We start from the raw sequence: 56,860 nt of genomic DNA on the forward strand, positions 1-56,860 counted from the left end.
CCATACCGAACCCGGAAGCTAAGGCCCATTGCGCCGATGGTACTGCACTCGTGAGGGTGTGGGAGAGTAGGTCACCGCCGGACTTAACTTGATAGGGGGAGGGTCCTAACACACAGTGTGTGTTGGGGCCCTTCTTCTGTTTAACCCGGGGTTTGCTCCTTGTGGGGTGTTGCTCTTTGTGGGGTGTGGTGTTGGTGGGGGTCCTGGTGGGGCCCTCTTTTTTGTGTTTAACGGTGTTTTCTCTGCCTGACGACGGGCCCGCGCGGGTGGTAGCTGCATCGCCACTTCGGGGCGCCAGCCCGACCAACCTATCGCTTGAGCGTTGGTGGATGCTTAGGTCCTTGCGCGCGCAGTGTTTGATGGTGCGGCGTTTTTGGTGGTTCGCGGTTTGAGTCTTTCGGAGCCAATTAATGTTTCTTGTGTGGCGCATATGGATCTTGCGTCTTGGCAAAGTTACATTGAGCATCCTGGCACCGTCCCGGCTCTCTTTCGTTGCTTCAGCTGGGAGCAGGAACGGTTATCGGGTCCTCAATCCGTTTCCCTGACTTCGTGGATGGCTTTCATGGTTTCATTGCCGGGCGTTGGACGAGTTGTTTCAACGTGCATCGAGGGACATTCGGCTCGGCCCCACCGGTGGCCGCTAAAAATGCCCACTGTCGGCCATGAAAGCTGCCCTTGGAAGCACTATGTTCTGTTCGCTGAGCCAGGTTGCTGTGTTGATGTCCACTCACCCCACAGGGCTGGTTAGTCGTCCGTTCTGGATCACCTGGCGGTGGGTGCCGGCAGGAAGGCAGATGCATCCATCGGAGTATGTGCAGATGAAGAAGTTCATTGACTGCGCGTATGGCGAAGCACACGTTCTCCGGGGGCACCTTGATTGGCGTCGAGGCCTTAGGTCCTGATATAGTTATGGAGTTGTCGCAATCGCGAATGACACCGTAGTTTTCCCGCGGCCTGGCCGTGAGGGTTAGAGTTACGGCGATCATAGCGTGGGGGAAACGCCCGGTCCCATACCGAACCCGGAAGCTAAGACCCACAGCGCCGATGGTACTGCACTCGGGAGGGTGTGGGAGAGTAGGTCATCGCCGGGCACAATGTGCCGAAGGCCCCGAGTTATCTCGGGGCTTTCGATGTTTAACACAACTTGTCGGGGGCTGCCCCCATTAGACCGAAAAGACGGGGCCCGAATCCAACTGGATCCGGGCCCCGCGTCATGCGTTGTTAGAAACTACCTCTAGCCAAGGCGCAAGCCGCTAGCGGTGTCGAACAGGTGCACATGCTGCAGCTTCGGTGCGATGTGCAGACGCTGGCCACGTGCAGGCGGGGTGCGCCCATCAACACGGACCACAATGGTCTGCGGGCGACCGGAGAGCTCGGCGGTCGCGTAGATGTAAGCATCGGCGCCGAGTTCCTCGACGACGTCGATGACGATCTCCACACCTTCGCCTTCGCCGACGAACTCGATGTCCTCCGGGCGGATGCCTAAGGTGGTGCCGCCTGCGGCACCGGGAGCGCTCAGTACGGTTTTGCCGAAAGCTACCTGGCCGTTGCTGGCTTCGAGCTGTACCAAGTTCATGGCGGGGGAGCCAATGAAGCCGGCGACGAAGACATTGCGCGGGCGGTCGTACAACTCACGCGGGGTTCCAACCTGCTGGAGCTCGCCGTCCTTGAGCACTGCAACACGGTCGCCCATGGTCAAAGCCTCAACCTGGTCGTGAGTCACGTACACGGTGGTGACGCCGAGCCGGCGGGTGAGCGATGCAATCTGGGTACGGGTCTGGACACGCAGCTTGGCGTCGAGGTTCGACAGCGGCTCATCCATGAGGAATACCTGTGGTGAACGAACGATCGCGCGGCCCATGGCTACACGCTGACGCTGACCACCGGAGAGGGCCTTTGGTTTGCGATCCAGATATTGCTCAAGGTCTAGCAGCTGGGCTGCTTCCTTGACGCGGCGGGCACGCTCAACCTTGTCGACGCCGGCGATCTTCAGGGCAAAACCCATGTTCTCGGCCACGGTCATGTGCGGGTACAGCGCGTAGTTCTGGAAAACCATCGCGATATCGCGGTCCTTGGGCGGAACGTTGGTTACGTCCTTGTCGCCAATGAGGATTCGACCGGAGTTGACTTCTTCCAAGCCGGCGAGCATACGCAGGGTGGTTGATTTGCCGCAACCCGAGGGGCCAACAAGAACCAGGAACTCGCCGTCGGCGATCTCCAGGTCGATTCCGTCGACGGATGGCACAAGTGCGCCCGGGTAAATACGGGTGGCCTTATCAAAGGTCACAGTTGCCATGATGACAATCCTTTCACGGGCAGGTACGTGCCCGACGATCCGAAGTGAAAGTGAATTGGGACACTATTAGTCTCGCATGGAAATGAGACTTTTCAAAAGATCTGGAATTTCGAAGGGCGACTCGATATGATGTGTGGCTGCGGTGGCTCCGCTGCCGACCTTGATTCCGATATCGTCACTAGTCAACACCTTGAATCCATTCTCATCCGTGACGTCATCCCCGATGAAGAGGACAGCTTGGACATCCAATCTTGTGCGTAACCAAGCCAGCGCTTCACCCTTGTTGACGTTTAAAACCGATGCCTCAAGGACTGCCTTGCCCGACATCAGTTTGATGCCTTCTAGCTGCTCGAGGGCGAGAATTGCTTCGCGCATGGCAACGCTAGCGGTCTCGTCGCTGGCTTGGCGCACGTGCAGCACGGTGGCCGAAGGTTTGTACTCTACGTTGACGTTGTGGTGCTTATCGGCAATCTTTTGCAGCCGATCGGTCACGCTATTCAAAAGCTGGGTCTGTTCCGCGGTTAGGGTGCTATCCGTCCACGCATCGGCGTATGCGGCCGGCAGGCGCCGCTCGGCACCGTGCGACCCAACCCTGATCTCCGGGAGCGGTTCCGGGTAGACCTCGGCCAAAGAATCCAAGTTCCTTCCCGAGATCACCGCGGTATAAACACCGGGCAAACGCCCCAACTGTTCAACCAGCTCGGCTGATTCGGGAAGCGGCCGAGCGTCTTGCGGTTTGTCCACCAATGGTGAGAGTGTCCCATCAAAGTCGAGGGCGACCAAAATTCGCGGATGGACTGAGAATTCCTGCAACGCAGCGAGCAGTTGCGGCGAAAGTGATGGCAAAAAGGTCGTTCCGTCCTGTGTATGGTGATGAAACTTGGTTTTCGAGATGTTAGGACTGTGGGGCAGTTTCCTTGGCCGGGGCAGACTTGGAATTAATCTCTGCCAACTCTGCAAGGAACCGTTCGGACCAGCCGGCCACGTCGAATTCTTCAAGGTGGTGATTCATGCGCCGCATACGCCTGGCCTGCTCCGCCTCGTCCATGTTGACCGCTTCCATGATTTTGACCTTCATTCCGTCAATATCGTGCGGGTTTACCAGTACCGACTGGGTCAGCTGGTCGGCGGCACCGGTGAATTCGGAGAGCACTAATACGCCGCGGCCGTCTTGATGCGCTGCCACGTACTCCTTGGCCACAAGGTTCATCCCGTCGCGCAGCGCCGTGACGAGCAGGACATCGGCAGCCAGATAGAGGGCGATCATTTCCTTCAGCGGGTATGAATGGTGCAGGTAGCGCAGCGTGGTGTGGCTGATGGTGTCGAACTGACCGGTGATCTGCCCGACCATCAGTTCAACTTGGTCGCGCAGCTCAATGTAGGTGCCGACGTTTTCACGGCTGGGGCTGGCCACCTGAATCAGGCACACGTCGCCGGCGGTGAGCTGCTTGTCTTCTAGCAGCTCGCCGTAGGCCTTGAGCCGGTGTCGGATACCCTTGGTGTAGTCCAGCCGGTCAACACCTAGCATGACTGTTTTGGGGTTTCCAAGTTCCTGGCGCATCTGCGCGGCCCGGGCAATGATTTGCGGATCCCTGGAAAGCCGTTGGATTTGTGCGTAGTCGATCGAAATAGGGTGTGCGTCAGCCCGGCATTTGTTCTGCAGGTCGTTCCCCGCCGAAGGAGTCGCCTCGCGGCCTTTGGTTTGATAGTCGGTGAAACGGCGCAGGCACCGAAGGAAATTTGTGGCATCGGTTTCCCGCTGGAAACCAACCAGGTCGGCACCCGCCAAACCTTGGAGGATTTGTTTGCGCCAGGGCATCTGTGCGAACAGGCTCGCGGCGGGGAACGGGATATGCAGGAAAAACCCGATCTTGAGATCGGGCCTGGCCAAACGCAGAAGGCGTGGCACCAGCTGGAGCTGGTAATCATGGACCCAAACAGTGGCGTTGGGCGCCGCGATGCGCAGCACTGCATCGGCGAAACGTTGATTGATCTTTTTGTAGCGATCCCACCAGGTGCGATGATACGACGGCGGAACGATCACATCATGGTAGAGCGGCCAGAGGGTGGAGTTGGAAAACCCCTCGTAGTACAGCTCAAGGTCGTCTTCGCTCAGCGGTACCGGCACCAAATTGATGCCGTCGTTCTCGAAGCTGTCGAGTTCTTCATCGATCCCGCCATGCCAACCAACCCAAGCCCCGTCCGAGGCAGCCATGACCGGCTCCAACGCGGTGACCAGTCCGCCGGGTGAACGCCGGAAGCCCTGGGTGCCGTCTGGGTTGGTGATCCTGTCCACCGGCAGCCTGTTGGCCACCACTACAAAATCAGATGTGGCGCTTGTTTGATCATCCTGTGTTGAGTTATCCACGATAAACCTCCTGGTTTAGTCTTCAACCTGCGAACCGGTGGTTTACGGAACCTGGGTCCTGAGTGAATCTCTACCCTGCAAGTTCATTCCTGTATGCCCTGAGCCTAGTGAAATATCGGGAACAACGGAATTATCGCGGCAATTTAGCAGGATAGTGACGTAAACAACGTCGCCGAGCCGGTCATCAGGGGTAACCCTCCGAGACGCCGGATACCAGCCTGACTATGCCAGACAGCCGAATCTTGATTTTGCGCTGCTTTGTCAAGAGTTTGCGGAGCATATGTAGCGCCTGTGAAGGTGCGCGATTATCCATGATCGGGGCAAAACAGCCGATGATATTGGCTAAGCTTGACTCCAGATGACAATTTTCCATTCAACAAGGAATCAAAGAATTTATGTCTACGAATAATTCGCGGCAGTCGAAGGCTGACCGCACGGCAAGCGCTCGTGAGAAGGCATCGCAGATGCGCGCCGCGCAGGAAGCAGCCACCAAGCGCAAGTCGCTGTTCGTGAAGCTTGGCGTCTTGGGTGCGGTAATTGTGGTGATCGCCTTGGTGGTCACCCTCATTGTGCAGAACAACAACACCAAGATCGCTGATGCGGGTGCCGTTCCAGCAGGTGGAAACGCGGCCGGTGGCATCTTGGTCACCTCGCCGACCACCTTGGGCGATCGCACCGTTGAGAACGTCGACGTGACCACGCTTGTTGCTCCGGAAAAGCAGCCTGCTACCGCAGAGCCGCGGGACCTGACCGTGGGCAAGGCCGGCGAGCCGGTGAACATCACCATGTACGTTGATGCCAACTGCGTTCACTGCGCAGACTTCGAAGCTACCTACGGCGACCAGGTCAATGAGTGGCTGGCCGCGGGCGATATCACCATTGACTACCGCAACGTCGGTTACCTGGATGGCGGTTCGCCAACTAACTTCTCCTCGCGTGGCGCCAACGCACTGGCTTGTGTCGCTAACGACAACGCCGCCGCCTACATGCCATTTGTGACCGCTCTGTGGGGGCACTACGAGCAGGGCGAGATGAAGAACGCTGAGCTCGCCGAGATGGCAATCGCTAGCGGGGCAAGCGAAAACGTCACCTCATGCATCGATAAGGGGACCTTCCGCCCATTCGTCCAGTACACCACCAATGCCGCGAAGTACGACGGTGTGGCTGGCACCCCAACTCTGGTTGTCCAGGGCAAGGTCCTGGACCTGGCTTCGGACGATTTCCCAACCGTGGTGAATGAAGCGATTGAGGCAAACAAGAAGTAATTCCGTTCCCCAGTTCTGGACGGATGATGTGTATGGGGTAGACTCCAGATAATCTCGCATCAAATTCAACGAGGAGAAGGCAAATGAGAGGCCTTCTCCTCGTTGTCATTTAACGAGTGTGTCCTCAATTCGCACTGTGGCATGGTTCTCCGATATTCTTATCAGGTACGCCCCCTTAGCTCAGCTGGCCAGAGCGTCTGTCTTGTAAACTGAAGGTCACCGGTTCGAATCCGGTAGGGGGCTCGAACAAATCCTCGGAAGTCTTGCGTCAGTGCAGGCTCCCGGGGATTTTCTGTTGCCGGTTTCCGTTCCACACGGTGGTGTGTATCCATCGAGTAGCACCGGCGTGCCCAAACCCTCGCAGAAAACATGGTGAAATCGTCCGTGCGTTGGCCTCTGCTCGGTAAAATTGGAACAACGGGTTTCCCTCGAATGCAAATCTCCTGCGTTTGAGCACCACGATCTCAAGGAGACAAATCATGGCCGGTGGCCTTGTAGCCCTGCTGGATGACGTAGCCGCTTTGGTAAAGGTCACCGCCGCGTCTTTGGACGACATTGCCCTGGGAGCGGCCAAGGCCAGCACCAAAGCCATGGGAGTGGTCATTGACGACGCAGCAGTGACCCCGCAGTACGTGGCCGGCATTTCTCCCAAACGTGAGTTGCCGATCATTTGGAAAATCGCGGTTGGTTCGATTCGGAACAAGCTGCTGTTCATCCTGCCAGCCATTCTGCTGCTCTCTGCATTCCTGCCGTGGGCGCTCACCCCGATCCTCATGGTCGGCGGCGCGTACCTGGTTTTTGAAGGCGCGGAGAAGATCCTTGAAGCAGTGGGCCTGATCGGCCATCACCAGGACGCTGACGGCGGCAAGGCTCGTGACGAGAAAACCATCATTGGCGCCGCCACACGTACCGACTTTGTACTTTCAGCAGAGATCATGGTGATCTCGTTGAACGAGGTGACCCACGAACCATTCATCACCCGAGCATTGATCTTGGTTGCCGTCGCGGTACTGATGACGGTGTTGGTTTATGGTGCGGTCGGGCTGATCGTGAAGATGGATGACATTGGCCTGGTGCTGGCACAAAAGAAACAGCAGTTCTCACAGAAACTTGGCCGTGGGTTGGTTAAGGGAATGCCGATCGTGATGTCCGTGTTGGGCAAGGTTGGTGTGGTGGCCATGCTCTGGGTTGGCGGACACCTGCTGCTCACCGGTATGGACGAACTTGGCTGGCACGCCCCCTACGGGTTTGTGCACCACGTGGAGCTGCTGGTTCATGACGCCACCGGTGCTGCCGGTCCGGTGCTTGGATGGCTGGTCAACACCGCGTTCTCCTGCCTTGCCGGGTTGATTATCGGCTCGATCCTGACGGTGATCATCCTGGGAATCAAAAAGCTGATGAATAAAAACAAGCCGGCGGCGCACTAACCTCGCGCGACGCACACTGTGCGTAGAATTGATGATCCGCCCGCGAATACCAAGCTCCGAGGCCCGGCTATTCTGTCCGGAGGCCATGGAAAGATCGATGTGTGTTGAGTAAAGAAACAACGAAGCAGGACCCCGCACGCCATGCGCGGGGGGCATATTTCACCCCCGAACCCGTCGCGCGTTTTATGGCCGAATGGGCCTTGGGGGAGCACGGCCGCCGGGTGCTGGAGCCCTCGTGCGGTGAGGCGCAGTTCCTGGCCGCTGCCCACGACGTGGTGGATGACGGTCGTGGAATCCCGGAGCTTTTCGGCATCGAGCTCCATGAGCCTTCGGTGCGCGCGGCTCGATCGGTGCTTAAGCGTCACGGGGCTACAGCGAAGATCACCCACGCCAACTTCTTCGAAGTCTCGGGAAACCATGACATGGATGCGGTGATTGGCAATCCACCGTATGTGCGTTATCAGCTGCACCGCGGTGAAGACCGCAAGCTCTCCCGCACCGCCGCCCGTGAAGCAGGTATTGAACTCAACGAATTGGCCAGCATCTGGGCGGCCTTTGTGGTGCATGCAACCAGCTTCCTCGCACCCGGTGCACGTTTGGCGTTGGTCCTTCCGGCCGAACTGATGTTTGTGAACTATGCGGCCCCGGTCCGCCGAATGCTGCTTGAACGGTTCAGCCGAGTGCACCTGGCCGTGTTCGAAGAACGCCTCTTCGCGGATGCCCAAGAAGAAGTGGTCTTGCTCCTCGCCGAGGGGTACGGCCAAGGTTCCAGCACCGCCCTGCGGCTGCACCAATTCCGCAACTCAGCAGACCTGCAACTGATCGACGAGGGAATCGAGCATACCCCCGCGAGTACCTCGGAACGGTGGACCGGATCCCTGGTCGGGCTTGAAGCCCAGGGTGTGTTGTCCCAAGCGTTGGCATCCGGCCAATTCTCCACCCTGCACGGATGGGGTGAGACCTCTCTGGGGGCGGTGACCGGAAACAACAAATGGTTTACGCTCTCTCCCGCCCAAGCCAGGGATCTTGGCCTGAGCCCGGCCGATCTGGTGCGTATTTCGCCCCCGGGCTCCCGCCACCTGCGCGGCCTTGAACTGGACCAAGAGCACTGGGAGCGGCTCGGAGAGCATGGGGGAGCCACCTACCTGTTCCGGCCCGCCGCGCTGCCATCTGCCGCGGGACACCGGATGGTGGAGGAAGGCGGGCTCCTCGGGGTGGACAACGCCTACAAATGCCGGGTGCGTACCCCCTGGTGGCGGGTGCCGCTCTTGTCCGTGCCGGATTTGTTTATGACCTACATGAACGCCGACACCCCGCGGTTGACCACCAATGAAGCGGCGGTGCACCACATCAATTCCATCCACGGAGTGTATCTCGGTGCCGATGTGCGCGAGCTGGGGCGCGAGCTGCTGCCGTTGGCCTCGCTGAATACCCTGAGCATGCTGGGAGCGGAAATGGTTGGCCGGTCCTATGGCGGCGGAATCCTCAAAGTCGAACCCCGGGAAGCCGACCGGCTGCCGGTGCCTTCGCCGCAGGCTGTTGCGGCACACGCGCAACAGCTCAGAGACATCAAAGACACCGTGCGTGAACACCTCGCGCACGGCCGCAAGGCGGAAGCCACGGCCCTAGTGGACGCCATCGTTCTTGAGCAGATATTGGAACTTGAACCGTCGGCAATCGCCGCGGTCTCTCAAGCCCGTGCGGACATGTTGGAACGCCGCAAGGCCCGAAGTAAGACGGTGAAAAACTAAACGTGGCAAACCCTGCGGTGGAAAAGACCCTCGCTTTCGCGGAATTCGACACCACGCTGATGTCAGCGGCCAAGGATTCACCCTGGATTCGCAACGGCGCGGTGACCGAGGAGTTTAATCCCTCCTATGAGGTGCTCGAACGGCTGCTGAGCATTCCCGTGCGTTCCAAAGCCGCCACCCGCTCCGGGCGCTTCGCCCAAGGCGTGGATACCTGGCTGGCGCACGAGCTGCGCCGCGCCGGTTTCGACGCGGATCTGGTCTGGCCGCGTACCGAAGCACCCCGGGTGCTGTCCAAAGACATCCTGGAGTTGCTGCGCCGGCTGCCGGAGCGGCTGTCGGATGAAGTGTATGACGCGGTCATGGCGGGCAAAGCCGGAAGCACCGATGCCCGGATTCTGGGCCGCGCCTACATGAAGCAGACAGACGTGGTGATGACCCACTGGTCCACCGGACCCGAACTGCTGCTGAGCACCAAGGCCATGACCTCGTCTTTCGGCAAGAATTTGTCTAACCGCTACGAGGAAGCCTACGGGGACGCGGCGAACCTGCGTGCCCGCTACCCGCTGGCGGCGGTAGGGTTCTTTTTTGTTCAGCGCTCCACGATCCTGGACTCCGAACCGGCGGCCTTCCGACGCACGGTGGACATGATCCGCAAGCTGCGCGACTTTGGCGACGGTTTTGGTTACACGGCCACCGGGCTGCTGCTGGTGGACTGGGACGATGACGCAGAAGATCCCCAGGTGAGGTGTGTTCACTCGCCAGTTCCCGCCGATATTGCCGCTCCGCAGTTCCTTAACTCGATGGTTGACGAGGTCTTGAAGGTCACGCCGATTGATTTGCACGAGGCGGCTCGCGCTCGCCGAGCCGGAGAAGTCGCCCCGCTGCCCGGCCACGAAGCAGTGGACGAGCAGCAGGAAGCGCTGTTCTAAAAGGCTGGATCGACGCTGGAACCCAGCCAGTCGTTCTCAGCTGTTTCGGTACCCAGCAACGGGAACTGCGGGTCTGCTTCCGGTGCTTCCGGGCCGATCTGCAGCATCGGCATCGAAGCTGGTCGTTGTCCCAGTTCAACCCCGAGCTCTAGGCTCAGCAGGGCAGGTGCGTGTGGTTGGCCGGCAGGCTCCAAAGACGGCTGCAACGACACCGTTTCATGGTCTTCGCCGAACGGATGAGCCACCAGGGCCCGCTGTGGCGCGGCAACCAGCTCGCCGGTGTTCTCAGCGGCCCAAGCCCGCGCGGCATCGGTGGCGCGGTAGATGAACTTGGTTTGCCCGTCCTGCTCAAAGGTGCGCTCGCGTTCCCAGAGCTCGGAGCGTTCGTAGTAGGCCCAGGACGCGGGGTTGGCGGAGTCGATGATGGTGATCGGTGTGCCACCGGTGTCCAACGCGAATTTCAGGCGCATTGAGGCAACACGCTCACGGATTCCCATGCGGCGGTAATCCGGGCGCACGGCCATGGAACCCAGTTCCAGGGCGTCCATGGCGCTGGTGGGAGCAATGATCGAATCATGGACCAGGCCGGCCGCGATCAGCAGCTGGCCGTCACGCACGGTGACCAAGGCCTTGGCGCGGTCCATTTTCTGCTGCCAGCGCGCATCGATGGCAGGGTACAAGCTAGCTAATTCGGCACGTTCTGCCTCATTTGGAGACAGGCGTGACAAGGCAAAAGTCAGGTATTCAAACACTGGGGTACGGTCCTAAAAAGCTAAGAACGAACGAAAAAGAGGCTTTGCTTCGCGGAAAAAATCCGGTCGGCGGGTTTCGTTGGCCTTGAGGGGACCGTTGCCGGTGGCTTCCGGCAGCTTCCTTGTAGGGCCCAGTTTGAGCTCGATGAGCTAGAAAAATTATGGGGTCTCAAAGTGCGGTTTGACAAGTCGAAACGAAGGTCTTGAAGTGAACTCTAAATAAACGAATTGGCACCGTATTTTTGTGCTTGTCACCGAGCATTTTTGGGACGGTGCGGAATCGATCGGGGTGCTGTCCTAGCGGACGTTCTGAGGGCCGGATGCCAGGCGGTCCAGGTCGATTTGGAGCGATGGTCAATGAACCGCTAGGATTATCTAGGTGCTGAACCGGAAACGGCCGGCGCAGATGGATCTTTAGCTCAGTTGGTTAGAGCGTTCGCCTCACACGCGAAAGGTCGCTGGTTCGAGTCCAGTAAGATCCACCAACAAAAAAGCCACCGCTAAGCGGTGGCTTTTTTCGTAAATGCGCGCCCGAGTATTGACTACTAGGCGTTCGCCTTCGCGAGCAGCTCGTGAACACGCGGCTTCACTTCGGTTCCCAGGAGCTTGATGCTCTTCATGAGGTGCTCATGCGGCAACGAGCCGGCGGAGTATTTGATATCAACACGCGACAAGCCAAGTGTTGTTGTCGCCTTGGCCAGCTTGCGAGCCACGGTTTCCGGGCTGCCGGCCATCATGGCTCCTTGCGGGCCCATGGCCGCCTGCAACTGGATCTTGCTGGCCGGGCTCCAGCCTCGTTCGGCGCCCAGCCGGTTCATGGTGCGCTGGTAGTGCGGCCAGAGCAGTTCCAGGGCCTGTTCGTCGGTGTCTGCCACCAGGCCGTGGAAGTGGGCACCTACCGGTTGCGTGGACTCGCCAAACTCCGCCAGGGCGCGGTGGTACAAGTCCACCAACGGCTCGAATGCGGCCGGTTGGCCGCCAATGATGGCCAAGAACAGCGGCAGGCCATGGCGGGCGGCACGGATTACCGACTGCGGGCTGCCTCCGACGCCAACCCACATCGGCAGAGGGCGGTCTTCCAGCAGCGGATAAACCTGCTGACCGCGCAACGCGGCGCGGTGGCTTCCGGACCACGACACGGGGGTGCCGTGGCGCAATTTGGCCATGAGCGCCAGTTTCTCCTCGAATAGTTCCTCGTAGTCATCCAGGCTCAGGCCGAACAGCGGGAATGACTCGATGAAAGAGCCTCGCCCGGCAATAATTTCCGCGCGCCCGTGAGACAACGCATCCAAGGTGGCGAACCGTTCATAAACGCGGACCGGGTCGTCGCTGGATAGCACCGTGACCGCGGTGCCTAGTTTGATGGTTTGTGTGGTGGAGGCCAAGGCCGCGAGTACCGTTTCCGGGGAGGAAACGGCATAGTCGTCACGGTGGTGTTCGCCGACTCCGAAGAAATCAAGGCCCGCCGCTTCGGCCTGCTGCCCCTCGGCGAGGACATTGCGAATCACCTGGGCGTGGGAAAGTGCGGAACCGTTGGCGTCTTCGGTGATGTCTCCGAACGTTTCGGCGCCGATCTCAGGAAGTGTGACGGTGGTGTTCACGGGTTCAACCTCTCGCGGGATTGTATTCAAAAGCATGTAAATGTTCATTGGGGATAACTTGCCTGGGCCGGGAAGTATTCCCGGGGCGCCGCTGCGCCCAAATGTGTTCGGTGATACGCGCAGAATTGAGGGTTTCCCCAGTAACTTCTAGAACTCGGGTTGTATCGTGATTTACGTACACGATCGAACGTTTCGGGAGGGTGATCCGTGGCGCAGTTGAACAACGATCAGTGGTCCGAAAAACCACGTGGTGCAGGGCAGGATCCCGATCCGGCAGTAGCCGCCTTGCCGCGCATCAACACCAGTGAAATCAAGATGGGGCAGTTGGCCGAACCTGCGCATCACGAGCAACCCACAGCCTCGGAACTGCCGCTGAATACCGCTGTCAGCGCCAGTGTCGCCGCCGCTCCGGCCTCTGATCCGGAATCGCGCACCGGCAAGGTGCACACCACCGATGAAGGCATCACCTTGGTGCCGACCCGAGCCAACCCGGTGGCCCGAAGCCTGCTTGCCAAAATGTGGGTTTCCACCGCGCCGCCGACCCAAGCCCTGGACATTGTCGACCGGCTGCAGGGCACACCCTACGCGAACCCCACGGTGAACAAGGACCAAGATGCCTCCGCCAGGAGGACACTTGAATTCGCGCTGGACCTTGGCGAAACGCTGATCCGCTACGGGGCCGGTGCGCTGGAAGTTGAAACCAGCATCATCGCAGTCACCGCGGCCTTGGGGATGAGCTACCTCGACGTGGACATCACCAACCAGTCGCTGCACCTGAACTACAGCCCACCGGATGCCGAAAGCTACTCGATCCTGCGGGTGGTGCGTTCCTCGACCTCGAACTACGCCGGTTTGGTGCTGGTCCACCAGCTGGTCTCGGACATCATCGCCGGGGGAGTCTCACGCAGTGAATCCGCCAAGCGGCTCAAGGCCATCTTGCGCAAACCCAAGCCGTTTCCGCGCTGGATCGTGGCCAGCGGCAACGCGGTTTTCGCCGCGGCCTTTGTGCTGTTCATCGGCGGCTCCTGGCTCGGCGCGTTGGTGGCGATGGCCTCATCCTCGATTGTCTCGCAGGTGGGACGGTATGGCGCCCGCTGGCGTGTGCCGGCATTCTTCACCATCGCCGCCTCCACCTTTGTGGTGACGGGTATTGCCCTGGTCAGCTACGAATTGCACGCACCCATCGACCCGGCGCTGGTGGTTTCCGGCGGGATCCTGCTGCTGCTTCCCTCGGGGCGATTTGTCTCTGCCCTGCAGGATGCGATTAACGGCTTCCCGGTGACGGCGGTGGGCCGATTGTTCTCCGCAGGATTGACCTATACCGCCATCGTGTCGGGTATCTCGACCGCGCTGGTGATCTCCTCGGTGCTGGGCTGGGAGAACGTCGACGTGCACCAGATTGTTAAAATCGACTACCCGGCATGGCTGCTGCTGATTCTGGTGGCCGTGGCGATTATCTCCGGCGCGGTGACCGAGCAGAGCCCGGTTAATCTGCTGCTTCCCACCGCGGGCATCGCGGTCCTCGGGTTTCTTGTCCAGCTGTTGTGCGTCTACATCGGGTTGGGAGCGCGGGCGACCCCCGCGGTGGTTGCCACGGTGATCGGTTTCGCGGCGCGATACGCCGCGGACAAGATGCATTCCCCGCAGCTGGTGATCGCGGCGCCTGCGGTGATGTTTTTGCTCCCGGGTTTGATGATCTTCCGTGCCATGTACGCCATCGTGTTCGAAGCGAACGACATGTCCAGTGGTTTGGTGGAGATGTTCAACGCCTTTGCGATCATGCTCTCCATCGCCGGCGGTGTGGTCTTCGGCGACACCCTGTGCCGGCCGCTGACCTCCGGCGCACGGCGTGAACGGCGTCGGATCCGGCGCCGCTAGGAAGTCTCACACACCAGGAATCGACCAGTTAATCGGCGCTTGTCCCGCATCGGACAGGCGCCGATTGATTTCCGAAAAGGGCCGCGACCCGAAAAAGCCGCGAGAGGCCGACAGCGGGGACGGGTGGGCGCTGGTAAGTTGCGGCATCCGGTCCATCAGCCCCGCCAACTTTTGAGCGTGTTTTCCCCACAGGAGGGCAATTGGGGGATTCTCCCGGTGGTTCAGGGCCGTGATCACCGCTTCAACGACGGCGGACCAGCCCAGCTGTTGATGTGCCCCGGCGTTGCCGGCGGCGACCGACAAGGATTGGTTGAGCAACAGTACCCCCTGCTTATGCCAGGCGCTCAGGTCAGCATGGGCGGCCGGGGGAATTCCCACATCGTCCTTGAGCTCTCGATAGATATTGGCCAATGAGCGGGGCACCGGGCGCACGGAAGCCTCCGCGGCGAAGGCCAACCCGTTTGCATGACCGGGGGTCGGGTAGGGGTCCTGCCCGATGAGCACCACCCGCACCTGGGCCGCGGGAATACCAAGTGCGCGCAACATCACGTGCGGGTCCGGGAGGATCTGTTCGCCCGAGGCGCTGCGCTGCGCCAATTCGCCGGCGATGGATCGCAGTTGCCGATTGAGCGGCTCCAGTACCGTTTCCCAGTCCTGAGCGATGAATCCGCGCTCCGCCAGGTACCTGGCGCCGTGGAAAAAGGGGAAATCGGCCGCCTCGTAACGGACCGGCGGATCCGGCTCCGGGGCCGGGAAGAGGGCGGGCTGCACGTTGTCCATGGCATCCATTCTGCCGTTATTCTGGCGTGGCTGTGCCCTAAGGCGCGGCGCTGTGCGGGTGAGTTGGTTAGAATATCGGTGGTATGTCCACCACTGGTGGCGCAAAACGCAGAACCGAGACCGGACTGAGCCGGGTGAAGGAATGAGGTGTGGACGCATGGCTGAGGATGAAGTGCTGGTGGATTTTGTAATGAATCCCGACTCTGAACTGGATGAGCGTTCCCAGCAGATCCTGAACATGGAAAAGTTGTGGTGGAAGTATGCTGGCGCCAAGGAACAGGCCATTACCAAACAGTTCTCCATGTCGCCGACGAATTATTATCAATTGCTCAACCAGTTGATTGAAACGGACGCGGCGCTGGCTTACGACCCAATGCTGGTAAAACGCTTGCGTAGGCTTCGGTCGACGCGACGTCGTGTGAGCGGTACCGTCGGGTCCGGACGATAAGTTCCGAAACCGACCGCGACCAGTCAGACCTCGATCAAGGACAAGAATGACCAACTACCCACGTGACGAATTCGATCGCGTTCCGGAGTTCAACACCCGTGTGGGTTCACACCACGCCAACGGGTGGGCGCAGTCTGCCGCCTCCAAGTCCAGCGGTGGGAAACTTCGTTGGGTGGTCATTGCCGCGGTCCTTGTTGTTTTGGTCGGGGCGGTTGCCTACTTCTTCGGCCCCGGGGGAGTGAAGCCGCTACTGGGGTCGGCGCCAGAAGTTACCGAGTCCAGCATCCCGACGCCGAGCCAAGAACCTAGCGCCAGCCCGAGCGAAACCGAAAGCGCGATACCGTCGGCATCCAGCACCATCGACGACGACGATGTGCTGTTCGGACAGCTGGTCGGTGTGTACAACGGCGCCAGCATCGCAGGAATTGCCTCGGCCGGCCAAGAAGCCTTGACCGATGCCGGCTTCACGAATGTTACGGTCAGCAACTGGACCCGCCCGGCAGAAACGTCCACGGTGTACTACACCTCTGAGGCCTACCGGACGACCGCCGAAAAGGCTGCTGAGCTGATGAACATCGACGAGGTTTTGCAAACGACCAACATTCCCAACCGGGTGACCGTCGTGATGGGTGCGGACGACACCCTCGAAGTGCAGTAATCGCACAGTAATCATTTGCTTCGCTGTAAGCCGATCGGCTTGCACTCGCAGGGCGAGAGTGCCAATATTTGTATTAGCACTCATGCGTTGCGACTGCTAACGCCGATCGGCTTTTTGCGTTGATTCGCCGCCGGACCGGTTCTTGCACCGCTGCGCACCGAGCGTGAAGAATACCTCAGATAGCGAGAGCTGAAACGGTTGCTGGCCCGATGCCGGCCCGTTGCACTCGTCCGTCGCGGGCGCTGTCTGTCGGTTGCATTTTCGCAAAATCGTCCCGAAAGGACCGAAAGCCACTATGGCCAAGATGATTGCATTTGACGAGGAAGCACGCCGCGGACTAGAGCGCGGCCTGAACACCCTTGCCGACGCCGTAAAGGTGACCCTGGGCCCACGCGGCCGCAACGTTGTTCTGGAAAAGAAGTGGGGTGCCCCGACGATCACCAACGATGGCGTGTCCATCGCCAAGGAGATCGAGCTGGAGGATCCTTACGAGAAGATCGGCGCAGAGCTGGTCAAGGAAGTTGCCAAGAAGACCGATGACGTCGCAGGCGACGGCACCACCACCGCAACGGTTCTCGCCCAGGCACTGGTCAAGGAAGGCCTGCGCAACGTTGCTGCCGGCGCCGACCCAATCGCCCTGCGCCGCGGTATCGACAAGGCCGTAGAGGCCGTCACCGCAGAGCTGTTCGCAGCCGCCAAGAAGATCGAGTCCAAGGAGCAGATCGCTGCGACCGCTTCGATCTCCGCAGGCGACCCGGAAATCGGCGGCCTGATCGCCGAGGCCCTGGACAAGGTTGGCGAGCAGGGTGTGATCACCGTTGAAGAGTCCAACACCTTCGGCCTCGAGCTGGAGCTGGCCGAGGGCATGCGCTTCGACAAGGGCTACATCTCCGCATACTTCGTCACCGACGCTGAGCGCCAGGAGACCGTGCTGGAGGACCCATACATCCTCATCGTGAACTCCAAGATCTCCTCGGTCAAGGACATGGTCACCTTGCTGGAGAAGGTCATGCAGTCGAACAAGTCGCTGCTGATCATCGCCGAAGACGTTGAGGGCGAGGCCCTGGCTACCCTGATCCTGAACAAGATCCGTGGCCTGTTCAAGTCCGTTGCCGTCAAGGCTCCGGGCTTCGGCGACCGCCGCAAGGCCATGCTGACCGACATCGCCATCCTGACCGGTGGCCAGGTTGTGTCCGAGGAAATCGGCCTGTCCCTGGACAACGTGGGCCTCGAGGTCCTGGGTACCGCCCGCAAGGTGGTTATCACCAAGGACGAGACCACCATCGTTGAAGGCGGCGGCGAAGCCGACGCCATCGAAGGCCGCAAGGCCCAGATCGCAGCCGAGATCAAGAACACCGACTCGGACTACGACCGCGAGAAGCTGCAGGAGCGCCACGCAAAGCTCTCCGGCGGTGTTGCAGTGCTGAAGGCTGGCGCAGCTACCGAGGTTGAGCTCAAGGAGCGCAAGCACCGCATCGAAGATGCCGTGCGTAACGCCAAGGCCGCTGTGGAAGAGGGCATCGTGGCCGGCGGCGGCGTTGCACTGATCCAGGCTGGCGCGGCTGCATTCGCCAAGCTGGAGCTGGACGGCGACGAGGCCACCGGCGCGAACATTGTTCGTGTTGGCATCGAAGCCCCGCTGAAGCAGATCGCACTGAACGCCGGCCTGGAGCCAGGCGTTGTAGCCGACAAGGTCAAGGGCCTGGCTGCCGGCCACGGCCTGAACGCCGCCACCGGCCAGTACGTCGACCTGCTGGAAGCTGGCGTGAACGACCCGGTGAAGGTGACCCGTTCGGCGCTGCAGAACGCCGCGTCGATCGCTGGCCTGTTCCTGACCACCGAAGCCGTTGTTGCAGACAAGCCAGCTCCGGCCGGCGCCGCACCAGCCGGTGACGACATGGGTGGCATGGGCGGAATGGGCGGCTTCTAAGCTTCCTGACCCGGTCGGTCCCGTACCGAACCCAGCTGTTGCCTGTGGCCCGTTTCCTTCACGGAAACGGGCCACAGGCCGTTAACAAAATTCAGAACTCTTCGCCGAGCCAGGTGTGCAGGGTTTTTACTTCGGCCCCGACGTTGCTGCGCGCCGCGGCCTCCCAGCGCGTAATACCCTGGGCGGTGCTGTAGATATTCTTTTTCTCCAGCAAAGATCCCAGGACCTTGATCCGGCCGGTGGCCAAGGCCGGACGGGGGAAATGCGCGTACTCCTGGTAGATCGCCTGCGCATAACGTTGGTAGGCCGGCTGCGGCCTGGCGAGCACTTCAAGGTCCGCGTCGCACAGGATCCGTCCCAACTTATCGTTGGCGCCCGGGGAATGCCCGGCCGTCAGCAGGACCAACTCGCTGACCTTGGCCACGGCCGCAGGATTCAGCACCCCGGTGAGTCGCTCGCGAGCCAAGATGGCTGAACGGGTTTCGTCCTCTGAGGTTCCCTCATACACCGCATCGTGGAACCACGCGGCAAGTTGCAACAGCATTCGTTCCTGCGCGTCACTCTGGTCTTTGGCCAGCCAATCCAGGGCTTCAAGCACCGAGAGCAAATGAACCCGGTCGTGGTAACGCCGATGTCCCTGGGCCCACAGTCCGAGCAGTTCCTGACCCAGCTGCGGTTCGGTGGGTAGTGTTTGCGCCCAGCGTCGGGTGAGCACTCGATCAAGCTTCTCCGGGCGGTACTTGGCAGGAATCCGCAAACCCGAAACGATCAGCGCGCGCACCAACTCACTGGCGGAAACTTCACGGGCACCGCCAGCCACCAGCTCGGGATACCGTTCGAGCGGAACATCGTAGTGGTCGCGGTCGAATGCGCGCTCAGGAATCTGATGCGACCGGGCGAAATCGTGTAATTCATCCAGGGTCGCATCGGACACCAGATGAGAAAAAACCGTTCCATGGGCGGGCCATGACGGCGGGTCGATCAGGATGCTCATAGGCTCTAGCGTACGTGTTAGTTCCCGATTCCCCGCGGTGCTCCGCCCGGCCGTCGCGAGTGGGAGCCTTGGCAGCCGATGAAGTACCCGCAGGCACTTGGTACCTGCGGAGTTTTCGGCTAAGTTGTACCTTAATCATCTTGCATCTTCACAGGCTAAAACCTGTTCTCACCACTTCGGAACACACCGGTGTCCGAAATACAGGACTGTGACTTTTTTGGGGAAACGAGACTCTATGCCAGCTAAGGTCAACACCACGTTGCTGTCCGCCGCAGTTATCTCGGGGCTTCTGGTCTCCGGGGCACCCGCCCAGGCTGCAGAAACAACCGAAGAAAGTGTTCACAGTGTTGTGGTTGAGCAACCAGCCACAGCACAAACTCCGGAAACATCACCCGTGGTTTCCAACGCCGAAACCAGTGCCGCTGTGCTGGAACCAGCGGGAGCCGCCACGGCGGAAGAATCCTCGGTTGCAGTCGAGGCCAACGAGCCATCAGTTGGCAACACCACCGATGAAGTGACCACTGCGGCCGAAACGTCCCCGGCCCAAGAACCAACGCAGGAACCCGCCAACGGTACCGAGCCGTCGGTTCCGAGCGAAGACACCGCCGCCGCACCGGAAGCATCGACTCAGCCGGTGGACGAAGTTGCCGAATCCGAAGAGTCGGTTCCTTCCGCAACTGATGATGTGCTCGACTTTGGATACGTCGAAGGATCGCAGCCGGACGAAGAGGACGACACGTCGCAGAACAACCCGCTGACCTCGTTCCTCGAATCCGAAGAAGGCCAGCAACTGGCCGAAGAATTCGGAGATCTGGAGTTCGAACTCGGTGAAGACGACGAAGCTTTTTGGGAATCAGCCAGCCCGCTGTTGCCCGAGGGCAGCGAAGAATGGGATGAAGCTCAGTGGGAGGCCTTCTATGACACCGAAGAAGGCCAAGAATTTATTCAGGTGATCGAGGACGAATACACCGCTGGTTCTCTTGAGCTCACCGAAGAGGAAGAGCAGCTCCTAGAAGAGATGCTTGAACTATTGCCAGAGGACGCTGAAGACTGGAACGAAGAACAGTGGGTTGATTTCTTCCAAACCGAAGCCGGTGAAGAGTACCTAGCGCTCGTCTTGACCTACATGTTGGACACCGTAAGCAGCGATGCAGAACTTGAAGAACTGATCGAAATGCTTCGTGCGGACTTCCCCCTCGACGCTCAGTGGCTTGAGAATTTCCTCGCGTTCTATTTTGGTGAAGAGCACAACGGTTCCGAAGAGCAGACCCCTGAAGAAGAGGTACAAGCGACGCCTTCACCGCAACCAGGTGAGGTCAAACCGGTCGGTCAAGTCGAGCATACAACACAGCCGACTGACACCAAGAGCTCGGTGGAAGACACCACGGCACAGGCTTCCGGGGACCAGCTGGCCGATACCGGTTTCAGCTCGGTGCTGCTGGCCGGAGCCGGCGCGCTGCTGCTGCTAGCCGGAGCAGTTTTGCTTCGTCGTCGCCATCAGGCCTGAGGCGTCGAGTTAGCACGAAAAATAGTCAATAACAAAAACTGGTCGTTGGAGTTCTCGCTGGAGAATCTCCAACGGCCAGTTTTTGGTTCGTATTGCCGCAGCTCGGGTTAGTAGCGGAAGAGCGAGGTGTTGACCTGTTCTACTTCTTCGTACTGAGCCGATGCATGTTGCAGCGCCGCCGCGATGTTGCCCAGGGCCTCTTCAATCCTCACGTGGGTGCTGCGCCATTCGGCAACGATTGAATGGAAGGACGTGGCCGCCGAACCTTGCCAGGTGCTCTGCAACTGGTCGAGATTCATCTGCATGGTGGCGACTTCCGAGCGCAACCGGTCGATGGTGCTCATGACCGCTTGGGATTTGGCCTGCATTTCTCCGGTATTGGTAGAGAACGTACTCATAATTCCTGCTCGCCTTTCATCGGGTGTCGATGAGCCAACAATAGGGAGCCGGACAGCTGTGCGTCCCGGGTGGAGCACCGGCTGTGGACAAGTGAATTACGGTTCGAGTGATCCCGGCTCAAAATCAAAATCATCGTCGTCACGAGGCTCAGGCATCGGAACGTACGGCAGGGAAATAGCCATGGTGGCACCGCCACCTTCGGTTTCGCTCAGCGACACCGACCCGCCGTGTTGCTGGACGATCGCCGCAACAATCGCCAGGCCGAGCCCGGAGCCACCGGTTTCCCGTTGCCGTGAGGCATCTGAACGGTAGAAACGCTCGAAGATCCGCTTAGCGTCCTCGTCGGGAATCCCATGGCCGTGGTCGCGAACTTCCAGGACTGCATCAAGCGATCCGGCTACCAGCGAACGAACCCCGACCGCGATCTCGATGGGAGTGCCCTCCGGGGTGTAGCGCAGCGCATTGGTCAGCAGGTTGGCAATAACCTGCCGGATGCGTGCGTCATCGCCCACGGTGCTTGCGGGGCTCGGCTGTTGGCTGGAGAGTCCCACCAGGGTGACCTTGCGGTCGGGTGCACGAACCCTGGTGTCTTCCACGATGTCCTGGCCGAGCACCAGCAGGTCGACCGCCTGCATTTCCATGGGGCGTTGTTCATCCAGGCGAGCAAGCATCAGCAAGTCCTCTACGAGCTGCGCCATACGTTTGGATTCGCTTTCGATTCGGCCCATTGCCGAGTCCAATGCTTCAGGGTTCGCCAACCCACCGTGGCGGTAGAACTCCGAGTAACCCTGGATGGTGACCAGCGGGGTGCGCAGTTCATGTGATGCGTCCTGGATGAAGCGGCGCATCTTGCGTTCCGAGGCTTCGCGGTCCTTGAAGGCTTTTTCAATCTGTGCAAGCATCGCGTTCAATGAACGGGAGAGCCGACCGACTTCCGTTTCGGCCGGATAGTCGGTGACACGCTGAGTGAGGTCACCGGCCGCGATCATGGAGGCGGTGCGTTCGACGTTGGCCAGCGGCTTCAGCGACCGGCTGGTGAGTGCGTAGGCGATCATGGACATCACCAGGGCTGCCAGCAGTCCGGTGGACAGCACCAGGATGGCCGATTGCTGTGCCGTGTTATTTACGGTGTTCAGCGGGATGGCGAGGAACAAATTGTGATTGCTGCTCTTGAGCTGTATCACCATGGTGCGCCAGCCCGCCGAGTTCGACTGGATTCCGGGAATGGTGGTTGGTTTGTTGGGGGTTTCCAGCAACTTGTTGATGTTGTTGATATCCAACAGTGGAGAATCCAGTGCGGTACTCGGCGAAACTCTGGAGCGCGGCATGATGTAGACGATTTTTCCCTCGTCATCACGGATGTCCGCGTAGGAGCTGTTTAGTCCCAGTAGCGTTGGGTCGAAGTCGGTGAATCCGTCGGGGTCATCGGGATTGTCTACCGAATACAGGTAGGCCTTGTTCAATCCCAGACCCATCGTTGGTCCGGCGGCGACGAGCTGCTCGTCGATCTGGTTGGTCATCGAAATCCGTAGCGTGTGAGCTGAACTCACCGCTGTGGCGACGATCGCGACGATCATCAGCCCGAACATCACTGTCACCAGTTTGCTGCGCAGCGTGGTGCGCCGCCAGAGCGAACGAATCGACTTCATATGATGACTTTACAAGCCCCTTGGTTTGCGAATGGGTATAAACGTTAACGACGGTCAGGGGTGCGCATCAAATAGCCGACACCGCGCTTCGTCTGGATCAGGGCTGGCCATTCGGGGCGGTCAACCTTGCGGCGCAGATACGAAATGTAGGATTCAACAATCGAGGCGTCCCCGTTGAAGTCGTATTCCCACACGTGGTCCAGGATCTGGGACTTGGAGAGTACGCGGTTTGGATTCATCATCAAGTAGCGCAGGAGTTTGAACTCGGTAGGCGAGAGGTCAATGATTTCTCCGGCCCGGCGAACCTCGTGCGCATCGTCGTCGAGTTCAAGATCGGCTACAACAATGGTCGCGTTCTCTTCTTCACCAGAGGATGTGCGACGGAGTACCGCACGAATACGGGCAACAACTTCATCCAGGCTGAATGGCTTGGTGACATAATCATCGCCGCCGACGGTCAGTCCAGTGACCTTGTCCGTGGTGTCATCGCGTGCGGTGAGAAACAGTACCGGGAAGTGGCGTCCGGCGGCACGCAGCTTGCGGGTAATGGTGAATCCGTCCATATCCGGAAGCATCACATCGAGCACGGCGAGATCTGGTTCTTCGGCTTCAACAGCTGCCAGCGCATCGCGGCCATTGGCGGCGGAGACTACTTCGAATCCCGCAAAACGCAGGGAGGTGGACAGCAACTCGCGGATGTTCGGTTCGTCATCGACAACGAGAAGTTTTGCCTCTGGGGTTTTAGCACTCATAAACCCCAGTGTGCCTAAGAAGTCTGGGAGTCGCCTGTATGAGAGCTGGACTATCGAATTAGTTGTTGCGGCGTCTGATGATGTTGCCGATAACCACCACACCACCGAGGAGGAAGGCGACAGGCAGGCCCCAGACTCCCAAAATCATCAGCATGGGTGGAATGGTGATTTCCTGGAAATAGAGCACCAAGACCGCAACGAGGGCCAGGGCCGAGGCGATCGCCAAAACGATGGCTAGACGCGAAAATACGGACATGGTGACAGATAAGGTGCTCACGGTTCCTAGTTTACCGTTACAACCTTTCCCGTTACTCCCGAAGCAAAGAACCCTCAAGGTGATTTTGTGTGCGAATGAATGACATAATCAAAGGTAAACAACTTGATTCGACTCCGTACGTCGAGCACCCGGGAAAAGAATTCGACACACCCGGCGAACGCTCCGCGGAAGCGAACACATGAAAACAGCATGGTGCTGAGCAGGCCTCGACCATGCGGCTACGCACGAGAAACGAACGAGGTGTAACGGTATGCCTACCGGCAAGGTGAAGTGGTACGAGAAGTCTAAAGGCTTCGGTTTCATAACCACTGAAGATGGTAAAGAAATTTACGTGAACGCTGCGGCACTGCCCGATGGCCTGCATGAGCTGCGCCCTGGCACACGGCTCGAATTTGGTGTTGCTGAAGGTCGACGCGGGCCGCAAGCATTGAGCCTGCGTGTTCTGGAGTCCGCGCCTTCGGTAGCGCGCGCCAAGCGCAAGAAGCCCGAAGATGAAGCCGCCTTAATTGAAGACCTGATCAAATTGCTGGACAGCGTTTCAAACACCTTGCGTAATGGGCGCTATCCTGAACATGCATACGGCAAAAAAGTTGCTACCGTGCTTCGCGCGGTAGCCGACGATCTGGACGCATAAATAATGGCCCGTAAACCCAAGCTGGACACCATCCTCGCCGAAGCGGTTGATACTGCGCGGCTTTCCTTGGCTGAAATCGCCGGGGGAGCTGAAATTGGCGAACACCTCGGCGTTACGGCCGAAGGTGAGCGACTTGTCACCCATAGATTTATCTCCCTAAAAAAGGGTTACCAGGGATGGACATGGTATGCGACCCTCGCACGGGTGCCTCGGGCCAAATCGAAGGATCTGACGGTTTGCGAAGTCGGTCTCATTGCAGGCGAGGATTCGCTGTTGGCCCCGGCATGGGTGCCATGGGCCGACCGGTTGGCCAAGGAAGAAATCGAAGCCGCTGAAGCCGAACAACATGCAGCCGAACATGAGCAGTCTGCCGAAGACGAGACGTCATCGGAAGACACAGTAGCTCAGGATTCCCAGCAGCTTCCGGCGCTTTCAGAAAATGAGGCACCGGACGAGTCGGTAGAGTCCGACCCTACGGTGAACGATGAGGTGGATTCCGAAGACGAAGAAACCTTGCCGACGCTCAAATCACCGGCTCGGCGTCAGGTTCGCCGTAGGCGCACCGCGCAGCGAACTGCCGCACGCCGGCGCGCCGCGCAACGGAACCGGGCGCGTAAAGACGGCTAACGTTCAGATAACAAGTGAGGCTCGGACCATCGGTCCGAGCCTCACTTGTTATGACTTCATATTTCTTGCGACTTAGAGCTGCTCGATCACGTAGTCGATGCAGTTTAGGAGCGCCTCAACGTCTGCCGGGTCGATGGCGACGAACGTGGCGATGCGCAGCTGATTGCGGCCCAGCTTGCGGTACGGCTCCACATCCACCACACCGTTGGCACGAAGCACCTTGGCGATAGCTGAGGCATCGATGCTGTCATCGAAATCAACGGTAGAGATGACATTTGAACGGTGCTCTGGGTTCGCCACGTACATCGAAGCGATCTCGGAAGCTTCAGCCCAGGCACGAACCTTTCCTGCGGACTGTGCCGTACGCTCAGCTGCCCAGGTGAGTCCGCCGTTGGAGTTGATCCACTTGATCTGGGAGTCCAGAAGCACCAGCGTGGTCAGCGCTGGGGTGTTGTAGGTCTGGTTTTTCAGCGAGTTATCCAGAGCAGTCTTCAGATTCAGGAAGTCTGGGATCCAGCGGTCGGTTGCTTCGATTTCCTCGATGCGGGCAATGGCCGCTGGGGATACGAACGCGATCCACAGCCCGCCGTCGGATGCGAAGTTCTTCTGCGGAGCGAAGTAGTAGACATCGGTTTCAGCCAAGTCGACGGCGAGTCCGCCGGCGCCACTGGTGGCATCGATAATCATCAGTGCATCGTCGTTCGCACCCTCAACACGTTTCACCGGTGCGGCCGCACCGGTGGACGTTTCATTGTGAGGCCACGCATAGACATCAACGTCGGCTTCCGCCACAGGAACGGGAACGCTGCCTGGCTCGCTGGTGATGATGGTTGAAGCGGCCAAGAATGGTGCCTTGTCGGTCGCCTTGGCGAACTTGGAACCGAACTCACCGAAAGAGAGGTGCTGCGCCTTATTGCGAACCAGTGAGAACGCTGCAGCGTCCCAGAATGCGGTTGCGCCGCCGATTCCCAGCAGAACCTCGTAACCCTCCGGCGCATTGAACATTTCCTTCAGTCCGCTTTGAACCGATGCGACAAGGTTCTTGACCGGAGCCTGGCGGTGTGAAGTACCCAGGATCGAATCCGCTGCCTCAACGATTGCCTGGACTTGCTCTGCGCGAACCTTGGAGGGACCAGCGCCGAAACGGCCGTCAGCTGGCAAAAGGTTCTGTGGGATGGTGATGTCCGTGCTCATCGTGCTCCTCGATATAGCTATAGATTGAAGGGCCGAGGGTCCTACCGTTCCGCAGCGCGGAATAAATAGGGTAATCTCAGGCGTTTCAGTACTATCCTCGCAAACCATGAGTGTTTCAGAGAAAAACCGGACGGAGGGTTACGACATCCTTGGTGTCCGGCTCTGTAACGAATTTGTCCGACACACACAGTAGAGTGTGTAGTGACGTCTCATTATTTCTACGAACTTATTTGTTGTGACTTCCAGGAGCGGCTGACGTGTCTGACCTTATCGATACAACCGAGATGTACTTGCGTACCATTCTTGAACTGCAAGAAGAGGAAATCGTGGCGTTGCGCGCCCGAATCGCAGAGCGTCTGGGGCACTCAGGCCCAACTGTGTCGCAGACCGTAGCTCGCATGGAGCGTGACGGTCTGGTTGTTGTCTCTTCCGACCGCCACCTTGCGTTGACCCAAAAAGGTCACGAACTGGCAACGAGCGTGATGCGCAAGCACCGCCTGGCCGAACGCCTGTTGTCTGACATGATCGGACTCGACTGGGAATACGTTCACGAAGAGGCCTGCCGTTGGGAGCATGTCATGAGTGAGCGTGTTGAACGCCGACTGTATGACCTTCTGGGTAAACCAACGGTCTCACCCTATGGAAACCCGATTCCCGGCTTGGAAGTCCTTGGCGGACCAAAAGTGAGCGAGATCTCATCCGAGGTTCAGAACCTTGACCAGGCACTTTTGGAAGGCGTCGAAGGACCGCTGGCAATTGAGCGCCTAGCTGAACCGATCCAAACTGATCCAATTCTGCTCGGGCAGCTGAATGAAGGCGGAATCCGCCCGGGGGCGATCGTCACCCTTGAACGTGCCGAAGACTACATTGTGGTTCGAGTGCAGGGTGTAGAGGGTGCTTTGGAGCTTCCGATAGAGGTCAGCAGCCATGTCTTTGTGAAGACCGGCAAAAGATAACGAAATTGTAACTTTTCCGTTTGACGGGTAACGTTAATGCACGGTGCGGGGTATTTGACCCGCACCGGCCCATCCAATGCGCGAACGCCTAGTATTGCCCTGCGCCCGGATGGGAAGTCATTTTTAGGGCAATAGCGGGGGACCCACTTTCCGACGTTTACGTCTAGGGGTGAAGTCCTGCCAAAAGCAGGCCGGTTCATTCTCAGGAACCGAATCCGACAGCTAACTTCGCAGGCGCTACATGAGAGGAATGTTTTGGTAGAAACCAAGACGACCGGCCGTCGCGCCGCCGTTGTTGAGCTGGACGTGATTGGTGAAATCACCGCTGCAGCCACCGAACGTGCAGGTGGACGCCGTGCATCCCGCGCCAGCGAATCGGTTGCATCCATTGCAGCTGCAACGCCGGTACATACAAACTTCGTGGGACGTCGCTTCGAGGACCGCTCCCGCTACGGCATCGCTCCAACCCGCCAGATGCTGGTACTCGAAGAGGCCGGAAGCAATGTCATTGCTCTGCCGGGAGCAGTGCCTTCTCAGCCGGAATCCGCTGAGATCTCAAGCAACGTTGAATTTATCTCGAAGCTTGGCGCAAACTCCAAAAAGTCCTCGCGACTAGGCTTTAGCCACAAGGTCGCTGCTGTTGCTGCAGTCTCGGGTCTTGCTCTGGCCGCTGTTGCGCCACAACTTGCAGGCTCGGAAAGCGATGACGTCACCGTGGCTGTCGCCTCCGAACGCACCGCTACCTCGGCCGTGGTCGACGTGACCGCTCCAGGGTCGGCCTCCTTGGAAGTTGAGCGCGCTGCCTTGACTTCCGAATTGAACCCGAACGTTGCCGGTGAAGAGAAGCTCTCCGAGGTAATGGCGGCTTCAGGCGGAAATGTTACCGCTATCAAGTCGACTGCTGGTCTGCTTGACCGTCCGGTAACCTCCAACCGTATTACCTCACCATTCGGTCACCGCAGTAACCCAACCGGTGCTGGCACCATGATTCATGGTGGTACAGATTACGGTGTGGCCTGTGGCACTGAAGTATATGCATCCGCTTCGGGAACCGTAACGGTTGCTGGATGGGCTGGTCACTCGGGCAACCGCGTGATGATTGATCACGGTGACGGCTTGGAGACGGGCTACAGCCACAACACCAAGGTTTTGGTCAACGTTGGTGACGAGGTTAAACGCGGTGATTTGATCGCTTTGAGCGGCACCACCGGCAACTCCACCGGCTGCCATGTGCACTTCGATGTCATCGTTGACGGGCAGTTTAAAGACCCTGCGGGCTGGTTGTAACGATCTCCGTCACCATTTCGTGACCAAAACGTGACATTTCGAAAATCATCCTATAGGCTTAGATGCGTGCCAGGGGGATCCCTGAGCAACATTGCGTGAGAACCGAGCACTGCCAACACGCAATGTGCAGTTATACACAACTCGTACGGCAGTGGCGGGGGAACCAATATCGGGTCGTTAGTTTGAACTAACAACCCTAGGGGTGAAGTGGAAGAGAAGGAAACTTCAAATCCACCGAGGTAACTCCACTTCGAACCCGACAGCTTACCTCGTAGGTATCAAGGAGAGGCCTTAAAAGTGACCAAGCGTCAAACCCATGGACGTCGCCGCGCCGACGTGCCACGTACTAATTCTCTAGAAGCGATCTCGCAGGCTGTTGCATCGAATGCCGGCTCTGTAGGTCGCCAGGCAGCCGTTGTAGCCGCCGCTTCAGGCCTAATCATCACCTTGGGTGTGCCTGGTCAGGCAACTGCACCTCGCGATGTATCCGCAGCGCCGGTTGACACCATCAACCCAGAACGTGTTGCAGTCAAGGCCGTTAGCGTCGCCGCAGACAAGAAGTCTTCGGTCGATATCGAGCGAGCAAGCTTCACCGCCGATGAGAAGCCAGAGCCCGTTGTTATTGCAGTTGCCAACGAGGTAACTTCAACCTCCTCGAACGCTACGGCTCCAACGACTCGTTCGACCTCGACTTCGAGCTCTTCGTCCAGCTCGTCTGATGACTTCGCTCCGGTGACCCGCCAGAACGCCAGCAGCCAGTCGACCTCGACTCAGTCGACCACCACCAAGAAAACGACCGAGAGCACTTCCTCGGTCAACACCTCCAACCTTTCCGGCATTGCGGCTACCGCCGCCAAGTACGCCGGTGTTCCTTATGTTTGGGGCGGCAACACCCCATCGGGTTGGGACTGCTCGGGCTTCGTCAAGTACGTTTACGCCCAGCACGGAATCAACATCGCTCGTGGCACCTCAGCCATCCTGGGCTCCGGCCAGTTCAAGCGCACCAGCAACCCGAAGCCGGGAGACCTGGTATTCCAGAACGGTGGCGGCCACGTGGGCATCTACCTGGGCGGCGGTCAGATGATCGGTGCACAGAACCCAAGCGTTGGTACCCTGGTTCACTCGGTCAGCCGTAACCCGCTGTACGGTTACTACACCCTGGCTGGCTAAGTTCCAAAAAACTTTTCATAGGCTGTCGAACGAGGAAGACGTTCGGCAGCCTATGTCTGTTTAACAGTATGAACATCTATGTCTTTAGAGATGAACTCCAAAGAATATCTTCCTTGAACCCTCACGTAGCCACCGGATCATCCCTTAGGCTTGCGGTAGAACCTCTCCGTAGAGAACGCGAGCCCCATCCATGCCAGATGGCGGCTATCGGTTCAAGAAGGAAGTACTGCAAGATGCGAACACTGGTTTTAAACGCCGGCTACGAGCCCTTGGCCGTGGTGACTTTCCGACGAGCCCTCTTATTGGTTATGGCCGAGAAAGCTACCATCGTCCTCCAAGATGACTCGTCACCCGTGCGTAGCGTTCATGGCGAGTTACCGCGGCCAACGGTAATCGTCTTAAAGCGCTATGTGCGACGCCCCTATAGGGACATGAATCATGTCACCCGTAGGGGCATTCTTCGTAGAGACGGGTTTACCTGCGCCTACTGCGGGAAGTCAGCAAACACCATCGACCACGTCATTCCCCGCAGCCGAGGGGGACAGAACACTTGGGAGAACCTCGTGGCTGCCTGTCTGACGTGCAATAGCCGCAAGGCCGATAAGATGCTCTCCCAACTTGGTTGGAGGCTGCGTATAACGCCGCACAGGCCCCGCTATGGCGGCCACCTCGTATCCGGGCTCAACCATATCGACGATTCGTGGGACGTTTACCTGCAGGCTGGCTAAGCGAATCCAGCGATCCGCGTTGAGTTAGCGTGCTGAGCCACGGGCTATGGCGGCGGGAAGCACACAATCACGCAGCAGGGGAGCGAGATCGTCGCGCAGCAGGGCTTGTTGCGGATCGATCCAAAGTAGCTCTTCCAGCTCCGCTAGTGGCTTCAATGCGCCGTTAAAGTAGCCGGAGAATAAGTGTGCATGGATCGAGGTCTGTTCTTCGTTGGCCGCCGGTCCCTGCCATTCGCCATTAAACTCCAGGTCTTCGGAGTTGAAAACGACCCCAAGCTCTTCCGCGATTTCTCTAATGACAGTTTCTAAAGGGGACTCACCTTTCTCGGGTTTGCCGCCTGGCTGCATGAATTTGCTGGTTCCGCGTTTGCGCACCAGCAAGATTTCTCCTTGGTTGTTGATTAAACAAGCGGCCGAGATTGTCAATTTTTTCTGCATGAATTCACGATATCGCGTGTGTGAAGCCTTCGCAGGTGGTAACGTGCTTAAGTGGATCTCCAACGTTTTTAGTTGTTGTTCGCCGCGGTCTTCTTACTCGCAATATTTCGACCGGGTTGGCGGCGGCAGGTGAAAGCTGAGGTACGGAAAGATCGATCCATCAAATTTATAGATCTATGGAGCATTAATGCGACGGGGTACCAACCTAGGACGCTTGGGAGACTTCAACCAAGCTGTAATTCTTGAATCTATCCGTAGGGCACCGGATGGAATCAGTCGAGTCGAACTGGCAAGTTCGACCGGTCTGTCACCGCAGACCATTTCAAATGTCGTGCGTCGTTTGCTAGACGACGGCATCGTGCGCGAAGACCGCACCATCGTTTCCGGCCCGGGTAAACCACGTACGGTTCTCGAGCTGGAGGGCAATCGTCTGGTATCAATCGGTATTCACCTTGATCCCAGTGTTCTTACTTTCGTGGCCATGAACTTGCGTGGTGAAGTTCTGCGGGAGCGCAGCATCGAGGTTCCAAACCTTGAAGTTGCTTCCGAGACCGTGCAGCTGATGGCTACCACGGTGAAGGAACTCATCGCGGAAATTCGTGTCCCGAAGAAACACATCGTCGGCGTTGGCATCGCTGTGCCGGGCCCAGTCAACGTTGAAGACGGCGTGGTGTTGAACCCGCCGCTACTTGACGGATGGGCAGATGTTGAACTCGTCAACCCGCTACGCAAGTTGTTGCGACTGCAGGTGATCATCGAAAAGGACACCATCGCTTCGGCCGTTGGTGAGCTTTGGCAGTCGAAGGAAGAAAAGACCGAAGACTTCGTCTTCGTTTACTGTGGTCATGGCTTCGGCGCAGGCATCGTCATCGATGGCGACGTCCACCATGGTTCGAGCAATAACGCCGGCGAAATTGGTCACTACTCCACCGGTCACAAGTCGGTGCATTGTGAAGAGTGCGGTGCCGATGACTGCCTGGCATCCGGCACCTCCTACGAGTTCATTGCGGCGAAGGCCAAGGAACGCGGTTTGGACCTGCCGACGTACGAGATCCTTGGCCCAGAGCAGCGTGCCGAGGGGCTCAACCGTTTGACTGAGCTTGCCCTTGAAGGCAACGACGTAGCCAAGGAACTGGTTACCGAGACCATGGTGCTGACCGGTGAAGTCGCAGGACAGCTAGCCAACGCTTTGGACGTCCGTGAGGTCGTCTTCGGCGGACCACAGTGGGACAAGATCAGCGAACTTGTCAGTGAAGATGTTGATGCCGCTGTGAAGCGCCGCTTTGCATTGCGCGCCGTGCATGAGGTTGAAACTCGTACCTCCACGCTGGGTGCCAATGTTGGTGCCGTTGGCGGCGCCTGCGTCGTGATGGACGCATCGCTGTCGCCGAAGGCCACCGCGTTGCTGCTGCGCTAGCCGCTAGATTATCGCAAAACATCCAAGGGGTGCGTTCCACAGGGAACGCACCCCTTTGATGTTTAAACAGACATTGACTAGGGAGCTACTGTTGTTGGACCAAAACCAACAGCAAAGGCGTTTCCACCGGAAAATATCGAGTGGAAACGCCTTGACGTTGTAGTGCCCCTGGCCGGAATCGAACCGACGGCCTACCCTTTAGGAGAGGGTCGCTCTATCCTACTGAGCTACAGAGGCATGGGCGTGAAGCCATCACCAAGACTATCCTACTAGGAACCGCGCTTGGTGTTTCACGACGCCACGTTATGAGGTTTGCTCTCGGATCTCGGACATCTTGCGCCGCAACGCACGATTGGCGCGGACCAGCCCGAGCCCCACAATCAAAGCTGCCGTGATCAACAGCAATGCCCAGCGAATGGTCGTGAGGATCGAAGCGAACATCACAGCACCAGCAGAGATCTCGTCGGCTGAGAACAATGCATCGATGGCAAAGTTCTCAACGATGTCTACCACCGCGAAACCCAGAGGTGCGCACCAAGCCAATAGACGAGTCCGGCGGTTGGGGATCCAACGAATAAACAGCAGCATGCTCATCGCGGCGGTGAACAGCGGAAAGAGCATCCCAGCGGTTTTATGTACGTAGTTCAGCTGGCCACGCGCGTCCTCATCCATCGCTGCCCGCAAGGCTTCGATATCCTCGACGGTATAACCGAACACACGTTGGTCAGGCATGGAGAGGGAATTGCTCAGGTCGTTCATCTGGTTCAACGTCAGCAGATGGAGATAGACAAAAAGCGAAAGACTGATGACTAGTCCGGCGGAGATCAGCAACATCGGGTTTGATTTGTTCTCATGGGACGTACTTTGAACGTTGTATTTGTTCAGGTTCCGATCCAGTGATTCACCCTGCTGTTCAACAAACTGGGAGGGCTTGCGGTATTCCTTGGATTTCCTGACCTTTTTTGCCATACCTTTCATTATGCCCGCAAGCGCCTGAGCCGGTTGGCTGTGGACAACCCATTCCTGTCCGGTGTGCGACGTAGACTTGCTACATCATGGATTTCCTTTTTGATGACTTCGCCCCTGAAACGACACCTCAGGCCCTGCCGAGTGCCGAAGAACTGCTGGTAGGAATGAACCCGCAGCAGGAAGAGGCCGTGCGTTATGCCGGAGGCCCGCTGCTGATTGTCGCTGGTGCCGGCTCCGGAAAAACTCGAGTGTTGACACATCGAATCGCCTACCTGTTGGCCACAGGACGTTCGCGACCACATGAGATCCTCGCTATTACGTTCACCAACAAAGCCGCGGCAGAAATGCGAGAACGCGCCGCGGAACTCATTGGCGAAGATCAAGCCAAGAAGATGTGGATCTCCACGTTCCACTCCTCCTGCGTTCGCATTCTTCGTCGTGAAGCCGCGACGATCGGGCTGAAGTCAAACTTTTCGATCTATGATTCGGCCGATTCATTGCGCTTGATCACCTTGGTGTCCAAAGGACTGGAGATCGACCCGAAACGATTCACTCCTAAAGCAATCGCGCACAAGATTTCATCACTCAAAAACGAATTGATCGATGACGAAGACTACGCCGCGACGATCAACACGAACGATCCGTTTGCTCGGGCCGTATCCGAGGTCTATCGAGGTTATACCCAGCGGTTGCGCGCGGCGAACGCGCTGGACTTTGACGACCTGATCGGCCAAGTAGTGTTCATGTTCAGGGCGTTCCCGGGCGTCGCCGATAACTATCGTCGGCGCTTCCGCCATGTCCTGATTGACGAATACCAGGATACGAACCACGCCCAATACTCTTTGGTTCGAGAGCTCACCGGACCCGACGGTGCTACCGTGCCAGGTGAATTGACCGTGGTCGGCGACTCAGACCAGTCAATCTACGCTTTTCGCGGCGCAGACATTCGAAATATCGTCGAATTCGAAAAGGATTACCCGAACGCTGCAACCATCAAATTGGAGCAGAACTACCGTTCGACACAAAACATCCTGACGGCAGCCAATGAGGTCATCAAACTCAACCCAGACCGCAACGACAAACGGCTGTGGACCGCCAGCGGCGATGGTGAGCAGATCGTCGGTTACGTGGGGGAGTCGGAGTCAGATGAAGCCCGGTGGATCGCCGAGGAAATTCTCCGGCTGAACGACGACGAGGATGTGCGTCCCGGCGACATTGCGATTTTTTATCGCACCAATGCCCAGTCGCGAGCCCTTGAAGAACAGCTGATGCGTGTCGACCTGAAATACCGTGTTGTCGGCGGCACCCGATTTTACGACCGGAAGGAAATCAAGGATGCGCTAGCGTACCTGCGCGCCCTGGTGAACCCGGAAGATGATGTCAATGTTCGTCGTATCCTCAACGAGCCAAAACGCGGGATCGGCGACCGGGCGGAAGGAGCCGTGGCGGCGCTGGCCGAACGTGAACGCATCTCCTTCATGGATGCGCTGCGTCGTTCGGACCAGGCACCAGGGCTTGGTACCCGCGGCATCAAGATGACGGCAGCGTTTGTGGCGCTCATGGACGATCTGCAGACCGTTGCAGAGGGCTCCGGGCCGGCTGAAGCGTTGGAAGCCGTGCTGGAACAAACCGGATACCTGGAGACCCTGCGTGTTTCAACCGATCCGCAAGATGAGTCCCGCGTAGAGAACCTTGCCGAACTCGTGGCGGTGGTCCGCGACTACGTCAACGACGAACCCGAGGGCGGTTTGGCCGGATTCCTTGAACGAGTCGCCCTCGTGGCGGACGCGGATCAGATCCCCGAGGCGCCCAGCGATGATGAGGGGGCCGCCATGGCCGCACGCGAAGGCATGGTGACACTGATGACCTTGCATACGGCCAAGGGCCTTGAATTCCCGGTGGTGTTCCTCACCGGGATGGAACACGGCGTTTTCCCTCATCAACGGTCAATGACCGATGAGAAGGAACTGGCCGAAGAGCGTCGCCTGGCCTACGTGGGGTTGACCCGCGCCCGGGAGCGTCTGTACCTGACCCGTGCCGAGCAGCGCAGCCTGTGGGGGCAGTCTCAGTACAACCCAGCCAGCCAGTTCCTTGAAGAGGTCCCAGCCCAGCTGATTGACTGGAAACGTGAAGGGTCATCTTTCGGCTCAGGCTCGTCATTTGGCTCCGGTTCGGTGAATTTCGCCACGAGTCGTTACGACCGTGGAAGTCACTGGGGAGCGGGTTCGTCAGTGGCGAACACTGCCGTGCGGGGTCATAACGCGGCGCCGGTCGCCAAGCAGCGTGTGGTGCAGAATAAGGAGATTGTGATCCCCAAGGTGGGGCAGTCCGTGAAACATTCCGCGTTTGGCTTGGGAACTGTCATTGCGTTGGAAGGCGCAGGCGATAAAACTGTGGCAAAAGTTCAATTTCCGGAATCTGAAAAACGCCTTCTGCTTCGCTACGCGCCACTTGAAATTGTCGAATAGTCAATCAAGATGCACTGTTGGGTTGGTCACAATGATGGTCAATCGTTGATTTCCTGCGGATTCTCTACACGTTGTAAAAGTGGGAAGTTCGCGAAAGTAGGGATAGTCTGAGAAATGCGCACGGGCTAAGACGCCATTTTTGGCGTTTGTTTGGTCGCGGTGCGCTCTCTTTGGGTACGGCATGGACGATAGTCCGTGACTGTGCCGCGAGTCAGCATGAACTTCGAACGAAGGACACAAACCCGTGGACCTGTATGAGTACCAGGCGCGCGATCTATTCGAGGCACACGGCGTTCCCGTGCTTGCCGGTATCGTCGCTTACACCCCTGAAGAAGCCAAGGCCGCTGCTGAGAAGATCGGTGGCGTCGTAGTTGTCAAGGCACAGGTTAAGGTCGGTGGCCGCGGTAAGGCTGGTGGCGTTAAGGTTGCCAAGACCGCAGACGAGGCATTCGAGCACGCATCGAACATCCTCGGTATGGACATCAAGGGCCACACTGTGAATAAGGTCATGATCGCACAGGGTGCGGACATTGCCGAGGAATTCTACTTCTCAGTGTTGCTGGACCGCTCGAACCGCAACTACCTGGCCATGTGCTCGGTTGAGGGCGGCATGGAGATCGAGCAGCTGGCAGAGGAGCGCCCAGAGGCGCTGGCTCGTGTCGCTGTTGATCCACTGGTCGGCATCGACGCTGAGAAGGCCGCTGAGATCGTTGCAGCTGCCGGCTTCGCTGAGGAACTGCGCAGCAAGGTCGAAGACACCCTGCAGAAGCTGTGGACCGTTTTCAAGGAAGAAGACGCGACCCTCGTTGAGGTTAACCCGCTGGTCAAGACCGGTGCCGGCGACATCGTCGCACTGGACGGCAAGGTTTCCCTGGACGACAACGCTTCTGAGGTTCGCCACCCAGCTCACGAAGAGCTTGAGGACAAGGGCGCAGCCGATCCGCTGGAAGCCAAGGCAAAGGCCGCTGGCCTGAACTACGTCAAGCTGGACGGCGAAGTAGGCATCATCGGTAACGGTGCTGGCCTGGTTATGTCCACCCTGGACGTTGTCGCCTACGCCGGTGAGAACCACGGCAGCGTGAAGCCAGCAAACTTCCTGGACATCGGTGGTGGAGCCTCGGCTGAGGTTATGGCCAGCGGTCTGGACGTTATCCTGAACGACCCACAGGTCAAGTCCGTCTTCGTCAACGTCTTCGGTGGCATCACCGCCTGTGACGCTGTGGCAAACGGCATCGTCGGCGCGCTGAACACCCTGGGTGACGCAGCGAACAAGCCGCTGGTTGTCCGCCTGGACGGCAACAACGTTGAAGAAGGCCGCGCCATCCTGGCCGAAGCCAACCACCCACTGGTGACCCTGGCAGCAACCATGGACGAGGGCGCCGACAAGGCCGCCGAGCTCGCCAACGCAGCGAAGTAAGAGGGATAAGCGAACAATGAGCATTTACCTGAACAAGGACTCCAAGGTCATCGTCCAGGGCATCACCGGCGGCGAAGGCACCAAGCACACCGCCCTGATGCTCAAGGCAGGCACCAACATTGTCGGTGGCGTGAACGCCCGCAAGGCCGGCACCACCGTGACCCACGGTGAGCAGGACATCAAGGTGTACGGCACCGTGGCTGAGGCCAAGGCCGAGACCGGCGCAGACGTTTCGATCGTCTTCGTTCCACCGAAGTTCACCAAGGACGCCGTCATCGAGGCTATCGAAGCCGAGGTCGGCCTCGTTGTGGTCATCACCGAGGGTGTGCCGGTACAGGACTCCGCTGAGTTCTGGGCCCTGGCTCAGTCCAAGGTCGACGCCGAGGGCAACCAGATCACCCGCATCATCGGCCCTAACTGCCCAGGTATCATTACCCCGGGCGAGGCGCTGGTTGGCATCACCCCGAACAACATCACCGGCAAGGGCCCAATCGGCTTGGTTTCCAAGTCCGGCACCCTGACCTACCAGATGATGTTCGAACTGCGCGATCTGGGCTTCTCGACCGCTATCGGCATCGGCGGCGACCCGGTTATCGGCACCACCCACATTGACGCACTGGCTGCGTTCGAGGCGGACCCGGAGACCAAGGCCATCGTGATGATTGGCGAGATCGGTGGCGACGCCGAAGAGCGCGCAGCCGAGTACATCAAGGCCAACGTCACCAAGCCGGTTGTCGGCTACGTGGCTGGCTTCACCGCCCCTGAAGGCAAGACCATGGGCCACGCAGGCGCCATCGTTTCCGGCTCGGCTGGCACCGCCCAGGCCAAGAAGGAAGCACTGGAAGCAGCTGGCGTGAAGGTCGGCAAGACTCCTTCGGAGACCGCTGTGCTGCTGCGCGAAGTTTTCGCAGCCCTCTAAGCAGCGCCTTCAGCCGGTGCGAACCGGCGAAAGCACAATGGCCGCTTGTGCCACGGGATTACCGTGGTGCAGGCGGCCATTTCCGTCCCTGGATGTTGCCGGGGGACAAAAACACTATTCAGAACCGGGGCCCCAAACCTGCCATGGTCGGCGGGCCTGGGGTCTTGTGACGCTTGGGGAAGTTATCCTCGCAGACCGGTCGCGGTCTCGGTATCAACCCTAAGGAACGAAGATCCAATAACCGCGAAGGCTCCCGGGATCAACAGCATCCGATGCTTCGGGTTGTAAAAGATCTCTTCTAGCGGAGAGGCGAGGACTTTCCGGATTTTTTCCAAAAGCCGATCGTTCTCCAGGAGCAGGCGTTCCTGCTCGGTTTCAATCACCACACGTTCTGCTTCCGTACTCACCGAAGCGTTCATCCAGTCGTCGCTCGGTGTACTCAGAGTCTCCGATTTGATCAGGGACACGGTTATGACCGCCTTCATCTTGCGTTGGCCCCTTGAAGAAGACCTTCAGGGGTGCCCCACCCGAGCGTTTGGTGTGGCGTAACGCACACGTGGAGCCATATTGAATATATCGCGTCTTGCTGGTAAGTGTCTGCTAAACCACGAAGAGTTAATCAACCTGTTACTCGAGCAGGCCTCGAATATCCTGTGCAGTCAGGGCTTTGGAGAAACCATCGGCCTCGTCCATGACGGAATTGATCAGCCGGCGCTTGGTGTCCTGCAGGGCCACCACCTTCTCTTCAATGGTGCCCTTGGAGATCATCCGGTAGACCATCACCTGCCTGGTTTGTCCGATGCGGTGGGTGCGGTCAATTGCCTGGGCCTCGACCGCCGGGTTCCACCACGGATCCAGCAAGAAGCAGTAGTCGGCTTCCGTCAGGTTCAGCCCGAATCCGCCGGCCTTCAAGGAAATCAAGAACAGCGGCGCTTCGCCTTCCTTGAACTGTTCAATAACCTCCGCACGGTTGCGGGTGCTGCCATCCAGATATACGAACTTGATTCCGCGCGCGGTCAGCTTCTCGGCGAGGACCTTCAGGTATGAGGTGAATTGGCTGAAAACCAAAGCCCGGTGACCCTCATTGAGCACATCATCGAGCTGATCGAATAGTGCTTCCAACTTGGAGCCGGGAACCTCAGCCAACTCCGGGTCCACCAGGGAAGGTTCCAGTGCCAGCATACGCAGATGGGTGAGCGACTGGAAGATCGTAAACCGGTTCTTGTCCAAGTCCTCCACCAGGTGCAGGATTTTTTGGCGCTCACGGTTCAGGTGCGTGTCATAGACGTGCTGGTGCTCATCCGAGAGGCGTACCAGCACCTGCTGCTCCTGCTTGGCTGGGAGGTCCAACACCACGGATTCTTTGGTGCGGCGCAGCATAAACGGCTTGACCCGTCGTTGCAGCAACGCCAGGGTGTCTTTGTCGCCAAGAACCTCGACAGGGCGGGCGAACTGACGGTTGAACCGGCTGGTGTTCAAAAACAACGAGGGCGAAGTCAGCGACAGCAGTGCGCCGAGCTCGGCGAGATTGTTCTCCATCGGGGTGCCGGTCACCGCCAACTTGAAGTTGGTTTGGAGGTTTACCGCCGTTCGGTGAGCCTTGGTTGAACGGTTTTTGACGAATTGGGCCTCGTCCAAAATCAATCCGGCAAAACGCTGGGATTCATAGATTTCATCGTTCAACCGCAACAGCGTATAGGTGGTGAGCACTACATCGTACCCCTCGGCTAATTCGCGCAGCTGACGTACATCACCGAGGGTCGAGTCGATGCTGATGACCTTGAGGTTCGGTGCGAACCGGCGGACTTCCATTTCCCAGTTGGAGACCACCGAGCTCGGTGCGACCACCAAAAACGGTGCGCGCACCCGCTGGGCCGGCGGCAACTCGGCGCAGGACTGGGGGTCGTCCCAAAGTTTATGGGCGTGCAACACCAAGGCAATGGTCTGCAAGGTCTTGCCCAAGCCCATGTCATCGGCCAGGATTCCGCCGAAACCGCCCTGATAAAGGCGTGAGAGCCAGCGGAAGCCTTCAACCTGGTAGGGGCGCAAGGTGGCTTGCAGGGTGTCTGGCACCGCGGCCTCTGCGCCTTCGGCGACTTTGAGCAGTGAGCGCATGCGGCCGATAAACATGTCCGCGCCGTCGATGCCTTCGGCCAGTTCGTCCAGTTCTTCAAACAGGGAGATCTGGAAAACCGACAGCTTCAGGTCCGCATCCTTGGGTTTGTCGTTCATCGCCTGGGCTTCATCAACCAGCTCCTTGAGCTTGGCGAAGATCGGCTGGTCCAAGGAGAACCAGGAGTTGTCGGGCAACTTCAGTTTCATCGATCCCTTGGCCATGACCGTCACAATTTCGGCAAACGGCACCTCATGGGTACCGACGGTGATCAACAAACCCAGATCCAGCCAGTCATTTCGTTCGTGGTCGACGGCATTGATCTTCAGCTTGGGCAATTCGCGCAGCTGACGGTACACCGGGCGTTCGCCGATTTCCTCGAGCTTGAGAACCTTCAGCGAATCCAAGGCCGGTACCAGATCTGAAGCGAACGCGATCATCTGATCACCAGAGAAGAATTTGGGGGACAGGTCCGGGTTGCTTATCCCGAGAACCTGCTCGAATACCCCGTTGACCGCATCACGGAGGAACCCTTCGGCCTCAGGGTCGAAGGGTTTGTGATCGCCTTTCACCCCGGGGTAACTGATCGAGAAGTCCAGGGTGGCCGATTCTTTGGAACCCTCCTCGGTCTGCTCGACCTTGTACTCCACCCTTGCCCGCACAAATGGAGGTTTCAGGTCTGGGAATGACAACTCGGGTGAGGTGCTGCGCAAGCCAAAGGTGCGCGCCATCCGCGGGTAGTGGGCGTCGAAGAAGAGTTGTTTGTCCTCCTCCGGCACATGCAGCATCTGATGCGAGTCGTACCAGTTCAGCTGCTTGTCGTTAAGCCGTTCCGCGGTGGGGGCAAGCAGAATTTGCTCTGGGTTCTCCAGCTGGATGTAGTACCCGTGGTCGCCGATGGTTCCGACGGGACTGTAATCTTCCAACGTTGTTTCTTGCCCCGCGGTGTGCAAAACCCCGCGAACTTGCAGATTCTTTTGGTCGTCAAGGGACGCGACCAGCTCGGTCCAAGACTGCGAAACCACATCGACCGAGAGATCATTGCGGGTGCTGACCAGCTGGATACCAAGCTCCTGCGCTTCGGCGAGCAGCGGCCACAGCAGGTTTGACGAGTACTCGTCCAAGAACAGCCAGTCTTCATCAGCCTTGAAGTTCGTTTGAGTGTTGCTGCGGGCCATCGCAGCGAAGCGGGAGAACCAGTGATGCTGTGCACGCAGCAGATTCCAGCCGAAGGTCTTAAAGCCAATGGTGGTCCAGCGCAGCTGTCCACGCACCCAGCGGCCTTCGGTATTGCGCACCATGGGGCGCACCCCCAACCGGAAACGCCGATTACGGTAGGTTCCATGCGACAGCATTCCGGTGGGAAGCCACTGCTGCTGTTGGGTCGTGTTTTTGGCATCGAACAGCAAAAACTGCAACGCCATGGGCACCACTGGGTCGTTGGGGGACCCCACGAGCCCGTCGCTCGGGCGCGGCTCGCGTTCGGCATACCAGGCATCGGTCTGCCGGGACCACGTGGTGGCAACCTGTTCCTCCCGCGGAGCGGCGATTTTGGCCACTGAGGAAAGTTTGTTGGAGGTCAACGCGAGGGCCGCAATGTGTGGGCAGATTGCGGGATTGTCGCAGTCGCAGGCCCCGGAACTGATTTCCCAGCCGCTAGCCGCGCGGCGCACCTGAATCATCGGTGAATATTCTTCACCGTCTGCATGCACGGTGCCTTCAATTTCTCCGGATGACTCGTTAAATTCAACGTCAACCACGGCATTTGCTTCATCGGCAAGTTTTTTGCCAAGGAAAAAAGGAACATTGCCCAAGAACGCCAGCAGGTGTCGAGCGTCAATGGTCGGCGGAACAGCATTAGTCATCCGCTAATCGTTTCACGTTCTGGCCCATCGTGAAAGTTGAAAGCGCCCTACTGTGAATAATCACTAACTCTCACGTAGCGTGGAACCATGTCCCAGGTCTGGCCCTACCTCCCGGCGCGAGCCGTGAACATCACGTCACTTGCCGAATTCGACAGGTTGGCGGCCGAAGCGCTGAGTTTGCGCAGTGCCCAAGGCCGTAGCTGGAGGGTGCACCGAGTCGACCTGCGTGAGCGGGACACGGTGCTTTCGGCGCTGGATCTTGCCGAGGCGCTATTTATCGACTGCCAATTCAGCCCGGCAGGTCGTGCACTGGTTGCGGGCACCGGCGGGCTGTGCATGGACTCGGGACAGCAGTTGCCCTTCAGGACTCGTGAGCGGGGCCTGTACACCCCGGAGGAACTGTATGAGGGGATCCAAACCCGGAGCTATGACAAAGTTCTCGACGCCCGGATATTCGCCTATTCACAGCAGCGCGGGCCACGGCATGTACTGCTAGAAGACGACGCCATGGCTGCAACACTTCACGACCACCATGTGGGGCAGGCGCTCATCACTGAAGTTTATGACGGAGCTTTCCATGAAGTCCCCATCATCGGAGTCATGGGAGGTCACGCATTACGTCGTGGCAGCGAGCAGTACGCGCAGGCACTTGAGCTAGGGGCGCACCTGACCCGTTCCGGGTATGCGGTGGCCACCGGGGGTGGGCCCGGTGCCATGGAAGCGGCGAATGCCGGTGCTTGGTTGGCAGACTACGACCCAGCGGATCTTTCCAAGGCCTTGGGGATGCTGGCCGCGGAGCCTGATGCAATCCACCGGCGTACCGGCTGGGCACGCACGGCGCTCGCCGTGAAGCGTCGATTCCCGTCGACGCGGACTTCGCTGGGGGTTCCCACGTGGTTTTATGGGCATGAACCGCCAAACCTGTTCGCCACGCACATCGCCAAGTTTTTCTCGAATTCAATCCGCGAAGCGCTGTTGCTGGAGCAATCCAACGGCGGCATTGTGGTGTTGCCAGGAGCCGCGGGTACGGTTCAGGAGATTTTTCAGGATGCCTGCGAGAACTACTACGCCACCGGTGCGCGGGTGGTTCCGCTGGTTTTGGTCGGTCGGGAGTACTGGACCCGGACGTTGCCCGTATGGCCGCTGCTTCAAGCGTTGGCCGCCGAGCGGGCCATGGAGCCGAAGATTGCCTTGGTTGATTCGGTGGATGAGGCAGTGCAGTTCCTTGGCACCATGCGCTCCCTGCGGCGGCGCACCCGCTTCTGAAACGAGCACGGCCACCGCCTGAAACTTCAGGTGATGGCCGTGCAGGGTAGGTGCTACCGGGGCGTTCGTTTTAGGCCAGGCTGGTGCCGAACAGCAGGCCCAGGCAGTAGGTCACCGCCGCGGCTCCCCAGCCAATGGCCAGTTGGCGCAGGCCGCGTTTCATGGGGGAAGCGCCGGAAAGCAGACCGACCACACCGCCGGTTGTCATCAGCGCCGCGCCAACCAGCAAAACCGAGGTGGCGACGGCCGCCAGGCCGGTCATCCCGAAAATGTAGGGAAGGATCGGGATGATGGCGCCGGAGGCAAACAAACAGAACGACGTTGCCGCCGCACCGGTAGCCGAGCCCAGCTCCTCATGCTCGTTCTCAAATTCTTCGGCCCGAGCCTCTGGGTTCAGTGAGAATGATGGGTTGCAGTCGCAGGTGAACAGGCCCATGCGCTCGGCGGCACGATGCTCGGCGTCTTCGTCATTCATGCCGCGGGCCTTGTAGATCAGGACCAGTTCGTTGGCATCAAGGTCGAGGTCCGGGGCGGCGGTGAGAGTGACCTGGGTGGGACGCGAGGCGGTGAGCAGCTCACGCTGGGAGCGGACGGAGACATATTCGCCGGCCGCCATGGACAAGGCCCCCGCGAGCAGGCCGGCGATCCCGGAAAAGAGCACCATTCCGGAGGCGACACCGGTCGCACCGATACCCATGACCAGCGCCAGATTGGATACCAGGCCGTCGTTGGCGCCGAATACCGCGGCACGGAAATTTCCGGAGAGCTGGGCCCGGCCGGCGGTTGCCAGGGCCCGGACAACTTCTTCGTGGACTTGTTCGTCGGCGGCCATCTGCGGCGAAGCGTCGGCGTCGCTGCTGTAGGGAGTGTTGCTTTCGGCACGTTGCGCCAGTGCGAGCACAAAAACCGAGCCGAAATGCAGCGCGAGGAATCGCAGGATGCTCCGGCGCAACGAAGGGCGTACCGGGCGGGCATGTTCGCCGAGTTTGTTGCGCCAGTACTCTTCGTGGCGTTCTTCGGCGGCGGCCAAACCCAAAAGGATCTGCTTTTCCTGTCCTGATTTTTTCTGGGCTAGCGCCCGGTAGATGGCACCTTCGGCGACCTCGTCAGCGACGTATTTACGCCAGCGGTGGATTTGTGCGGAGGTGGGCTGAGTCGTGGGGTTATCTGGCATCACGAGGATGACTCTCCTACGGCATAGGATTTCTTGCTGAAATCCGCGGTTTTGTTCAGCCTCTCACTTTAGCCAGCGCTAAGGACGCGGGGAATTTGGCAAGCCTAAAAGCAACCGGCTTGCCGGCTGGCAGCCCGGCGGATGCGACGAGAATGATCAGCTCTCCGGTCTCGAGGTCGAAAACCGGTCGGTGAGCAGACCGCGTGATCAACCGCTCTAGCTGGGCGGGATCTGAAATGTAGCGGGTGTACCAGCGACCCTGTACCTTCAACTGCACCTGACCGGTTTGCAGGTCAATGATTGGAAGGACGGAAAATGCCATAAGACAACAACTCTCACGCAGCTCTTGCCCGTGCATCGGTTGGTGCCCGGACCGCTTCTTCATCCGAACCACCCATGAACCTGGGGTTGGTGCGCGGCCAGTCGGAGCTTGGCGCCGCGTCTCGTGAAGCAACAGTGTTGATGTTACCGCCACAATGTTAAGTCGTGAAGTTTCATTCCGTAGTGTGACCGCATATCCCGCGCGACCCTACGCCGCGTGCCACAAACTACGCTCCGTCGCGCTTTTGCTCGGCGGTCTGTTGCAACCGGGATTGTTGCTCTTCCCACTGGTCCGTGGTGTAGTCGGGCAGATTGAGGGCTTCGGGACGCAGCCCGACCTTTCCATCCAGCAGTTCCCGGACAATATCCAGGTGTCCGGCATGGCGTGAGGTTTCCGCAATCATATGCACCAGCAGGTGTTCGAGGGTGGTGTGCCGGTGTTTCACCCACCACGGAACTTCTGCGGGGCTGCTGAGGTCACGTTCGTCGAAACCGGCCTCGGCGAAGCTGATTGCTGATCGGTAGAGGTCGAGGACCTGGGCGACCGAGAAATCGGCCGGAGGGATAAAATCCGCCTGCGGGTCATCGATCTCCAAGAGCTGCTGAACGTAGGGGGCGTCAACCTGCCGGTTGAGGCATAAACCGAAATAGCCGTACTCGGTGATTGCCAGATGGTGCACCACACCGAGGATGTGAGTTCCGGTGGGGGTCATTGGCTGGCGTGCAAGTTCCTCGCTGAGCTGCTCGCTTTTAAAGATCACTGCCTGCCGGGCGTCATTGAGGTATTCGCGCAGCCGGGCTGCGGTGCTGTTGGGGGTCGAGTCCATGGCTTGAGTCTAGATGCGGTGCGCGGGCAACGGAATCACATAGCGTGAATCAACGGCAGAAATGGACTTCAACCACAGGCTTTGTCACATTCTTCCGGCCAGGTGTGACGGAAGTTGCGTATTGGTAAACTGAGCTCGCAGGGTCATCCTGTCCTCAGAATTTGAGTTGTTTCTACCCGGCAGCAAGAGAATAGGTTCAGGTTTCCCACGGATGAAAGCTTTGCCCGTTGAGCCTTCAGGGTCGTCGATAAATATTGGTGCACGGCTTCGTGGCGTCCGCCAGCAACAACGAATGACCATCGACCAGGTTGCCGAGCTTTCGGGTTTGACCAAGGGTTTTCTCTCTCGGGTGGAGCGTGATCTGACCAGCCCGTCGGTTTCCACGCTGCTCAAGCTCTGCGAGGTGCTGGGTATCGAGGTAGGCACCTTGTTTGAGGTGCCGGATACGACCTTGGTGCGTTTGGCGGAGGCTCCACGGATCTCCTTGGGCGGCTCGGGAATCACCGAACAGCTGGTAACCCCGCGGGGCGAGAAACGTGTTCAGGTGATTCGTGCCGAAGTAGAGCCTCACGGTATCGGCGAGGCAGAACTGTATTCGGTTGATTGCGAGCTGGAGGTGTTGCATGTGGCCTCCGGGGTTTTCACCTTGGTCCTGCCAGAGCAGCGCATCGAGCTTGCGGCGGGGGACACCATGACCTTTCCCGGGCGAGAACCTCACAGCTGGGAGAATCCCGGAAACGAACCTGCCATCGTGTTTTGGACGTTGGTTCTCTGACGTGGTGACCGTCGTTTTCGAGGTAACCGACCGGACATTGAGCTCCAGAGACTGCGCCCGCGTTCACGTCAGGTGAACGCACCGCGTATTCTTGAAAGAGTGCCCGACGAGACAGGTCGGGCCGCTAATACAGGAAGGAGCGTAGTGACGACTGAAGAAACCGCCGGGAACGCGGAAACTAAGCCGCACAAATTGCGCTCCATCAGTTGGTGGGCCTCGGCACTGGTCGGCCTGTTGGTAGGTTCTACCCTGGCCTGGCTGCGGACCCAACGTAATTTCTTTTTTCTCGGTGCGGCCATCCTTGCGGTGGTGATCATCGTGGTCGGCGTGCGGACGATCCGCCGGCGTGCACGGTATCCGCAAATGATGAAAACCAAAACTTCGTGGGCCTACAACATTTGGGCCTTGATCTTGATCATCTTGGCCGGTCCCGTACAGCTGGTTTACGTTCCCGATGACATCAACGAATTGACGATCAAGTCGCTGATCCTTTCGGTTGGTTTTTGTTTGGGTATTCACGAAGTTGACCGCGCGCTGGTCAAGGGCGCGCCCATAGAAGATAAAGACGAGCCGCAAGGCTAATTTTTCTCACGGATCCAAACGTCGTTTGGGTCCTTTTTGGCACGGGGCAACAGTTTACGGATTTCCTTCCGTCTTATTGGCAGTGCACAACGAACCGTTGCGCTTCATTGGCATCCAGCGGTTTTGCCGAAGCCTAGGCAATTTCAATCGACAACTAGATCGCCACCATCCCGGGGCCCTCGGACCGGTATCTGATGGTCGTTCCTCGCCCCAGCCGGCGTATGTCGCGTGTGGGGATCTCTAGCTGACTCGGTCTACTCAACTGCGCCCTCACCATGCAGGTCATGGCGGAGAGGTCTCACGAATTCGCCAGTGCGCGCTGGCATCTTGACGTGGCGCACATCGCAAAATAGCATAATAGGAAACTGAAGTTTCGTATTAGACAACTATTGTGGACTTGTCCGTGTTGTCGGAAGGATGCTCCCATGAAGGAAATCAGGATTGAAGAGAACGGCAACCTGGGGCCAATCAACGCGGCCCAGATTCCGCGCTACGCAGGTTTCGGCACCTACGCCCGACTGCCGCGCCTGGACCAGGTGGCGCAGGCGGACATCAAGATTGTTGGCGTTCCCTTCGACACCGGCGTTTCCTACCGTCCCGGTGCCCGCTTCGGCGCCAACCACGTGCGTGAATCCTCGCGCCTGATCCGCCCCTACAACCCGGCCACCGACACCTCGCCCTTCGCGCAGAGCCAGGTTGTCGATGCCGGTGACATGGCGGTTAATCCGTTCAACATCAATGAAGCAATTGAGACCATCGAGCATGAAGCACTGGAGCTGACTGCCGACGGGTCCACCTTGGTGACCTTGGGCGGGGACCACACCATCGCTTTGCCGCTGTTGCGTGCGGCCACCAAACGCGCCGGTGCCCCGGTTGCCATGCTGCACTTCGACGCGCACTTGGATACCTGGGATACCTACTTCGGTGCCGAATACACCCACGGCACCCCCTTCCGCCGTGCCGTTGAAGAAGGCATCCTGGACACCGAGGCGATCTGCCATGTCGGCACCCGTGGACCGCTCTATGGCAAAAAGGACCTGGAAGACGACAAGCGTTTCGGTTTCGGCATCGTGACCAGCTCCGATGTCTACTACCAGGGGGTGCGCGAAATCGTGGACAAGCTCCGCGAGCGCATCGGCAACCGCCCGCTGTACATCTCGGTGGACATCGATGTGCTGGATCCGGCCCATGCTCCGGGCACCGGGACCCCGGAGGCCGGCGGCATCACCAGCCGCGAGCTGCTGGAAATCCTGCGCGGCCTGCGCGGGTTGAACATTGTTGGCGCGGACATCGTGGAGGTGTCCCCGGCTTATGACCACGCGGAGTTGACCGGTGTCGCGGCCAGCCACGTCACTTATGACCTGATCAGCCTGATCAGTGATTTCCGCAGCGGCAGCGGGGCGAACGCCCGATGAGCGCCGTTCAGCGTAACGGCGGCGATCTGGTCATTGAGACCCTCACCGCGCTGGGAGCCAAGACGGTATTCGGTATTCCGGGCCAGCATGCGCTGGGACTCTTCGACGCGCTCTCCCGCTCGGAACTGCAGTTTGTTTCCTCTCGGGTGGAGAACAACTCCGCTTTCGCGGCCGATGGATACTCCCGTGCCACCGACGAAGTGGGGGTGCTGTTCCTGTCCACCGGGCCGGGGGCGCTGACCTCGCTGGCTGGTCTGCAGGAGGCCTACGCCACGGGTGTTCCAATCGTGGTGATCGCCAGCCAGATCCCGTTGGACGGACTGGGCGCCCGGCGCAAGGGCATGCTCCACCAGCTGGATGACCAAAAAGCTTCCGCGGCGAATGTGACCAAATTCCAGCAGACGGTGCATCATGCCTCCGGCATCCCCTCGGCGATCCAGGACGCCTGGGCTCGAGCCATCACGGTCCCCATGGGACCGGTCTGGGTTGAAGTGCCCCAGGATGTGCTGCTTGCACCGGTCATGGTTCCGGTGGTGCAAGATGCGCTCGCCGAGGCCTATGACCACCCGCCGCGGGTTGAACTCATTCGCGAAGCGGTGCGTTGGCTCGCCGAAGCCAAACGTCCGGCGATCGTGGCTGGCGGCGGCGTGCGGCGCGCCAGGGCCCAGGACCAGCTGCTGGAGGCGGCGAAAACCCTGCAGGCACCGGTGTTGTGCACCCCGGGCGGCAACGGCGCGTATCCGTGGAACGACGATCTCTCCTTGCAGTCCTGGGTCGAGGATCGTTACGTTTCCGAGGTGTTGGAAGACGCGGACGTGCTGGTGGTGGTGGGATCCTCGCTGGGTGAGGTATCCAGCAACTATTTCACCCTTGCCCCGCGCGGCAAGCTGATCCAGATCGACGCCGAGCCGCGGGTGCTTGAGTCCAATACCCCTGCCTTGGGCATCCGTGCGGATGCCGGGGCGGCTCTTGAATTCTTGAACACCCAGCTGTCCCAGGACGGATTTACCGCCCGCGCCGACTGGCACGGGGCAACGCCGCAACAGGTTGTGGCCGACACCCTGGCCAAGGTCCGTGCGCGTTTGGATGGCCAAGACCTGGGGCTGGAGCGACGTTTTATGGCGGATATCCGCGAGGCGGTGCCGGCGGCCATGCAGACCTTCTGGGATATGACAATTTCGGCCTACTGGGGCTGGAGCTGCTGGGATTCCCGCGAGGGACAGTTCCATTCGGCCCAGGGTGCCGGTGGTCTCGGGTACGGGTTCCCCGCCGCGATCGGCGGGGCGATGGGCCTTGGCGAGAGGGTGCTGGCGGTCAGCGGAGATGGTTCCGCCATGTACTCCATTGCTGAACTGGCTACCGCCAAACAGCATGACGTTCCGGTCACCTGGCTGATTGTCGACGACGGCGGCTACGGCATTCTTCGCGAATACATGGAAGGTGCCTTCGGCAAGGCAACCGCCACGGAGCTGGCACGACCGGACTTCGTGGCGCTCGCCCAGTCCTTTGGCGTCCCTGCACGGGAAGTTGCACCGCACGAGGTAGGGCAGGCGCTGAGCGAGTCCTTCGCCGAGGCTGGTCCCAACGTCGTGGTGGTCAAAACCCTGCTGAAAATGTTTGCACCAACCCATCTCTAGGCCCGGCGGGCATATGCAAGGGGCGGCACCCACCGGGTGCCGCCCCTTGCATATGTTTTAACGTTGTTCTCGGATTCTGTTTGCTGTTGCTCAGTGCGTGAAATGGTAGACGATGCCGAAAAGCATCGTGGAGAAGCCCATGCTGACACCAATGAGCAGTGGCACCCAGTCTTGCGTTTGTGATTGGGTTGCCAACATCACTGCGAAAGTACCGAAGAGAATCATCACTCCGATCCCTCCCAGGATCACCCCTCCGCCTCCGTGATGACGCACGGCGGAGTGTGCGTTCCGGTGGAATAGTGGTTCCATACAGGTATCCTACGACCGGGCCTCACGAATTCCGAGGGGTTCGCTGAGGAACTTTTAAAAATCCCGGGGTACGCCGTGGTTTTCAGCTGGTGCGCTGCGTGTGTATACGCTGCGCCGCGCGCGCGAGCGTGGGATAGTCGGCACCGGGTCCCTGAGCGATAAATCCGGGGCAAAGGTAAGCGGCGGCCACCGGCTCACCGTAACTCAGCCCCTCATAGCTGCCCCCGGCCATCCGCACCAAGTGCGCACCGGCGGCGACATCCCACACCTTGGTATCAAACCCGATGCTCGCGTCGCACCAGCCCGCGGCCACATGCGCCAGTGCCAGCGCCGCCGATACCTTGCGGCGCACCGTCGCGAAATCATGGATCCACTCGCCGAGCAGTTCCAGGGCCAGCGGCCCGTCGGACTCAAGGGATTCGGCTCCGGGGTAGTCGGTCATCAGATTTGCGCGCGCCTGGGCAGGGCGTGGTGCCGGGCGCAGGATCTCGCCGTTGAGGTAGGCATGGGACAGATCCGCGCTGAATTCATCGCCTGAGACCGGGTCGATAATCACCGCGGCGATTAGCCGGTCATCCACCGCCGCGGCAATCGAGACGCAGAAGAAGGCAATACCGTGGACAAAGTTGCTGGTGCCATCGATTGGATCCACGATCCACTGCACGGTTCCCGGGGCTGGGGTTCCTGAATCGGCGGCGATGTGTTCTTCTCCGAGTACCCAGGAGTCGGGAACGGCGTGGCGCAGGGACTGCGTGATCAGTTCCTGGCTTTGGCGGTCGATGCGGGTGACCAGATCGTGGGGATTGGTTTTTTCTTCGACCTGCACGCCGCCGCGAAAGTTGGCCCGCAGCACTTGAGCTGCGACTCGGCCGGCGTTCAGTGCAGCGGCCCGGAGGGTGGACGCAGATGTTTCTAGTTGCGCTTCGGAAAGATCAATCACCACTCCAGCCTATCCTCAGTGCACCCCGGAAGAACGTTGACCAAGGCAACTAATTGATCTTAGAGTGGAGGGGAACCATCAAAGATAGGCAGGCGATATATTGTGCAGTGGCCACCAAATGAGGCTCCGACCGAGTTGCTTGGGCGTCTGCTGGACGAAGTGGCTCGGACCTCGCGGTTGCTGCGCTCTTTCTCGCATCTGGATCACACCGACCCGGAAGTCTCCAACGCCTCGCACCATGTGCTCAAGACCTTGGATCTGCGCCAACCGACACATGCCGCCGATCTGGCCGGTCATTTGGGGATCGGCACGGCAGCGATGAGCCGCCACCTAGCCGAACTTGAACAAGCCGGGCTGGTTGATAAACGCCCCAGCGACCACGATGCGCGCCGCCAGGTTTTGTGGGTCACCGAAGCCGGAAGCGACCGGCTTGAAGCCCGCGCCCAACTGCGTATCCAGCGGCTGCGCGCGCTGCTGCCCGACTGGGACGAGCAGCAACTGATTTTGGTGGCTGATGCCTTGAACGAGCTGAACAACTCAATGATCCAAGGTATCCAGGAACACCGTGAACTGCAGGCCGAAGAATCGCAGGATACCGCCCATGAGTAAGCCGTCCGAAGAATCGTTGAAGCCCACCGACCTGACAGAGGCGTCCGCCGACACCCCGACGATGACCCAACGTGAGGTGCTTCGTTCGATTGCCGGTGTGCTTGCCTCGTTTTTCGCCGCCATGCTTGCCGCGACCATCGTGGCTATCGCGCTACCCACCATTATGGATAAACTCGGCGGGTCGCAGACTGACTTCAACTGGGTGCTGTCCACAACCTTGTTGGCCAACGCCGCCACAACCCCGATCTGGGGCAAGATGGCGGATCTGTTCAACAAGAAAAAGATGCTCCAAGCCGGCATCCTGATCTTTATCCTCGGTTCATTCCTGGCGGGCATGGCGTGGTCCATTCCGGTGCTGCTGGTTGCCCGCGTGATTCAAGGTGTGGGCATGGGCGGGTTGACGGCCATGGGCATGGCTGTGATCGGCACGGTTATCGCTCCGCGTGAACGTGGGCGCTACTCCGGGTACTTCGGAGCGGTGATGGCCGTCTCCACGGCAGCCGGTCCCTTGCTGGGCGGATTTATCGTCGACTCGCCGTTGGGCTGGCGTTGGTGTTTCTTCTTCGGCATCCCGATCAGCGCACTGTCGATGATTTTGATCCACAAGACTCTTCACCTGACCCATCAGAAACGCAAGGTCCGGATTGACTGGGGCGGGGCGGCGTTGCTGACCGTTGCGGTCTCCACGTTGCTGATCTGGGTGTCCTATGTGGGCAAGGACGAGTACTTCGCCTTTAATTCCTGGCAGACCTACACCATGCTCGGCGCGGTGGTGGTGCTGACTGTGGCCTTGCTGCTGGTTGAATCCCATGTCATGGAACCGATCATTCCGCTAAAAATTATTGCCACCCGCACCACGTCCTTGGCGATCATTGCCTCGATTGCGATTGGTGTGGGGATGTTTGGCAGTGGAGCCTTCATCGGGCAGTATTTCCAGATCGCTCGGGAAGCTACGCCAACGGCGGCCGGGCTGATGACCCTGCCGATGATCGTCGGAAACTACTTCGGTTCGGTCTTTGCTGGCCAGATGATTACCCGCTTCGGCCGGTGGAAAATATTTTTGGTCATCGGTTCCCTGCTCAACGTCGCGGGGCTGGGGCTGCTGGGAACAATGCATCATGACACCGAATACTGGGTCCTTGCCATTGGGATGTTCCTCAACGGCGTGGGTATGGGATTTATGCTGCAGAACCTCGTGCTGGCCGTGCAAAACACCGTGAAGGTCACCGACATCGGGGCCGCCAGCTCATCGGTGGCGTTTTTCCGCTCGGTGGGCGGCTCGGCCGGTGTTGCGTTCCTTGGCGCCATGCTCGCCGCCCAAGTCACAGCCTTGGTCTCCGAGGGGCTCAAGAAGTTGGGACTGAGCTCCGCCTCCGGTGGGAGCGGCGACTCGCTGAACCTGTCGGGAATGCCGCCTCAGGTGCGGGCAGTTGTTGAATCGGCATATGGCGAAGCGACAGGACTGATTTTTTTGGTTTCGGCGGCCGTCGCCGCGGTGGCTTTCATCTGCATCATCTTCATCAAGGAAGTTCCGCTGCGCAAGACGATCTAATGCGTGGCCGGGGGGGCCGGCGATACCCAGAGGTTCAGGATTCGAGTGTGACATACAGCCCGAACTGGCTGCGGATGGTGTTCACCAGATCGATTTCGGTGGGGGTCATCAGCCACTGGACGTGCAAACCATCCCTCATCGACGCAACGTGTATCGCGGCAATCTCCGGAGCAACAGTGCTGTGATAACGTCCTTGCTCCCGGAGGTCTTCGAACGCATGGGTTAGCCGGCGGCGAACCTCGGCATGCCATTGTTTGAAGTAGTTGTGCGCCGGGTGGCTAGGTCTTGTCGCCTCGGCGCCGAGGATGCTTAACAGGGCCACATTTGAAGGGTTTTTTGCGTCGCGCTGCGCGATATCTATCAGGGCGCGGATGAACGTCGCGCCATCGGTGGAATGCAAAGGAAAGACGTTTGCCGCTCCGTATAACCTGTCGTCGAGTACTGCGTTGAGCAAACTGGGTTTGTCGGGGAAATGATGCAGGAGCCCGGTGTGGGATAGGCCTGCCCGGGAGGCAACCTCACGTAGTGAGGTCCCGTTGTAGCCGACCTCGATGATGGACGCGACTGCAGCGTCCAAGAGGGCTTCGCGCGTTTGGCGTTTGGACTCTGCGCGGGTGCTGGGCCGTTTAGGCGTCGTGCTTTTGCTGTCAGGTTGCATATAACCCCTCTCTGATCACTCATCTTACACTCGCCGAAATATTTCACTTAACAAGTGGTCGGTGAAATGCTAGGGTTCTTGTGCCAGCACCGGTACATCGTTGAATCTGATGAGCAACCGGTGGGTGGCTCCGCTTTCTAGGGAGATGACATGAGTGTAAGTTCGACCGATGCCCAGCAGCATCGATTGCCGCAGCCAATCCTTCCCGGGTTCAACCCGGACCCCAGCATCGTTGAGGCCAACGGTGTGTATTACCTGGTGACCTCCACCTTTGAATACCTTCCTGGGATCCCGGTCTATCGCAGCACTGATTTGTCCAACTGGGAACAGGTGGGCAACGTGATCACCCGTGAGGCTCAAGCGAATCTGCGCCAAACACCGACGCCCGGCGGTGTCTGGGCACCGACAATCCGCCACCGCAACGGAGTATTCTATGTAATCGTTTCGATCATGTTCAGCGGGCATGGCTGCGTTCTCTACACGGCCACCGACCCCGCTGGCCCGTGGAGCGACGGCGTGCGAATACCCTCAGTTGATGGGTTGGACCCCGACCTGGTGTGGAGCGAGGACGGAACAGCTCTTGTCACCTTCGCATCGTGGGGGAAGGGGATTTTGCAGGTAGCGGTCGACCTGCACGACGGTTCCGCCCTCGAGGAGCCACGGCAGCTGTGGTCGGGTACCGGTCTGCTCACGCCGGAAGGTCCGCATATCTATCAGCGCGGAGACTGGTGGTACCTGTTGATCGCCGAAGGCGGCACCGAGCGGGGACACGGGGTGAGCATCGCGCGGGGGCGTTCAGCCAGGGGCCCTTTTGAAGGCCATCCGGAAAATCCCGTCCTCACCAAACGCAGCACCGACTACCCGATTCAAAACGTCGGCCATGCCGACATGGTTGATCTTCCTGACGGAAGCTCCCTCTGGGTGCTGCTGGGGGTGCGGCCCGTGGGATTCACCCGGGCGTTTTCCCCGCTTGGCAGGGAGACCTTCACCGCACAAGTCCACTGGGAAAACGGCTGGCCACAGGCGAGGTTGCTTCCGCCAAACCAGGCTGAGGGGCCGGCTGCGTTCACGATCGACTTCGCGCAGAGCACAGAGCTTGATCATGGATGGATCTCCGACCGGCGGCTTCCCGCCACCGTGGGCAGGCACGATCCAGTCCAGGGAGCGTTTGTCCTTAGTGGAGAGCACAACGATGTATCCCTGGCTGGAGCGCCGATGCTTGGCCGCCGCATCACGCATCACAAAGGCCGGGTCAGCCTAGGGGTCAACGTCAGCCGGGGATGCGGTGGACTGCTGGTGCGTTGTTCCGAGGTGCATTGGATCGCGCTGGAAGCCACTGAGACTGCGGGGAAAATCAACGTCACAGCCCGCGCTTCGTTAGCCGGAATTCAATCGACGTGGTCCGCCGAGTTGCAGGGCGAGAACCTTGAATTGCACGTCAATTTCACCCCGGCACCAGCACGCGGTGCCAACGCCGCCCCCATTGTCGGCGGCGACCGGATCACCCTGCTCGCGTCTACTGATACCGAGCATGCGGTCCTCACCGAGTTGGACGGGCGTTACTGGAGTTTTGAGACCACCGAGTCTTTTACCGGACGAGTTATCGGCGCCTATGCGCGCACCGGCGAGGTCGGCCTCCTGCACTACACCGTCAGTCCCGACCTGGCGGACTTCGATTCTAAGGAAAGTTAACCCATGACCGTTCACAAACTCTCTGAGATCCGCATTCGTGACCCGTTCATCTTTGAACCAGTCCCGAACAACTACCTTCTCTTCGGTACAACCGATGCCAATGTGTGGGGTGGACCCGCCACAGGTTTCGACTGCTACACCAGTACGGATCTGGAATCATGGACCGGCCCCTACCCGGCATTCCGGCCAGCTGACGGCTTCTGGTCGGAATCCCAGTTCTGGGCACCCGAGATCCATGAATACGACGGCACCTTTTTCCTCATCGCTACGTTTTTGGACACTTCTACGAAGGTCCGAGGGGTCGCGATCTTGAACAGCGATCAGGCAACGGGGCCGTATCTGCCGTGGAGCGATGGGCCAGTAACCCCGCGTGATACACCGTGTTTGGACGGCACGCTGTTTGTTGATGACCAAGGTGTCCCATGGCTGGTGTACAGCCGCGGTGCAGAAGCTGGAGGCGCTGGAAAACCTGCAGTTTCGGATGGCCAGATGTATGCGCTGCAGCTGTCGACGGACCTGCGAGAAGCCGCCGGGACACCTCAATTGCTGTTTCTGGCATCGTCGGCACCGTGGAGCAGGCCGCTGAAATTCCCGGAGGGGATCGAGCCTCCGGCCGAACTGGGGCTGGCGAAGAATCCACTGTTTACCGATGGCCCCTCGCTGACCCGGGCGCCGGACGGGTCCTTGGTGATGTTCTGGTCGAGCTTCGGGGAGGAAGGCTACGCCATTGGGGTCGCCACCTCGCCTACCGGTGATGTGCTCGGCCCCTGGGAACAATCGAGTACTGCCTTGTGGGCACGTAACGGGGGACATGGCATGCTTCTTGACACCACACGCGGCGAACAGTTTCTGGTGTTCCATGCGCCCAACGACAGCCCTCATGAACGTACTCAACTGATCCCGATCGCCTTCCAGCAGGGTGAATATCGTTTGGCGGGTGCGACCGAGCCGGGAAGGCAACCCGAGTAAACGCCTCGTCGAACCCCGCTGCCATGCCGAACGGCGCAACGCCCCGGTTCATTGGATTTGTGCATTCTCAACAAGAACTTGGGCAAAAGAACCAAGTTCGCCTAGAAGCGCGCAACTAGGCTGGAAAGGATGGATTCAACGATCAGGGGGAAGAAGATGGGCGGACTACGACCATTGGAAGGAATTGTGGTTGCGGACTTTTCCAGGGTTTTGGCCGGCCCCCTGTGCACCATGACCCTTGCCGACCTCGGCGCGCAGGTCATTAAGGTTG

At 59.2% G+C, this 56,860-nt stretch carries 50 protein-coding genes, 3 tRNA genes, 2 rRNA genes, 1 pseudogene and 3 riboswitches (1 of these 59 cut by a window edge); of the genes and pseudogenes, 33 read left to right on the forward strand and 23 right to left on the reverse strand.

Features of this window, described 5'->3' with window-relative positions; translation table 11 throughout:
- Nucleotides 1–83 (forward strand): 5S ribosomal RNA (gene rrf / locus ACIOWL_RS16480); the annotation flags it as partial.
- A gap of 891 nt (nt 84–974) precedes the next feature.
- Nucleotides 975–1,091 (forward strand): 5S ribosomal RNA (rrf, locus tag ACIOWL_RS16485).
- A gap of 143 nt (nt 1,092–1,234) precedes the next feature.
- Here rrf (ACIOWL_RS16485) and ACIOWL_RS16490 read toward each other — a convergent pair.
- The 3 genes from ACIOWL_RS16490 to ACIOWL_RS16500 all read right to left on the reverse strand — a co-directional run bounded on the left by ACIOWL_RS16490 (nt 1,235) and on the right by ACIOWL_RS16500 (nt 4,664).
- Nucleotides 1,235–2,296, reverse strand: coding sequence for an ABC transporter ATP-binding protein (locus ACIOWL_RS16490; RefSeq protein WP_400387492.1), 1,062 nt, complete (start codon nt 2,294–2,296; stop codon nt 1,235–1,237).
- A 66-nt stretch (nt 2,297–2,362) separates the two neighbouring features.
- Nucleotides 2,363–3,142 (reverse strand): trehalose-phosphatase, encoded by a 780-nt coding sequence (gene otsB, locus ACIOWL_RS16495; protein WP_400387495.1) that lies wholly within the window; start codon nt 3,140–3,142, stop codon nt 2,363–2,365.
- Between the two features lie 49 nt (nt 3,143–3,191).
- Complete coding sequence (locus ACIOWL_RS16500; protein ID WP_400387498.1) at nt 3,192–4,664, reverse strand: trehalose-6-phosphate synthase; 1,473 nt, start codon at nt 4,662–4,664, stop codon at nt 3,192–3,194.
- A 395-nt stretch (nt 4,665–5,059) separates the two neighbouring features.
- Here ACIOWL_RS16500 and ACIOWL_RS16505 point away from each other — a divergent pair, with 395 nt between their 5' ends.
- The 5 genes from ACIOWL_RS16505 to ACIOWL_RS16525 all read left to right on the forward strand — a co-directional run bounded on the left by ACIOWL_RS16505 (nt 5,060) and on the right by ACIOWL_RS16525 (nt 10,036).
- On the forward strand, nt 5,060–5,929 hold the full coding sequence (locus ACIOWL_RS16505; RefSeq protein WP_400387500.1) for a DsbA family protein: 870 nt from the start codon (nt 5,060–5,062) through the stop codon (nt 5,927–5,929).
- Nucleotides 5,930–6,098: 169 nt separating this feature from the next.
- A tRNA-Thr gene (locus ACIOWL_RS16510) sits at nt 6,099–6,172 on the forward strand.
- Nucleotides 6,173–6,408: 236 nt separating this feature from the next.
- On the forward strand, nt 6,409–7,356 hold the full coding sequence (locus ACIOWL_RS16515) for a DUF808 domain-containing protein (protein ID WP_400387503.1): 948 nt from the start codon (nt 6,409–6,411) through the stop codon (nt 7,354–7,356).
- A 101-nt stretch (nt 7,357–7,457) separates the two neighbouring features.
- Nucleotides 7,458–9,107 (forward strand): class I SAM-dependent DNA methyltransferase, encoded by a 1,650-nt coding sequence (locus ACIOWL_RS16520; protein WP_400387506.1) that lies wholly within the window; start codon nt 7,458–7,460, stop codon nt 9,105–9,107.
- A 2-nt stretch (nt 9,108–9,109) separates the two neighbouring features.
- The gene (locus ACIOWL_RS16525) at nt 9,110–10,036 is read left to right on the forward strand and encodes a hypothetical protein (protein WP_400387509.1); all 927 of its coding nucleotides are present in this window, start codon (nt 9,110–9,112) and stop codon (nt 10,034–10,036) included.
- Here ACIOWL_RS16525 and ACIOWL_RS16530 read toward each other — a convergent pair.
- Entirely contained in the window at nt 10,033–10,788 is a 756-nt protein-coding gene (locus ACIOWL_RS16530) for a GNAT family N-acetyltransferase (RefSeq protein ID WP_400387510.1), read from the reverse strand. The two genes, ACIOWL_RS16525 and ACIOWL_RS16530, sit on opposite strands and share 4 nt — an antisense overlap.
- A 408-nt stretch (nt 10,789–11,196) precedes the next feature.
- Here ACIOWL_RS16530 and ACIOWL_RS16535 point away from each other — a divergent pair.
- Nucleotides 11,197–11,273, forward strand: a tRNA-Val gene (locus ACIOWL_RS16535).
- A gap of 60 nt (nt 11,274–11,333) precedes the next feature.
- Here the strand turns inward: ACIOWL_RS16535 and ACIOWL_RS16540 are convergent.
- Entirely contained in the window at nt 11,334–12,425 is a 1,092-nt protein-coding gene (locus ACIOWL_RS16540) for an LLM class flavin-dependent oxidoreductase (RefSeq protein WP_400387513.1), read from the reverse strand.
- A 171-nt stretch (nt 12,426–12,596) separates the two neighbouring features.
- On the opposite strand from ACIOWL_RS16540, the gene ACIOWL_RS16545 reads away from it, so the two are divergent.
- The gene (locus ACIOWL_RS16545) at nt 12,597–14,267 is read left to right on the forward strand and encodes a threonine/serine exporter ThrE family protein (RefSeq protein WP_400387516.1); all 1,671 of its coding nucleotides are present in this window, start codon (nt 12,597–12,599) and stop codon (nt 14,265–14,267) included.
- A gap of 6 nt (nt 14,268–14,273) precedes the next feature.
- Here ACIOWL_RS16545 and ACIOWL_RS16550 read toward each other — a convergent pair whose 3' ends face one another.
- Nucleotides 14,274–15,047, reverse strand: a complete 774-nt coding sequence (locus ACIOWL_RS16550; protein WP_400387519.1) for a uracil-DNA glycosylase — start codon at nt 15,045–15,047, stop codon at nt 14,274–14,276.
- Between the two features lie 157 nt (nt 15,048–15,204).
- On the opposite strand from ACIOWL_RS16550, the gene ACIOWL_RS16555 reads away from it, so the two are divergent.
- The 3 genes from ACIOWL_RS16555 to groL all read left to right on the forward strand — a co-directional run bounded on the left by ACIOWL_RS16555 (nt 15,205) and on the right by groL (nt 18,083).
- Nucleotides 15,205–15,495 carry a DUF3263 domain-containing protein gene (locus ACIOWL_RS16555; RefSeq protein ID WP_400387522.1) on the forward strand — a complete coding sequence of 97 codons (291 nt, stop codon included), beginning with the start codon at nt 15,205–15,207 and terminating at the stop codon, nt 15,493–15,495.
- A 46-nt stretch (nt 15,496–15,541) separates the two neighbouring features.
- Entirely contained in the window at nt 15,542–16,153 is a 612-nt protein-coding gene (locus ACIOWL_RS16560) for a LytR C-terminal domain-containing protein (protein ID WP_400387524.1), read from the forward strand.
- 295 nt (nt 16,154–16,448) lie between these two features.
- On the forward strand, nt 16,449–18,083 hold the full coding sequence (gene groL / locus ACIOWL_RS16565; RefSeq protein WP_400387527.1) for a chaperonin GroEL: 1,635 nt from the start codon (nt 16,449–16,451) through the stop codon (nt 18,081–18,083).
- 91 nt (nt 18,084–18,174) lie between these two features.
- Here the strand turns inward: groL and ACIOWL_RS16570 are convergent, their stop codons facing one another.
- Nucleotides 18,175–19,077, reverse strand: coding sequence for a DUF4031 domain-containing protein (locus ACIOWL_RS16570; RefSeq protein ID WP_400387530.1), 903 nt, complete (start codon nt 19,075–19,077; stop codon nt 18,175–18,177).
- A gap of 235 nt (nt 19,078–19,312) precedes the next feature.
- Between ACIOWL_RS16570 and ACIOWL_RS16575 the strand changes: the two genes are divergently transcribed.
- Nucleotides 19,313–20,584 (forward strand): LPXTG cell wall anchor domain-containing protein, encoded by a 1,272-nt coding sequence (locus ACIOWL_RS16575; RefSeq protein ID WP_400387533.1) that lies wholly within the window; start codon nt 19,313–19,315, stop codon nt 20,582–20,584.
- Between the two features lie 107 nt (nt 20,585–20,691).
- Here ACIOWL_RS16575 and ACIOWL_RS16580 read toward each other — a convergent pair whose 3' ends face one another.
- The 4 genes from ACIOWL_RS16580 to ACIOWL_RS16595 form a co-directional block, all read right to left on the reverse strand.
- Entirely contained in the window at nt 20,692–20,982 is a 291-nt protein-coding gene (locus ACIOWL_RS16580) for a WXG100 family type VII secretion target (RefSeq protein WP_400387536.1), read from the reverse strand.
- A 96-nt stretch (nt 20,983–21,078) separates the two neighbouring features.
- Nucleotides 21,079–22,632 carry a sensor histidine kinase gene (locus tag ACIOWL_RS16585; RefSeq protein ID WP_400387538.1) on the reverse strand — a complete coding sequence of 518 codons (1,554 nt, stop codon included), beginning with the start codon at nt 22,630–22,632 and terminating at the stop codon, nt 21,079–21,081.
- A gap of 44 nt (nt 22,633–22,676) precedes the next feature.
- A complete protein-coding gene (locus ACIOWL_RS16590; RefSeq protein WP_400387541.1) occupies nt 22,677–23,384 on the reverse strand; it encodes a response regulator transcription factor in 708 nt (235 codons plus the stop codon).
- Nucleotides 23,385–23,442: 58 nt separating this feature from the next.
- Nucleotides 23,443–23,661, reverse strand: coding sequence for a hypothetical protein (locus tag ACIOWL_RS16595; protein WP_400387544.1), 219 nt, complete (start codon nt 23,659–23,661; stop codon nt 23,443–23,445).
- Nucleotides 23,662–23,911: 250 nt separating this feature from the next.
- Here ACIOWL_RS16595 and ACIOWL_RS16600 point away from each other — a divergent pair, with 250 nt between their 5' ends.
- The gene (locus ACIOWL_RS16600; RefSeq protein ID WP_400387545.1) at nt 23,912–24,295 is read left to right on the forward strand and encodes a cold-shock protein; all 384 of its coding nucleotides are present in this window, start codon (nt 23,912–23,914) and stop codon (nt 24,293–24,295) included.
- Nucleotides 24,296–24,298: 3 nt separating this feature from the next.
- Nucleotides 24,299–24,922, forward strand: coding sequence for a DUF3027 domain-containing protein (locus ACIOWL_RS16605; protein WP_400387546.1), 624 nt, complete (start codon nt 24,299–24,301; stop codon nt 24,920–24,922).
- Nucleotides 24,923–24,994: 72 nt separating this feature from the next.
- On the opposite strand, the gene serC is transcribed toward ACIOWL_RS16605, so the two are convergent.
- A complete protein-coding gene (gene serC, locus ACIOWL_RS16610; RefSeq protein WP_400387549.1) occupies nt 24,995–26,116 on the reverse strand; it encodes a phosphoserine transaminase in 1,122 nt (373 codons plus the stop codon).
- Between the two features lie 257 nt (nt 26,117–26,373).
- On the opposite strand from serC, the gene ACIOWL_RS16615 reads away from it, so the two are divergent.
- The 4 genes from ACIOWL_RS16615 to ACIOWL_RS16630 all read left to right on the forward strand — a co-directional run bounded on the left by ACIOWL_RS16615 (nt 26,374) and on the right by ACIOWL_RS16630 (nt 30,257).
- Entirely contained in the window at nt 26,374–27,072 is a 699-nt protein-coding gene (locus ACIOWL_RS16615; RefSeq protein ID WP_400387552.1) for a metal-dependent transcriptional regulator, read from the forward strand.
- 75 nt (nt 27,073–27,147) lie between these two features.
- Nucleotides 27,148–27,325: riboswitch (cyclic di-AMP (ydaO/yuaA leader) on the forward strand.
- A gap of 2 nt (nt 27,326–27,327) precedes the next feature.
- On the forward strand, nt 27,328–28,359 hold the full coding sequence (locus ACIOWL_RS16620; protein ID WP_400387554.1) for a M23 family metallopeptidase: 1,032 nt from the start codon (nt 27,328–27,330) through the stop codon (nt 28,357–28,359).
- 123 nt (nt 28,360–28,482) lie between these two features.
- Nucleotides 28,483–28,652, forward strand: a riboswitch (cyclic di-AMP (ydaO/yuaA leader).
- Between the two features lie 4 nt (nt 28,653–28,656).
- Nucleotides 28,657–29,529 (forward strand): C40 family peptidase, encoded by an 873-nt coding sequence (locus ACIOWL_RS16625; RefSeq protein ID WP_400387556.1) that lies wholly within the window; start codon nt 28,657–28,659, stop codon nt 29,527–29,529.
- Between the two features lie 431 nt (nt 29,530–29,960).
- Nucleotides 29,961–30,257, forward strand: coding sequence for an HNH endonuclease (locus ACIOWL_RS16630; protein ID WP_400387834.1), 297 nt, complete (start codon nt 29,961–29,963; stop codon nt 30,255–30,257).
- A 24-nt stretch (nt 30,258–30,281) separates the two neighbouring features.
- Here the strand turns inward: ACIOWL_RS16630 and ACIOWL_RS16635 are convergent, their stop codons facing one another.
- Complete coding sequence (locus ACIOWL_RS16635; protein ID WP_400387559.1) at nt 30,282–30,695, reverse strand: NUDIX domain-containing protein; 414 nt, start codon at nt 30,693–30,695, stop codon at nt 30,282–30,284.
- A gap of 187 nt (nt 30,696–30,882) precedes the next feature.
- Between ACIOWL_RS16635 and ACIOWL_RS16640 the strand changes: the two genes are divergently transcribed.
- The gene (locus ACIOWL_RS16640) at nt 30,883–32,112 is read left to right on the forward strand and encodes an ROK family protein (protein WP_400387562.1); all 1,230 of its coding nucleotides are present in this window, start codon (nt 30,883–30,885) and stop codon (nt 32,110–32,112) included.
- A 163-nt stretch (nt 32,113–32,275) separates the two neighbouring features.
- Here the strand turns inward: ACIOWL_RS16640 and ACIOWL_RS16645 are convergent.
- Together ACIOWL_RS16645 and ACIOWL_RS16650 are read right to left on the reverse strand one after the other, a co-directional pair.
- Nucleotides 32,276–32,349: transfer RNA gene (locus ACIOWL_RS16645), tRNA-Arg, on the reverse strand.
- Nucleotides 32,350–32,415: 66 nt separating this feature from the next.
- The gene (locus tag ACIOWL_RS16650) at nt 32,416–33,081 is read right to left on the reverse strand and encodes a hypothetical protein (RefSeq protein ID WP_400387564.1); all 666 of its coding nucleotides are present in this window, start codon (nt 33,079–33,081) and stop codon (nt 32,416–32,418) included.
- Nucleotides 33,082–33,167: 86 nt separating this feature from the next.
- Between ACIOWL_RS16650 and pcrA the strand changes: the two genes are divergently transcribed.
- The 3 genes from pcrA to sucD all read left to right on the forward strand — a co-directional run bounded on the left by pcrA (nt 33,168) and on the right by sucD (nt 37,885).
- Nucleotides 33,168–35,549 carry a DNA helicase PcrA gene (pcrA, locus tag ACIOWL_RS16655; RefSeq protein ID WP_400387567.1) on the forward strand — a complete coding sequence of 794 codons (2,382 nt, stop codon included), beginning with the start codon at nt 33,168–33,170 and terminating at the stop codon, nt 35,547–35,549.
- A 244-nt stretch (nt 35,550–35,793) separates the two neighbouring features.
- Nucleotides 35,794–36,966 (forward strand): ADP-forming succinate--CoA ligase subunit beta, encoded by a 1,173-nt coding sequence (gene sucC, locus ACIOWL_RS16660; RefSeq protein WP_400387569.1) that lies wholly within the window; start codon nt 35,794–35,796, stop codon nt 36,964–36,966.
- 16 nt (nt 36,967–36,982) lie between these two features.
- On the forward strand, nt 36,983–37,885 hold the full coding sequence (gene sucD / locus ACIOWL_RS16665) for a succinate--CoA ligase subunit alpha (RefSeq protein ID WP_400387572.1): 903 nt from the start codon (nt 36,983–36,985) through the stop codon (nt 37,883–37,885).
- A 182-nt stretch (nt 37,886–38,067) separates the two neighbouring features.
- Here the strand turns inward: sucD and ACIOWL_RS16670 are convergent, their stop codons facing one another.
- Both ACIOWL_RS16670 and ACIOWL_RS16675 read right to left on the reverse strand, forming a co-directional pair.
- Nucleotides 38,068–38,352 (reverse strand): hypothetical protein, encoded by a 285-nt coding sequence (locus tag ACIOWL_RS16670; protein ID WP_400387574.1) that lies wholly within the window; start codon nt 38,350–38,352, stop codon nt 38,068–38,070.
- A 160-nt stretch (nt 38,353–38,512) separates the two neighbouring features.
- Nucleotides 38,513–41,863 (reverse strand): DEAD/DEAH box helicase, encoded by a 3,351-nt coding sequence (locus tag ACIOWL_RS16675; RefSeq protein ID WP_400387577.1) that lies wholly within the window; start codon nt 41,861–41,863, stop codon nt 38,513–38,515.
- Between the two features lie 87 nt (nt 41,864–41,950).
- Here ACIOWL_RS16675 and ACIOWL_RS16680 point away from each other — a divergent pair, with 87 nt between their 5' ends.
- Nucleotides 41,951–43,129, forward strand: coding sequence for an LOG family protein (locus tag ACIOWL_RS16680; protein WP_400387579.1), 1,179 nt, complete (start codon nt 41,951–41,953; stop codon nt 43,127–43,129).
- 70 nt (nt 43,130–43,199) lie between these two features.
- On the opposite strand, the gene ACIOWL_RS16685 is transcribed toward ACIOWL_RS16680, so the two are convergent.
- The 3 genes from ACIOWL_RS16685 to ACIOWL_RS16695 all read right to left on the reverse strand — a co-directional run bounded on the left by ACIOWL_RS16685 (nt 43,200) and on the right by ACIOWL_RS16695 (nt 45,451).
- Nucleotides 43,200–44,303 carry a VIT1/CCC1 transporter family protein gene (locus ACIOWL_RS16685; protein WP_400387581.1) on the reverse strand — a complete coding sequence of 368 codons (1,104 nt, stop codon included), beginning with the start codon at nt 44,301–44,303 and terminating at the stop codon, nt 43,200–43,202.
- A 55-nt stretch (nt 44,304–44,358) separates the two neighbouring features.
- A complete protein-coding gene (locus ACIOWL_RS16690) occupies nt 44,359–44,625 on the reverse strand; it encodes a hypothetical protein (RefSeq protein ID WP_400387584.1) in 267 nt (88 codons plus the stop codon).
- 15 nt (nt 44,626–44,640) lie between these two features.
- Nucleotides 44,641–44,754, reverse strand: a riboswitch (SAM riboswitch).
- A gap of 97 nt (nt 44,755–44,851) precedes the next feature.
- On the reverse strand, nt 44,852–45,451 hold the full coding sequence (locus tag ACIOWL_RS16695) for a DinB family protein (RefSeq protein ID WP_400387586.1): 600 nt from the start codon (nt 45,449–45,451) through the stop codon (nt 44,852–44,854).
- Nucleotides 45,452–45,662: 211 nt separating this feature from the next.
- Between ACIOWL_RS16695 and ACIOWL_RS16700 the strand changes: the two genes are divergently transcribed.
- The 4 genes from ACIOWL_RS16700 (at nt 45,663) to ACIOWL_RS16715 (ending at nt 49,860) form a co-directional block, all read left to right on the forward strand.
- Nucleotides 45,663–46,226 carry a helix-turn-helix domain-containing protein gene (locus ACIOWL_RS16700; RefSeq protein ID WP_400387588.1) on the forward strand — a complete coding sequence of 188 codons (564 nt, stop codon included), beginning with the start codon at nt 45,663–45,665 and terminating at the stop codon, nt 46,224–46,226.
- 144 nt (nt 46,227–46,370) lie between these two features.
- Nucleotides 46,371–46,808, forward strand: a complete 438-nt coding sequence (locus ACIOWL_RS16705) for a hypothetical protein (protein WP_400387591.1) — start codon at nt 46,371–46,373, stop codon at nt 46,806–46,808.
- Nucleotides 46,809–47,233: 425 nt separating this feature from the next.
- The gene (gene speB / locus ACIOWL_RS16710; RefSeq protein ID WP_400387592.1) at nt 47,234–48,223 is read left to right on the forward strand and encodes an agmatinase; all 990 of its coding nucleotides are present in this window, start codon (nt 47,234–47,236) and stop codon (nt 48,221–48,223) included.
- Complete coding sequence (locus tag ACIOWL_RS16715) at nt 48,220–49,860, forward strand: thiamine pyrophosphate-binding protein (protein WP_400387594.1); 1,641 nt, start codon at nt 48,220–48,222, stop codon at nt 49,858–49,860. Before speB ends, ACIOWL_RS16715 begins: the two co-directional genes overlap by 4 nt.
- 90 nt (nt 49,861–49,950) lie before the next feature.
- Here the strand turns inward: ACIOWL_RS16715 and ACIOWL_RS16720 are convergent, their stop codons facing one another.
- Complete coding sequence (locus tag ACIOWL_RS16720; RefSeq protein WP_400387596.1) at nt 49,951–50,169, reverse strand: hypothetical protein; 219 nt, start codon at nt 50,167–50,169, stop codon at nt 49,951–49,953.
- A gap of 82 nt (nt 50,170–50,251) precedes the next feature.
- The gene (locus ACIOWL_RS16725) at nt 50,252–51,109 is read right to left on the reverse strand and encodes an inositol monophosphatase family protein (RefSeq protein WP_400387598.1); all 858 of its coding nucleotides are present in this window, start codon (nt 51,107–51,109) and stop codon (nt 50,252–50,254) included.
- A 102-nt stretch (nt 51,110–51,211) separates the two neighbouring features.
- On the opposite strand from ACIOWL_RS16725, the gene ACIOWL_RS16730 reads away from it, so the two are divergent.
- A complete protein-coding gene (locus ACIOWL_RS16730; protein ID WP_400387600.1) occupies nt 51,212–51,718 on the forward strand; it encodes a MarR family winged helix-turn-helix transcriptional regulator in 507 nt (168 codons plus the stop codon).
- Complete coding sequence (locus ACIOWL_RS16735; protein WP_400387603.1) at nt 51,711–53,270, forward strand: MFS transporter; 1,560 nt, start codon at nt 51,711–51,713, stop codon at nt 53,268–53,270. The genes ACIOWL_RS16730 and ACIOWL_RS16735 overlap by 8 nt, the downstream gene beginning before the upstream one ends.
- A 34-nt stretch (nt 53,271–53,304) precedes the next feature.
- Here the strand turns inward: ACIOWL_RS16735 and ACIOWL_RS16740 are convergent, their stop codons facing one another.
- On the reverse strand, nt 53,305–53,928 hold the full coding sequence (locus ACIOWL_RS16740; protein ID WP_400387606.1) for a TetR/AcrR family transcriptional regulator: 624 nt from the start codon (nt 53,926–53,928) through the stop codon (nt 53,305–53,307).
- Nucleotides 53,929–54,078: 150 nt separating this feature from the next.
- Here ACIOWL_RS16740 and ACIOWL_RS16745 point away from each other — a divergent pair, with 150 nt between their 5' ends.
- From ACIOWL_RS16745 to ACIOWL_RS16755, 3 genes and pseudogenes are all read left to right on the forward strand, one after another.
- Nucleotides 54,079–55,620: a glycoside hydrolase family 43 protein gene (locus ACIOWL_RS16745; protein WP_400387609.1), complete on the forward strand. Its 1,542-nt coding sequence runs from the start codon at nt 54,079–54,081 to the stop codon at nt 55,618–55,620.
- Nucleotides 55,621–55,623: 3 nt separating this feature from the next.
- Nucleotides 55,624–56,589, forward strand: coding sequence for a glycoside hydrolase family 43 protein (locus ACIOWL_RS16750; protein ID WP_400387612.1), 966 nt, complete (start codon nt 55,624–55,626; stop codon nt 56,587–56,589).
- A gap of 156 nt (nt 56,590–56,745) precedes the next feature.
- Nucleotides 56,746–56,860, forward strand: a pseudogene (locus tag ACIOWL_RS16755) (CaiB/BaiF CoA transferase family protein); it runs 1,062 nt beyond the window's last position.

The organism is Glutamicibacter sp. NPDC087344 (assembly GCF_044744225.1).
Lineage (GTDB): Bacteria > Actinomycetota > Actinomycetes > Actinomycetales > Micrococcaceae > Glutamicibacter.

Bases quoted from the DNA above. Each gene is read 5' to 3' on its own strand.
- ACIOWL_RS16750 (WP_400387612.1), top strand. From the start codon at position 55,624: ATGACCGTTCACAAACTCTCTGAGATCCGCATTCGTGACCCGTTCATC.
- ACIOWL_RS16590 (WP_400387541.1), bottom strand. From the start codon at position 23,384: ATGAGTGCTAAAACCCCAGAGGCAAAACTTCTCGTTGTCGATGACGAA.
- ACIOWL_RS16685 (WP_400387581.1), bottom strand. From the start codon at position 44,303: ATGCCAGATAACCCCACGACTCAGCCCACCTCCGCACAAATCCACCGC.
- ACIOWL_RS16675 (WP_400387577.1), bottom strand. From the start codon at position 41,863: ATGACTAATGCTGTTCCGCCGACCATTGACGCTCGACACCTGCTGGCG.
- speB (WP_400387592.1), top strand. From the start codon at position 47,234: ATGAAGGAAATCAGGATTGAAGAGAACGGCAACCTGGGGCCAATCAAC.
- ACIOWL_RS16490 (WP_400387492.1), bottom strand. From the start codon at position 2,296: ATGGCAACTGTGACCTTTGATAAGGCCACCCGTATTTACCCGGGCGCA.
- ACIOWL_RS16745 (WP_400387609.1), top strand. From the start codon at position 54,079: ATGAGTGTAAGTTCGACCGATGCCCAGCAGCATCGATTGCCGCAGCCA.
- ACIOWL_RS16735 (WP_400387603.1), top strand. From the start codon at position 51,711: ATGAGTAAGCCGTCCGAAGAATCGTTGAAGCCCACCGACCTGACAGAG.
- ACIOWL_RS16740 (WP_400387606.1), bottom strand. From the start codon at position 53,928: ATGCAACCTGACAGCAAAAGCACGACGCCTAAACGGCCCAGCACCCGC.
- ACIOWL_RS16570 (WP_400387530.1), bottom strand. From the start codon at position 19,077: ATGAGCATCCTGATCGACCCGCCGTCATGGCCCGCCCATGGAACGGTT.
- ACIOWL_RS16575 (WP_400387533.1), top strand. From the start codon at position 19,313: ATGCCAGCTAAGGTCAACACCACGTTGCTGTCCGCCGCAGTTATCTCG.
- ACIOWL_RS16505 (WP_400387500.1), top strand. From the start codon at position 5,060: ATGTCTACGAATAATTCGCGGCAGTCGAAGGCTGACCGCACGGCAAGC.
- ACIOWL_RS16580 (WP_400387536.1), bottom strand. From the start codon at position 20,982: ATGAGTACGTTCTCTACCAATACCGGAGAAATGCAGGCCAAATCCCAA.
- ACIOWL_RS16550 (WP_400387519.1), bottom strand. From the start codon at position 15,047: ATGGACAACGTGCAGCCCGCCCTCTTCCCGGCCCCGGAGCCGGATCCG.
- serC (WP_400387549.1), bottom strand. From the start codon at position 26,116: ATGAGCACGGACATCACCATCCCACAGAACCTTTTGCCAGCTGACGGC.
- ACIOWL_RS16540 (WP_400387513.1), bottom strand. From the start codon at position 12,425: ATGCTTTTGAATACAATCCCGCGAGAGGTTGAACCCGTGAACACCACC.
- ACIOWL_RS16700 (WP_400387588.1), top strand. From the start codon at position 45,663: ATGAAAGCTTTGCCCGTTGAGCCTTCAGGGTCGTCGATAAATATTGGT.
- ACIOWL_RS16690 (WP_400387584.1), bottom strand. From the start codon at position 44,625: ATGGCATTTTCCGTCCTTCCAATCATTGACCTGCAAACCGGTCAGGTG.
- groL (WP_400387527.1), top strand. From the start codon at position 16,449: ATGGCCAAGATGATTGCATTTGACGAGGAAGCACGCCGCGGACTAGAG.
- ACIOWL_RS16600 (WP_400387545.1), top strand. From the start codon at position 23,912: ATGCCTACCGGCAAGGTGAAGTGGTACGAGAAGTCTAAAGGCTTCGGT.
- sucD (WP_400387572.1), top strand. From the start codon at position 36,983: ATGAGCATTTACCTGAACAAGGACTCCAAGGTCATCGTCCAGGGCATC.
- ACIOWL_RS16515 (WP_400387503.1), top strand. From the start codon at position 6,409: ATGGCCGGTGGCCTTGTAGCCCTGCTGGATGACGTAGCCGCTTTGGTA.
- ACIOWL_RS16715 (WP_400387594.1), top strand. From the start codon at position 48,220: ATGAGCGCCGTTCAGCGTAACGGCGGCGATCTGGTCATTGAGACCCTC.
- ACIOWL_RS16635 (WP_400387559.1), bottom strand. From the start codon at position 30,695: ATGCAGAAAAAATTGACAATCTCGGCCGCTTGTTTAATCAACAACCAA.
- ACIOWL_RS16560 (WP_400387524.1), top strand. From the start codon at position 15,542: ATGACCAACTACCCACGTGACGAATTCGATCGCGTTCCGGAGTTCAAC.
- ACIOWL_RS16585 (WP_400387538.1), bottom strand. From the start codon at position 22,632: ATGAAGTCGATTCGTTCGCTCTGGCGGCGCACCACGCTGCGCAGCAAA.
- pcrA (WP_400387567.1), top strand. From the start codon at position 33,168: ATGGATTTCCTTTTTGATGACTTCGCCCCTGAAACGACACCTCAGGCC.
- ACIOWL_RS16605 (WP_400387546.1), top strand. From the start codon at position 24,299: ATGGCCCGTAAACCCAAGCTGGACACCATCCTCGCCGAAGCGGTTGAT.
- ACIOWL_RS16555 (WP_400387522.1), top strand. From the start codon at position 15,205: ATGGCTGAGGATGAAGTGCTGGTGGATTTTGTAATGAATCCCGACTCT.
- ACIOWL_RS16640 (WP_400387562.1), top strand. From the start codon at position 30,883: ATGCGACGGGGTACCAACCTAGGACGCTTGGGAGACTTCAACCAAGCT.
- ACIOWL_RS16720 (WP_400387596.1), bottom strand. From the start codon at position 50,169: ATGGAACCACTATTCCACCGGAACGCACACTCCGCCGTGCGTCATCAC.
- ACIOWL_RS16695 (WP_400387586.1), bottom strand. From the start codon at position 45,451: ATGGACTCGACCCCCAACAGCACCGCAGCCCGGCTGCGCGAATACCTC.
- ACIOWL_RS16680 (WP_400387579.1), top strand. From the start codon at position 41,951: ATGTCCCAGGTCTGGCCCTACCTCCCGGCGCGAGCCGTGAACATCACG.
- ACIOWL_RS16650 (WP_400387564.1), bottom strand. From the start codon at position 33,081: ATGGCAAAAAAGGTCAGGAAATCCAAGGAATACCGCAAGCCCTCCCAG.
- ACIOWL_RS16630 (WP_400387834.1), top strand. From the start codon at position 29,961: ATGAATCATGTCACCCGTAGGGGCATTCTTCGTAGAGACGGGTTTACC.